This window comes from Lentzea sp. NBRC 105346 (assembly GCF_030269605.1).
Lineage (GTDB): Bacteria > Actinomycetota > Actinomycetes > Mycobacteriales > Pseudonocardiaceae > Lentzea.
Genome location: NZ_BSTQ01000009.1, coordinates 173,014 through 227,022, shown reverse-complemented (window position 1 = coordinate 227,022; position 54,009 = coordinate 173,014). Strand labels below are relative to the sequence as shown.

At 68.1% G+C, this 54,009-nt stretch carries 63 protein-coding genes and 1 pseudogene (2 of these 64 cut by a window edge); 31 read left to right on the top strand and 33 right to left on the bottom strand.

The features are described from left to right. The 3 genes in view from QSK35_RS20955 to QSK35_RS20945 are tightly spaced (each overlapping or abutting the next) and all read right to left on the bottom strand, a layout consistent with a single transcriptional unit that may run on beyond the window. Window positions 1–689 carry the 5' portion of an endonuclease/exonuclease/phosphatase family protein gene (locus QSK35_RS20955; RefSeq protein WP_285748693.1) on the bottom strand. It extends 154 nt beyond the left edge of the window, so 689 of the gene's 843 nt are visible here — the first part of the coding sequence; it begins with the start codon at window positions 687–689; its stop codon lies off the left edge, out of view. Next, window positions 680–1,333: a dTMP kinase gene (tmk, locus tag QSK35_RS20950; protein ID WP_285748691.1), complete on the bottom strand. Its 654-nt coding sequence runs from the start codon at window positions 1,331–1,333 to the stop codon at window positions 680–682. The genes QSK35_RS20955 and tmk overlap by 10 nt, the downstream gene beginning before the upstream one ends. Continuing rightward, window positions 1,330–2,454, bottom strand: a complete 1,125-nt coding sequence (locus QSK35_RS20945) for a radical SAM protein (RefSeq protein ID WP_285748689.1) — start codon at window positions 2,452–2,454, stop codon at window positions 1,330–1,332. The genes tmk and QSK35_RS20945 overlap by 4 nt, the downstream gene beginning before the upstream one ends. A 228-nt stretch (window positions 2,455–2,682) precedes the next feature. On the opposite strand from QSK35_RS20945, the gene QSK35_RS20940 reads away from it, so the two are divergent. Beyond that, the gene (locus tag QSK35_RS20940; protein ID WP_285748687.1) at window positions 2,683–3,741 is read left to right on the top strand and encodes a LysR family transcriptional regulator; all 1,059 of its coding nucleotides are present in this window, start codon (window positions 2,683–2,685) and stop codon (window positions 3,739–3,741) included. A gap of 234 nt (window positions 3,742–3,975) precedes the next feature. Here the strand turns inward: QSK35_RS20940 and QSK35_RS20935 are convergent. The 4 genes and pseudogenes from QSK35_RS20935 to QSK35_RS20920 all read right to left on the bottom strand — a co-directional run. Further along, a pseudogene (locus QSK35_RS20935) lies at window positions 3,976–4,194 on the bottom strand (IS110 family transposase); the annotation flags it as partial. Between the two features lie 331 nt (window positions 4,195–4,525). Beyond that, complete coding sequence (locus QSK35_RS20930; protein ID WP_285748685.1) at window positions 4,526–4,960, bottom strand: hypothetical protein; 435 nt, start codon at window positions 4,958–4,960, stop codon at window positions 4,526–4,528. A 105-nt stretch (window positions 4,961–5,065) separates the two neighbouring features. Beyond that, window positions 5,066–6,358, bottom strand: a complete 1,293-nt coding sequence (locus tag QSK35_RS20925; protein WP_285748930.1) for an ArsB/NhaD family transporter — start codon at window positions 6,356–6,358, stop codon at window positions 5,066–5,068. A 2-nt stretch (window positions 6,359–6,360) separates the two neighbouring features. Continuing rightward, complete coding sequence (locus QSK35_RS20920; RefSeq protein WP_285748683.1) at window positions 6,361–6,828, bottom strand: CBS domain-containing protein; 468 nt, start codon at window positions 6,826–6,828, stop codon at window positions 6,361–6,363. 374 nt (window positions 6,829–7,202) lie between these two features. Between QSK35_RS20920 and QSK35_RS20915 the strand changes: the two genes are divergently transcribed. The 3 genes from QSK35_RS20915 to QSK35_RS20905 are packed head-to-tail and all read left to right on the top strand — an operon-like array spanning window position 7,203 to window position 9,614. After that, entirely contained in the window at window positions 7,203–7,706 is a 504-nt protein-coding gene (locus tag QSK35_RS20915; RefSeq protein ID WP_285748680.1) for a methyltransferase family protein, read from the top strand. 49 nt (window positions 7,707–7,755) lie between these two features. Further along, window positions 7,756–8,364, top strand: coding sequence for a TetR/AcrR family transcriptional regulator (locus tag QSK35_RS20910; protein WP_285748678.1), 609 nt, complete (start codon window positions 7,756–7,758; stop codon window positions 8,362–8,364). Continuing rightward, complete coding sequence (locus tag QSK35_RS20905; protein WP_285748676.1) at window positions 8,361–9,614, top strand: glycosyltransferase; 1,254 nt, start codon at window positions 8,361–8,363, stop codon at window positions 9,612–9,614. The genes QSK35_RS20910 and QSK35_RS20905 overlap by 4 nt, the downstream gene beginning before the upstream one ends. Here QSK35_RS20905 and QSK35_RS20900 read toward each other — a convergent pair. Both QSK35_RS20900 and QSK35_RS20895 read right to left on the bottom strand, forming a co-directional pair. Continuing rightward, complete coding sequence (locus QSK35_RS20900) at window positions 9,602–10,381, bottom strand: ABC transporter permease (RefSeq protein ID WP_285748674.1); 780 nt, start codon at window positions 10,379–10,381, stop codon at window positions 9,602–9,604. The genes QSK35_RS20905 and QSK35_RS20900 overlap by 13 nt on opposite strands. Next, window positions 10,378–11,277 (bottom strand): ABC transporter ATP-binding protein, encoded by a 900-nt coding sequence (locus tag QSK35_RS20895; RefSeq protein WP_285748672.1) that lies wholly within the window; start codon window positions 11,275–11,277, stop codon window positions 10,378–10,380. Before QSK35_RS20895 ends, QSK35_RS20900 begins: the two co-directional genes overlap by 4 nt. 130 nt (window positions 11,278–11,407) lie before the next feature. Between QSK35_RS20895 and QSK35_RS20890 the strand changes: the two genes are divergently transcribed. Further along, window positions 11,408–11,863, top strand: coding sequence for a nuclear transport factor 2 family protein (locus tag QSK35_RS20890; protein ID WP_285748670.1), 456 nt, complete (start codon window positions 11,408–11,410; stop codon window positions 11,861–11,863). 51 nt (window positions 11,864–11,914) lie between these two features. Here QSK35_RS20890 and QSK35_RS20885 read toward each other — a convergent pair whose 3' ends face one another. Together QSK35_RS20885 and QSK35_RS20880 are read right to left on the bottom strand one after the other, a co-directional pair. Next, entirely contained in the window at window positions 11,915–13,120 is a 1,206-nt protein-coding gene (locus QSK35_RS20885) for an RNA polymerase sigma factor (RefSeq protein ID WP_285748667.1), read from the bottom strand. Continuing rightward, on the bottom strand, window positions 13,117–13,455 hold the full coding sequence (locus QSK35_RS20880; RefSeq protein WP_285748928.1) for a YciI family protein: 339 nt from the start codon (window positions 13,453–13,455) through the stop codon (window positions 13,117–13,119). Before QSK35_RS20880 ends, QSK35_RS20885 begins: the two co-directional genes overlap by 4 nt. Before the next feature lie 198 nt (window positions 13,456–13,653). On the opposite strand from QSK35_RS20880, the gene QSK35_RS20875 reads away from it, so the two are divergent. The 3 genes from QSK35_RS20875 to QSK35_RS20865 all read left to right on the top strand — a co-directional run bounded on the left by QSK35_RS20875 (window position 13,654) and on the right by QSK35_RS20865 (window position 16,315). Continuing rightward, entirely contained in the window at window positions 13,654–14,439 is a 786-nt protein-coding gene (locus QSK35_RS20875; protein WP_352244129.1) for an ANTAR domain-containing protein, read from the top strand. Beyond that, entirely contained in the window at window positions 14,436–15,185 is a 750-nt protein-coding gene (locus QSK35_RS20870; RefSeq protein ID WP_352244128.1) for a GAF and ANTAR domain-containing protein, read from the top strand. Before QSK35_RS20875 ends, QSK35_RS20870 begins: the two co-directional genes overlap by 4 nt. Window positions 15,186–15,343: 158 nt before the next feature. Then, a complete protein-coding gene (locus QSK35_RS20865) occupies window positions 15,344–16,315 on the top strand; it encodes a GAF and ANTAR domain-containing protein (RefSeq protein ID WP_285748663.1) in 972 nt (323 codons plus the stop codon). Between the two features lie 15 nt (window positions 16,316–16,330). Here QSK35_RS20865 and QSK35_RS20860 read toward each other — a convergent pair whose 3' ends face one another. The 4 genes from QSK35_RS20860 to QSK35_RS20845 form a co-directional block, all read right to left on the bottom strand. After that, window positions 16,331–16,723, bottom strand: coding sequence for a pyridoxamine 5'-phosphate oxidase family protein (locus QSK35_RS20860; RefSeq protein ID WP_285748661.1), 393 nt, complete (start codon window positions 16,721–16,723; stop codon window positions 16,331–16,333). Further along, on the bottom strand, window positions 16,720–17,475 hold the full coding sequence (locus QSK35_RS20855; RefSeq protein ID WP_285748659.1) for a GAF and ANTAR domain-containing protein: 756 nt from the start codon (window positions 17,473–17,475) through the stop codon (window positions 16,720–16,722). Before QSK35_RS20855 ends, QSK35_RS20860 begins: the two co-directional genes overlap by 4 nt. 43 nt (window positions 17,476–17,518) lie before the next feature. After that, complete coding sequence (locus QSK35_RS20850; RefSeq protein WP_285748657.1) at window positions 17,519–18,247, bottom strand: GAF and ANTAR domain-containing protein; 729 nt, start codon at window positions 18,245–18,247, stop codon at window positions 17,519–17,521. Between the two features lie 179 nt (window positions 18,248–18,426). Beyond that, on the bottom strand, window positions 18,427–18,633 hold the full coding sequence (locus tag QSK35_RS20845; RefSeq protein WP_285748946.1) for a hypothetical protein: 207 nt from the start codon (window positions 18,631–18,633) through the stop codon (window positions 18,427–18,429). 206 nt (window positions 18,634–18,839) lie between these two features. Between QSK35_RS20845 and QSK35_RS20840 the strand changes: the two genes are divergently transcribed. The 4 genes from QSK35_RS20840 to QSK35_RS20825 all read left to right on the top strand — a co-directional run bounded on the left by QSK35_RS20840 (window position 18,840) and on the right by QSK35_RS20825 (window position 21,816). Further along, window positions 18,840–19,220, top strand: a complete 381-nt coding sequence (locus QSK35_RS20840) for a zf-HC2 domain-containing protein (protein WP_285748655.1) — start codon at window positions 18,840–18,842, stop codon at window positions 19,218–19,220. Between the two features lie 8 nt (window positions 19,221–19,228). Further along, the gene (locus QSK35_RS20835; protein WP_285748654.1) at window positions 19,229–20,956 is read left to right on the top strand and encodes a cytochrome c biogenesis protein DipZ; all 1,728 of its coding nucleotides are present in this window, start codon (window positions 19,229–19,231) and stop codon (window positions 20,954–20,956) included. Window positions 20,957–20,970: 14 nt separating this feature from the next. Beyond that, window positions 20,971–21,291: a thioredoxin gene (gene trxA / locus QSK35_RS20830; RefSeq protein WP_285748652.1), complete on the top strand. Its 321-nt coding sequence runs from the start codon at window positions 20,971–20,973 to the stop codon at window positions 21,289–21,291. Window positions 21,292–21,363: 72 nt separating this feature from the next. Further along, entirely contained in the window at window positions 21,364–21,816 is a 453-nt protein-coding gene (locus QSK35_RS20825) for a DUF4383 domain-containing protein (RefSeq protein WP_285748649.1), read from the top strand. Between the two features lie 13 nt (window positions 21,817–21,829). Here the strand turns inward: QSK35_RS20825 and QSK35_RS20820 are convergent, their stop codons facing one another. Continuing rightward, complete coding sequence (locus QSK35_RS20820) at window positions 21,830–24,127, bottom strand: helix-turn-helix transcriptional regulator (RefSeq protein WP_285748647.1); 2,298 nt, start codon at window positions 24,125–24,127, stop codon at window positions 21,830–21,832. A 232-nt stretch (window positions 24,128–24,359) separates the two neighbouring features. Here QSK35_RS20820 and QSK35_RS20815 point away from each other — a divergent pair, with 232 nt between their 5' ends. Next, entirely contained in the window at window positions 24,360–25,130 is a 771-nt protein-coding gene (locus QSK35_RS20815; protein WP_285748646.1) for an IniB N-terminal domain-containing protein, read from the top strand. A gap of 201 nt (window positions 25,131–25,331) precedes the next feature. Further along, window positions 25,332–25,721, top strand: a complete 390-nt coding sequence (locus tag QSK35_RS20810) for an NAD-binding protein (RefSeq protein ID WP_285748645.1) — start codon at window positions 25,332–25,334, stop codon at window positions 25,719–25,721. Between the two features lie 63 nt (window positions 25,722–25,784). Here QSK35_RS20810 and QSK35_RS20805 read toward each other — a convergent pair whose 3' ends face one another. Continuing rightward, complete coding sequence (locus QSK35_RS20805; RefSeq protein ID WP_285748644.1) at window positions 25,785–26,432, bottom strand: fasciclin domain-containing protein; 648 nt, start codon at window positions 26,430–26,432, stop codon at window positions 25,785–25,787. Between the two features lie 196 nt (window positions 26,433–26,628). On the opposite strand from QSK35_RS20805, the gene QSK35_RS20800 reads away from it, so the two are divergent. Beyond that, window positions 26,629–27,084 carry a peroxiredoxin gene (locus QSK35_RS20800; protein WP_285748641.1) on the top strand — a complete coding sequence of 152 codons (456 nt, stop codon included), beginning with the start codon at window positions 26,629–26,631 and terminating at the stop codon, window positions 27,082–27,084. A gap of 45 nt (window positions 27,085–27,129) precedes the next feature. Here QSK35_RS20800 and QSK35_RS20795 read toward each other — a convergent pair whose 3' ends face one another. The 5 genes from QSK35_RS20795 to QSK35_RS20775 are packed head-to-tail and all read right to left on the bottom strand — an operon-like array spanning window position 27,130 to window position 30,202. Beyond that, window positions 27,130–27,501, bottom strand: coding sequence for a hypothetical protein (locus QSK35_RS20795; protein WP_285748639.1), 372 nt, complete (start codon window positions 27,499–27,501; stop codon window positions 27,130–27,132). Further along, entirely contained in the window at window positions 27,495–28,997 is a 1,503-nt protein-coding gene (locus QSK35_RS20790; RefSeq protein ID WP_285748636.1) for a ThiF family adenylyltransferase, read from the bottom strand. The genes QSK35_RS20795 and QSK35_RS20790 overlap by 7 nt, the downstream gene beginning before the upstream one ends. Further along, window positions 28,987–29,481, bottom strand: a complete 495-nt coding sequence (locus QSK35_RS20785; RefSeq protein WP_285748634.1) for a hypothetical protein — start codon at window positions 29,479–29,481, stop codon at window positions 28,987–28,989. Before QSK35_RS20785 ends, QSK35_RS20790 begins: the two co-directional genes overlap by 11 nt. Further along, window positions 29,478–29,915, bottom strand: a complete 438-nt coding sequence (locus QSK35_RS20780; protein WP_285748632.1) for a hypothetical protein — start codon at window positions 29,913–29,915, stop codon at window positions 29,478–29,480. Before QSK35_RS20780 ends, QSK35_RS20785 begins: the two co-directional genes overlap by 4 nt. Window positions 29,916–29,935: 20 nt before the next feature. Further along, window positions 29,936–30,202, bottom strand: coding sequence for a hypothetical protein (locus QSK35_RS20775; RefSeq protein WP_285748630.1), 267 nt, complete (start codon window positions 30,200–30,202; stop codon window positions 29,936–29,938). A 127-nt stretch (window positions 30,203–30,329) separates the two neighbouring features. Here QSK35_RS20775 and QSK35_RS20770 point away from each other — a divergent pair, with 127 nt between their 5' ends. After that, entirely contained in the window at window positions 30,330–30,854 is a 525-nt protein-coding gene (locus QSK35_RS20770; RefSeq protein WP_285748628.1) for a helix-turn-helix domain-containing protein, read from the top strand. Next, window positions 30,851–31,408, top strand: coding sequence for an ImmA/IrrE family metallo-endopeptidase (locus tag QSK35_RS20765; protein ID WP_285748625.1), 558 nt, complete (start codon window positions 30,851–30,853; stop codon window positions 31,406–31,408). The genes QSK35_RS20770 and QSK35_RS20765 overlap by 4 nt, the downstream gene beginning before the upstream one ends. A 3-nt stretch (window positions 31,409–31,411) precedes the next feature. On the opposite strand, the gene QSK35_RS20760 is transcribed toward QSK35_RS20765, so the two are convergent. Beyond that, window positions 31,412–32,092: a hypothetical protein gene (locus QSK35_RS20760; protein ID WP_285748623.1), complete on the bottom strand. Its 681-nt coding sequence runs from the start codon at window positions 32,090–32,092 to the stop codon at window positions 31,412–31,414. A 139-nt stretch (window positions 32,093–32,231) separates the two neighbouring features. After that, window positions 32,232–33,035: a hypothetical protein gene (locus QSK35_RS20755; protein ID WP_285748621.1), complete on the bottom strand. Its 804-nt coding sequence runs from the start codon at window positions 33,033–33,035 to the stop codon at window positions 32,232–32,234. A gap of 330 nt (window positions 33,036–33,365) precedes the next feature. Between QSK35_RS20755 and QSK35_RS20750 the strand changes: the two genes are divergently transcribed. The 9 genes from QSK35_RS20750 (at window position 33,366) to QSK35_RS20710 (ending at window position 40,182) form a co-directional block, all read left to right on the top strand. Continuing rightward, on the top strand, window positions 33,366–33,542 hold the full coding sequence (locus QSK35_RS20750; protein WP_285748619.1) for a CsbD family protein: 177 nt from the start codon (window positions 33,366–33,368) through the stop codon (window positions 33,540–33,542). 209 nt (window positions 33,543–33,751) lie between these two features. Continuing rightward, entirely contained in the window at window positions 33,752–34,207 is a 456-nt protein-coding gene (locus QSK35_RS20745; protein WP_285748617.1) for a DUF6292 family protein, read from the top strand. Window positions 34,208–34,372: 165 nt separating this feature from the next. Beyond that, window positions 34,373–34,906, top strand: a complete 534-nt coding sequence (locus QSK35_RS20740; protein ID WP_285748615.1) for a DUF5994 family protein — start codon at window positions 34,373–34,375, stop codon at window positions 34,904–34,906. Continuing rightward, window positions 34,903–35,058: a DUF6307 family protein gene (locus tag QSK35_RS20735; protein WP_285748613.1), complete on the top strand. Its 156-nt coding sequence runs from the start codon at window positions 34,903–34,905 to the stop codon at window positions 35,056–35,058. Before QSK35_RS20740 ends, QSK35_RS20735 begins: the two co-directional genes overlap by 4 nt. Before the next feature lie 89 nt (window positions 35,059–35,147). Beyond that, on the top strand, window positions 35,148–35,924 hold the full coding sequence (locus tag QSK35_RS20730; protein ID WP_285748611.1) for a transglutaminase-like domain-containing protein: 777 nt from the start codon (window positions 35,148–35,150) through the stop codon (window positions 35,922–35,924). Continuing rightward, window positions 35,915–36,478 (top strand): GNAT family N-acetyltransferase, encoded by a 564-nt coding sequence (locus tag QSK35_RS20725; protein ID WP_285748609.1) that lies wholly within the window; start codon window positions 35,915–35,917, stop codon window positions 36,476–36,478. Before QSK35_RS20730 ends, QSK35_RS20725 begins: the two co-directional genes overlap by 10 nt. A gap of 408 nt (window positions 36,479–36,886) precedes the next feature. Beyond that, on the top strand, window positions 36,887–37,090 hold the full coding sequence (locus tag QSK35_RS20720) for a cold-shock protein (protein ID WP_285748607.1): 204 nt from the start codon (window positions 36,887–36,889) through the stop codon (window positions 37,088–37,090). Between the two features lie 508 nt (window positions 37,091–37,598). Then, window positions 37,599–38,384: an ANTAR domain-containing response regulator gene (locus QSK35_RS20715; RefSeq protein WP_285748605.1), complete on the top strand. Its 786-nt coding sequence runs from the start codon at window positions 37,599–37,601 to the stop codon at window positions 38,382–38,384. A gap of 172 nt (window positions 38,385–38,556) precedes the next feature. Continuing rightward, complete coding sequence (locus QSK35_RS20710; RefSeq protein ID WP_285748603.1) at window positions 38,557–40,182, top strand: alpha-amylase family protein; 1,626 nt, start codon at window positions 38,557–38,559, stop codon at window positions 40,180–40,182. 10 nt (window positions 40,183–40,192) lie between these two features. Here QSK35_RS20710 and QSK35_RS20705 read toward each other — a convergent pair whose 3' ends face one another. Genes QSK35_RS20705 through QSK35_RS20680 form a run of 6 tightly spaced genes read right to left on the bottom strand, consistent with a single transcriptional unit; the run spans window position 40,193 to window position 47,554 of the window. After that, the gene (locus tag QSK35_RS20705; RefSeq protein WP_285748601.1) at window positions 40,193–41,065 is read right to left on the bottom strand and encodes a DUF8832 domain-containing protein; all 873 of its coding nucleotides are present in this window, start codon (window positions 41,063–41,065) and stop codon (window positions 40,193–40,195) included. 41 nt (window positions 41,066–41,106) lie between these two features. Then, on the bottom strand, window positions 41,107–42,759 hold the full coding sequence (locus tag QSK35_RS20700; RefSeq protein ID WP_285748599.1) for a choice-of-anchor B family protein: 1,653 nt from the start codon (window positions 42,757–42,759) through the stop codon (window positions 41,107–41,109). A gap of 60 nt (window positions 42,760–42,819) precedes the next feature. Further along, on the bottom strand, window positions 42,820–44,052 hold the full coding sequence (locus QSK35_RS20695) for a cation:proton antiporter (RefSeq protein WP_285748597.1): 1,233 nt from the start codon (window positions 44,050–44,052) through the stop codon (window positions 42,820–42,822). Between the two features lie 31 nt (window positions 44,053–44,083). After that, entirely contained in the window at window positions 44,084–45,304 is a 1,221-nt protein-coding gene (locus tag QSK35_RS20690; protein ID WP_285748595.1) for an RNA polymerase sigma factor, read from the bottom strand. Beyond that, entirely contained in the window at window positions 45,301–45,705 is a 405-nt protein-coding gene (locus QSK35_RS20685) for a YciI family protein (RefSeq protein WP_285748593.1), read from the bottom strand. Before QSK35_RS20685 ends, QSK35_RS20690 begins: the two co-directional genes overlap by 4 nt. Further along, entirely contained in the window at window positions 45,689–47,554 is a 1,866-nt protein-coding gene (locus tag QSK35_RS20680) for an AMP-dependent synthetase/ligase (protein ID WP_285748592.1), read from the bottom strand. The genes QSK35_RS20685 and QSK35_RS20680 overlap by 17 nt, the downstream gene beginning before the upstream one ends. Before the next feature lie 104 nt (window positions 47,555–47,658). Between QSK35_RS20680 and QSK35_RS20675 the strand changes: the two genes are divergently transcribed. Next, on the top strand, window positions 47,659–48,900 hold the full coding sequence (locus tag QSK35_RS20675; protein ID WP_285748589.1) for a PucR family transcriptional regulator: 1,242 nt from the start codon (window positions 47,659–47,661) through the stop codon (window positions 48,898–48,900). Here QSK35_RS20675 and QSK35_RS20670 read toward each other — a convergent pair. Both QSK35_RS20670 and QSK35_RS20665 read right to left on the bottom strand, forming a co-directional pair. Next, window positions 48,887–49,801: an esterase/lipase family protein gene (locus tag QSK35_RS20670; RefSeq protein WP_285748587.1), complete on the bottom strand. Its 915-nt coding sequence runs from the start codon at window positions 49,799–49,801 to the stop codon at window positions 48,887–48,889. The genes QSK35_RS20675 and QSK35_RS20670 overlap by 14 nt on opposite strands. Next, entirely contained in the window at window positions 49,798–50,640 is an 843-nt protein-coding gene (locus tag QSK35_RS20665) for an SGNH/GDSL hydrolase family protein (RefSeq protein ID WP_285748585.1), read from the bottom strand. Before QSK35_RS20665 ends, QSK35_RS20670 begins: the two co-directional genes overlap by 4 nt. Before the next feature lie 227 nt (window positions 50,641–50,867). Here QSK35_RS20665 and QSK35_RS20660 point away from each other — a divergent pair, with 227 nt between their 5' ends. From QSK35_RS20660 to QSK35_RS20650, 3 genes are read left to right on the top strand one after another with little or no spacing between them, the layout of a single operon-like run. After that, window positions 50,868–51,269, top strand: a complete 402-nt coding sequence (locus tag QSK35_RS20660) for a hypothetical protein (RefSeq protein WP_285748583.1) — start codon at window positions 50,868–50,870, stop codon at window positions 51,267–51,269. Beyond that, window positions 51,259–51,387 (top strand): hypothetical protein, encoded by a 129-nt coding sequence (locus QSK35_RS20655; protein ID WP_285748581.1) that lies wholly within the window; start codon window positions 51,259–51,261, stop codon window positions 51,385–51,387. The genes QSK35_RS20660 and QSK35_RS20655 overlap by 11 nt, the downstream gene beginning before the upstream one ends. 27 nt (window positions 51,388–51,414) lie before the next feature. Further along, window positions 51,415–51,873 carry a hypothetical protein gene (locus QSK35_RS20650; RefSeq protein ID WP_285748579.1) on the top strand — a complete coding sequence of 153 codons (459 nt, stop codon included), beginning with the start codon at window positions 51,415–51,417 and terminating at the stop codon, window positions 51,871–51,873. Here QSK35_RS20650 and QSK35_RS20645 read toward each other — a convergent pair. After that, window positions 51,824–53,422: a PQQ-dependent sugar dehydrogenase gene (locus QSK35_RS20645; RefSeq protein ID WP_285748577.1), complete on the bottom strand. Its 1,599-nt coding sequence runs from the start codon at window positions 53,420–53,422 to the stop codon at window positions 51,824–51,826. The genes QSK35_RS20650 and QSK35_RS20645 overlap by 50 nt on opposite strands. A 186-nt stretch (window positions 53,423–53,608) precedes the next feature. Between QSK35_RS20645 and QSK35_RS20640 the strand changes: the two genes are divergently transcribed. Beyond that, a protein-coding gene (locus QSK35_RS20640; RefSeq protein ID WP_285748574.1) for a class I SAM-dependent methyltransferase crosses the window boundary here: on the top strand, window positions 53,609–54,009 show its 5' portion. The gene runs 430 nt beyond the window's last position; the window shows 401 of its 831 coding nt (coding positions 1–401); its start codon is at window positions 53,609–53,611; its stop codon lies beyond the right edge, outside the window.

Sequence of the window (54,009 nt, the reverse complement as noted above, 5' to 3'; positions counted from 1 at the left end):
TGGATGTATTCGCATGTCACGAGCTTCTCGGCGACTGCTTGCGAACCGTGGGCGTGGTCGTAGCGGTAGCCGAGGTCCGCCCGGCGTGCCCAGCTGTGTTCGACCTGGTCGAGATGCAGGCGCCGGAACAGGTCGGCGAGGCCGTGTCGTTCGGTCAGGTCGGTGTAGAAGGCGTACTCGAACCGGGCGAACTGGCCACGATGAGGTGGCTGGTGGTTGGGTTCGAGCACGTTGAGGTCGCCGAGCAGAAGCAGCGGAGCGTTCGAGTTGGTGTTGTCGAGCGCTTTGTGGAACCGCTCGATCCAGGTCTTCTTCCGCTCCGTCTTCTCCAGGGTGGCGTCGCGGGACGGCACGTACGCGCCCACGACACGCAGTGGACCCTCCTCAGTCTCGACGACGACGCCGGTTGCACGTGCGGGCAAGTAGTCGAGGGCGGCACCGAGCGGGTCCAGCGTGGTGGCGAGCTTGCTGACGATCATCACGCCGAGCTCGCCAGGTGCGTGTGCGGGGAAGGTGACCGAGTACCCGGCGGCCGCGAAGGTCTTGGCCAGGAACTCGCTTCCCGCGGTGGCTTTGGTCTCGGTCAGGACCAGGACGCCTTCCGGGCGGGCAGCAAGCCATCGCAGCTGGCGTTGGGCGCGGTCGATCGACGGGGCGCCGACGTTGAGGGTGAGCAGGCTCAGCGACATACCGCGATCTTCTCCTCGAGTACTCGGTGGATCAGCGACACGATCCTGGCAGCGATCGTGGCCGCGTCGTCGGTGGTGCAGTCCAGCGTCTCGACCAGCCATCCCTTGGCCTGCAAGTCCACGACGGCGTGGATGTAGAGCCCGGATTCCATGTCGCTGTTGTCCTCGGCGCGTTCGAAGCGGCTGTGTCCGCCGCGCGTCCGCAGCCGATGGTCGATCACGGCGGGATCGCCGTTGAGGATGACAGAGAGGTCCGGCCGGTAGACGCCGTGGTTGAGCTGCCAGACCGTCTCGGCGGACAAGCCGTCGAGCCCTTGCAGGACGAGCGAGGAGGCGACGTAGCGGTCGCAGATGACGACCTGGCCCTCGCGCAGTGCGGGTTTGATCTCAGCATCGAGCTGATGGTGCCGGTCGGCCGCGCACAGGCACGCCAGCGCCATTCCTCGATAGGTATCCGTGCCGTGCCGAGCCAGCTCGCCCAGCGGCGCCCGGGACGGTTGTGCTGTGGCGAGTACCGGAACACCCGCCGCGGTCAACGTCCCGGCGACCAGGTTCGCCGCGGTGGATTTGCCGACGCCACCAGGGCCGTCCAGCGTGATCAGAGTCCCCGGCAAACGTCGGGGCTCGTCGAAGAGCGCGGTCATACCGGCATCAGCGGCAACAGCCGACGTTCTCCCACAACCTGATCACCGGTCGCGACCGGGCACTGCTCGGCGTCGACATCGCCGATCCGGCCGCCTGCAGCGACCACGGCGGCCGGGCAACCCTTTCCGCAGCCTGAGTTCATCGAGCACGACCCGCAGGTGCTGTTGACACCAACCTTGTAGCGGTCGTGGAACCGGTAGTCGTCCAGGCGCTGGGCGATGTCCGTGTCGGTGAAGATGTTCCCGACGATGAACTCTGTGTCGGCATGCTCGGACGCCGGAGTTCTCGCGGCGAACACCAGGTACGGGCACACTGTGACCTCGCCCGGCGTGAACACGTAGATGATCGTTCCCGCTTCACAGCCTGACAATGGCTTGCCCGCGGTGTTGGGGAAGCGGATGTGGGCGATGTCGAGGTCCGGGCCGTCGAACGGCTCGGTCAAGGCGTGGATCTCCTGCATGTGCAGGGTGGTCTTCGCGAGCCGTCCTTGCGACTTGACGCCACGCCCCATGCTGCCCAACGGGTTGAGCAACACATATCGCGCTCCATGGGTCCGGGCGAACGCGCACAGCTCGACGTACTCCTCGTTCTGCGCCAAAGAGTTCGGCGTGCACAGCAAGCCCTGCAGGATTCCGGCGGCGCCGAGCTTCCGCACCGTGGCGACGGTGACGTCGAAGCTGGCTCGGTCGCCGCGAAACTTGCCGTGCGAGTCCGCGGCGAACCCGTCGAGCGACACGTTGCAGTGCACTCCGAGGCCGGCGAGTTCGGCGATCTGCTGGTCGCTCAACATCGTGGCGTTCGTGCACACCCCCACCTCCATGTCAGCGGTGCGGAACTCACGCACTATGGCCATGAAGTCGGGGTGAATCGTGGGTTCCCCGCCGGTGAGGGTGACCCTCCGTACCCGCGCCGCGCTGAGCTGCGGGATCACCTTGCCGACCATCTCGGCGAGGGGCATCTGCTTGCCTACACGGGTCGCCGACACGAAGCAGTGGGCGCAGCGGAGGTTGCAGTCCTCGTTGATCTGCACGAGAGCCTTGCGGTACGGACTGTCCACTGTGGTCCGGAAATAGCAGGAGGTGGCGAACGCCTCATCGGCGATGCTGCGAGCACTGGTCATCGTGAACCTCCCCCGTCCGCGACAGTCGGTTCGCCGATGCCGCCGATGATCGAGTGCCGGATCAAGCACTCCGACTAGATGTTCGGAAGTACAGTAGCGCGACTTTAGATGTCCAAGTGGACATCTTTTGGACAGTACGAGTACAACTGCGATCAGCGACAACCCAACTGTTCACACGGACAACAAGCACGTCAGAGTGCACGCGGCAACAGACCGAAGGAGGCGACGGTGTCGGACAATGTGGACGAGGTCGACGCGGAGAAACTGCTGGGGACCCTGCTGGGCTGCCCGCCGGAGATGCTCGACGTCAGCCTCGACCAGCTCCGCACCCTCGCTGTCGTGCACACCGCCGGCACCGCACAACGCGCAGCCCGCATCCTGGGCCGTGAACAGTCCAGCGTGCAGAAGCAGCTCGATAACCTCAACCGGACAGCGACCCGCCTCGTCGGCGAGGCACTCGTCCTGAAACAGGGCCGGGGCAAGGACTTTCTCTTCACCCCGTCCGGCGAAGAGGTCGTCGCACTCGCGATGCAGACCCTGGACTCGTGGACCGACAGCCTGCACCGCAGCCGGCGGCGGCTCGGCTCCACTGTCACCTTCGGCACCACCGAGTTCACCGTCGAGTTCCTGGGCGCCGTCTGGCCCTCGCTGCGGGAGGACTTTGAGCGCCGCGGCATCCAGCTCAACATCGAGCACGTCCGCACCCGCGACCTGTGGCGCAAACTCGACGCCAAGAAGGTCGACATGGTCTGCGGCAGCTTCGCCGCCCACCCCGGACGCCCGCCCGAACTCGACTACGACTTCCTGGAATGGCACCGCGAACGCGTCGCCCTGCTCACCAACCTCACCACCCGCGAACTGCCCGACACCCCGGTGACCGCCGCCAAGCTGCCCACCCTGCCGCTGCTCGCACCGACCGCCGGCCTGCTCGCCCAGTTCCTCGGCCGCTGGTACGGCCCCGACTACCGCGGCACCCTCAACATCATCGCCGACATTGACTCCCTCAACTACGGCCTCAACCTGCTCAACGCGGAGCTCGTTCACGGCTGCATGCTCACGACCGAACGAGTCGCCGACGCCGTCCTCGAAGGACGATTGCCCGGCTGCGGCCTGCGCAAGATCAACCTCGCCGACGACTTCGACCCCGCACTCGAAATCGTGACCGGCATATTCGCCCGCAAGGGCGAGCGCGACCGCTACGCCACCGACCATCCACTGAACCTGCTGTGGAAAGCGTTCGCGGCCGCAAGTCCAACGAGATCGGTTCCCGCCACCCTGCCGGGTTGAGGACAACCGCCGCACGCGTCTAACCGAACATATGTGCGAAGTCGGTGATAGGTTCTCGCGTCATGGATCGGCAGCTTCTCGAACCGTCCCAAATGGACGGCAAGCTCACATACAGGTTCGACGCGACCGGCTTTCGGGTGGCCCTCTTGCCAGCCCGATGCAAGCTCGGCCGGCACACCCTCGGCCACTCCCAGTTCCGGGCGGTCGTGCGCGACGGCGAGGCCCACATCAGCCCGCCGCAACCAGAGCCGTCACCCACGGTCCGCGATCGGTCTCGATCCCGATCGACACCTGGTCCGGCTCGCCATCGATGTGGTCGGCGATCAACGCGTGCAGCTGCCGGACGCCCTCCACACCTTCGGGCAATCGCGTACCGCACAGCTTCTTGCCATGCGTGTCCATGATCTCGATGTCGTGATGACCTTCAGCCCAGTCATCACCGACGAACAACACGTCACATACCTCCACAGCCAGGCGACAGCGATCAGCGGGCGAACGCCGGCAGGTACTGGCCGTGTGCTCACACCAGCGCCAGGTGCGGCACGACATCCCTTAGCGGTCGCTCATCCCCAGTCGCCGGCAAGCGCACGCGTCTCGGGAAGGACTCGCAGACCCGCTCTAACCCAGTGCTCACCCACCGGCAACCGTTGCCCGCCATCGTGGTGCACCTCGCCGCCAGCACTGCTTCGGCCTACTGGTCGCATGCAGGACGCGAAACGTTTCGTCGTGATCAGGACAAACGCGGCCAACGACTCGAGTGGCCGCGCTCGTCCCTACGCCGTCGTCACTTGGAGATGTACTGCTTCGTTTCGCAGTGCTGGTCGCTGCCGTCGGAGTGCACGCGGCAGACCTGGACCTTCACGCCCCGGATGGTGGAGGACTCGTTCTGCCCGACGCGCCAGACAGTGCCCTGCTGGTGACCGCACACGCGCGGGCTGGAGTACTGGCGGTCCGGGAAGGCGGGCAGGTCGGCGATGATCTTCGCCTGAGCGCAGAACCCGTTCGCGCTGGTGTCGATGACGTCGATGTCCCAATTCATCGTGTACTGGCCGGTGCTTCCCCACCAGAAGTCGCCGGCGAGGCCTGTGCCCAGGGCGTTGTGCGGTCCAACTTCGATCTTCGCGGCGGCTTCCGCGGCGGCGACGGGGAGCAGAGCGAGGGCGGTCGCCGTGCCGAGCACGGCGGCGGTCCGTGCGGCTCGACGCAGATGGTGCTTCATCTGAGTTCCCTTCAATCGGCATTTCCGGCGAATCGGTCACCGGACATGCGGGCGAGGGTGTCAACGCGCGGTTGCACATCGCTGACACCCCGGCCCTGCCGCTGCTCAGGCGAGCAGGAAGTACCTCAGCCACAGGTAGGGCGCTGCGAGCAGGATGGACAGGCCGGCCACGATCGAGCCGTAGCGGGTGAACTTCCAGAAGCTGATCGGGGTGCCGTTGCGCGCGGCGAGGCCGAGCACGACGACGTTGGCGCTCGCACCGACCGCGGTGGCGTTGCCGCCGAGGTCCGCGCCGAGGGCGAGAGCCCACCACATCGACTGCGATTGCGGCGACTCTCCCTGTGCGGCAACGAGTTCGCCTACGATCGGGGCCATCGTCGCCACGTAGGGGATGTTGTCCACAATGGCCGACAACAGCGCCGAGATGAATAGCAGCGCCATCACCGCGAGAAGCGGGTCTCCGCCGACGGCGTTGGCGAGTGCGTGGGACACCTCGTCGATCACGCCGGTCTTCACGAGCGCGCCGACCATGACGAAGAGACCCATGAAGAAGACCAGGGTCTCCCACTCGACGTCGGCGATGGCGTCCTCGGTGGTGACTTTGGAGATCAGCACGAGCAAGCCGGCGCCGAGCAGTGCCACGACGGACGGCTCGATGTGCAGGGCGCTGTGCAGCACGAAGCCGACGAGGACGAGCCCCAGGACGATCAGGCTCTGCACGAGCAGGGTGCGGTTGCGGATGGCCTCGCGTTCGGACAGCGCCATGACCTCGGCGACGCGGTCCTCGTTGTAGCGGAAGGAGTCGCGGAACAGCCAGCGGCACACGAGCACGAAGGCGATCATCAGCACGATGATGAACGGTGCCAGGTGGAGCAGGAAGTCGTTGAAGGACAACCCTGCGCGGCTGGCGATGATGATGTTCGGCGGGTCGCCGATGAGGGTGGCGGTACCGCCGATGTTGGACGCGAGCACCTCGGCGATCAGGAACGGGATCGGGTTGAGGCCGAGCCGGTCGCACACCAGGAACGTCACCGGCGCGATCAGCAGCACGGTCGTCACGTTGTCCAGCGCGGCCGACGCGGTACCGGTGATGATGACGAACATCGCCAGTACGGCGTACGGCTTTCCCTTGGCGCGCTTGGCCGCCGCGATGGCGAGGTACTCGAACAGGCCGGTCTGCTTGATCACCCCAACGATGATCATCATGCCGAGCAGGAGGAACACGACGTTCCAGTCCACGCCCGCGTCCAGGGAGTGGAAGGCCGTCTCACCGTCGGTGAGCCGCAGCGCGAGCATCAGGGCCGCGCCACCGAGTGCGGCCGCGACGCGGTGCACGCGTTCGGTGGCGATCAGGACGTAGGCGCCGACGAAGACTCCGACCGAGAGGATTTGGGCGATCGTCACGTTTTCGGTCCGGCGGTCGCGAGGAGCACCTCGAGCAGGTGTGAGGTCGTGACGACGCCGTGGATGGTGTCGTTGTCGCTGACGAGCAGCAGCGGGGTGTGCAGCCGGGCCATCATGGCTGCGCACTCGATCACGGTGGCGTCACCGGACACCATGGGTATCTCGTAGCGTTTTTCCTTGGGTGGCAGGAGTTCCTTGACCGTGCGTCCGGCGAGTTTGTTCACGCACGCCTCGGCGCCGCCGCGCTCGTCGAAGACGCGGGCGAGCGACGGGTCCTCCTGCACGTAGCCGGGGATGAGGAAGCGCAGCACCTGCGAGCCGGGCAGCACGGTCACCGGTTTGCCGCCGGCGTCGACGACCACGACGCCCGGCCGGCGTTGCTCGGCGATGAGCTGGGCGGCGGTCAGCGCGTCGTCGGTCAGGGTGACCAGCGGGTAGTCCTCAGCGAGGTCACGGGCACGCACAACAAGCTCCTTCGAACAAAGTGGAAATGACCGGTGTAGTGGTCGGCGCTACCATCCGGCCATGTCCGGTCTGGCCATGGTCCTGGTGCTTATCGGGGCGTTCGTGCTGGTCGCGTTGGTGGTGCGGGCGATCGGCCGCCACTGAACCGTGAGCGAGGCCATGGGACTCTCCTGATCTTGCGGACGACGAGGACACTCGCCGACCAGGCTTCCCGGCACACCGTGGGAAAGACTAACCCGTGATCGGCTGGCCGACCCGCTCAAGCCCCGCCCACCCTTCGCGTCCCGCTCAGTAGCCCGACCAGGTGAACAACGCGGCCGAGATGACTGTGGGAGCTACCCACAGTGGGCCAGAATGAGTAAGGGTGTGCGCCATGGAGAAGCGGAAGGCAGCACTCGGATCCGCCGCGTTCTTCGTGCTGGCTCCCGGCGGCGTCGCGGGGCTCATCCCCTGGCTGCTGACCCGTTGGGAGGCGCTGCCGTTCTGGTTGCCGCTGAGGGTCGTCGGTGTTCTTCTGCTCGTCGCCGCCCTCGCGGTGCTGATCTCGTCGTTCGCCCGGTTCGTGGCGGAGGGTTTCGGCACGCCCGCACCGGTGGCGCCGCCGGATCGCCTTGTGGTGGGCGGGTTCTACCGGTTCGTGCGCAACCCGATGTACCTCGCCGTGTTGTCGTTGATCATCGGACAGGCGCTGGTGCTGGGCCAGCTGATCCTGCTCGCCTACGCCGCCGTGGTCAGCGCCGCGTTCGCCGCGATGGTGCACTGGCACGAGGAACCGGCTCTGCACCGCCAGTTCGGCGACCAGTACGACACCTATCGGGCGGCCGTGCCCGGCTGGGTACCACGACTGCGCCCCTGGCACGCCGACTCTCAGATCTGAGTGAAGTAAGAGCTGGACGCGGACTGAACAACTGTTCAATACTCTGTACATGCGTTCAGCATCTGACCTCACCGCTCGTGCTCGCATCCGTGACGCCGCACTGGCCCGGTTCGGGACCGACGGCGTCGCCGGCACCTCCGTGCGCACGGTGGCCGCGGACGCCGGGGTCTCCCCCGCGCTGGTCGTGCACCACTTCGGCTCCAAGGACGGCCTGCGCCAGGCCTGCGACGAGTACGTCCTGGACGCGATCCGGTCCGGCGGCGAGACGTCGACCGAAGCCCTGGGCGAGGTGCTCAACGCTGCTACGCCAGTGCGGCGCTACCTGGCTCGCGCGCTGCTGGACAACACCGATGCGGCCTCAGCGTTGTTCAACGAGATCGTCGAACGAACCGAAGCCTGGCTCGCGGATGGGGAGAGCGAAGGTTGGGTGCACCCCACCGCCGACGCACAAGGGCGGGCGGTGACGTACGTGTCGTGGTTGCTGGCCCCGCTGGTGCTCGGCGACCACGTCGGTCGCCTGCTGGGCGGCGACCCGGCCGAAACCGCGACCGCCGTGCGCGGCGCTCGGGCAGGCCTGGAGATGTTGACCCGCGGCCTGTTCGCCGACGACCGGTGGTTGACCGCGTTCACCGAGATCGACGGGAGGAGCCGGTCGTGAAGGTGTTGCTGGTCGCCCACGGCACGCGCGGGGACGTGCAACCGTTGCTGGCGCTGGCGATCGCGCTCAACAGTGCAGGCCACGAAGCACTGCTCGCCGCGCCGCGGTCGTTCGCCGACAGCATCCGGGCGCACGACGTCGAGTTCGCGCCGTTGGACGACGGACCGAACCGGCTCCTCGACGACCCGGTGCTCAAGGAAGCGATCGAGGGCGGGTACCGAGGAGTCCAGGGCAAGATCACCGCGTTGTCGACCATCAGGCGCATCAAGCCGCTGATGGCCAACGTGCTGCGCGATCTCGCGGAAGTCGCACGCTCGTCCGCAGCGGACATCGTCGTGCACACGCCGAGCGTGCCCGCGCAGCACGCGGCGGAGATGCTCGGGGTGCCGTCCGTTCTCGTTGCGCTGCAACCAGGTTGGGTGCCGACGTCGGAGTTCCCGTGCCCGATGGTGCCGCTGCCGAAGGTGCCTCGATTCCTCAACCGCGCTACCTACCTCACGGTCTCGGCGACGCTGCGCGCCTACTCCGGTGTCGTCAACGCCTCGCGCACCAACGACCTCGGCCTTCCTCGTGGCAGCGGGCCGCAACCGACCCTCGTGCTGCAGGCGTTCAGCCCTCTGGTCACACCGGTCGACCCGGCCTGGCCGGATTCCGTGCGCACCACCGGATTCTGGTACCTGCGGCCCACGACGAACTGGACGCCGGACGCGACGCTCTCGGCGTTCCTCGACGCCGGACCAGCTCCCGTCTACATCGGGTTCGGCAGTATGGCGGGACGCGACGCACAACGCACCGGTGACATCGTCGCCGAAGCGGTGCGGGCCGCCGGGGTGCGCGCGATCATCGCAACAGGGTGGGGAGGACTGGCCGCGCAGTCGTCCGACGATCTCCTGGTGATCGACCAGGCACCCCACGACTGGCTGTTCAGTCGGGTATCAGCGGTGGTGCACCACGGTGGAGGAGGAACGACGGCAGCCGCGCTCGCCGCGGGCAGGCCTCAGGTCGTGTGCCCGTTCGTCGCGGACCAGCCCCACTGGGCACGACGCATGCACGCTCTGGGCGTCGCGCCAGAGCCCGTCCCCCACCGGAAACTCACCACCAGCGCACTGGCCTCAGCCATCTCGCGCGCTCTGACGCTCGGGCAACGAGCCGACGATCTCGGCGAGCGGATACGTGCTGAGAACGGTGTCGCCACGGCGGTGCGGGAGCTGGAGGAAGTCCACAGTGGACGCTGGGCTCAGCGGTCCTGATCGGCGTTGCGCCACCACAGTGCGGTCGCCACCACGCCCGCAACACCGACCAGCAACACCAGCAGCAGCCCGAGCAGGCCGGGCGGGTCGCTGTCCGGACCCGCCAGTCCGCTGAACAAGGCCGGCACCGACCACGGGAAGTAGCGCCCGTAGCCCAGCGCGGCGATGACCTGGGCGAAGAAGATCGCAGCCATCATCACCCCGACACCGGACAGATACCCTCGGCCGACGCTGGCCGCGAACGCGATCGGCGTGGTGAGCAGAACCGTCATCGCCGCCGTCGCGCCAACGGTCGCCACCCCGGACGCCGCGAGATCGGCAGACCACCCCGGCAGCCGGAGCACTGTGCCGATCACCAGCCCGAGCACGACGAGTTGCACGGTGAGCACCAGACACCACAACGCCGCTACGACGAACTTCGCCAGCACGATCGCGGTGCGCGAGGTCGGCAACGCCAGCAGGTCCTTCACGGTGTTCTGGCCGAACTCGCGCCCGAACAACCACACGGACACCAGACCGAAGACGAGCATGCCGCCGACCGCGGTCGTCTGCGCCAGAAAAGCCAGATACGTCGGCCAGTCCGCGTCTCTCCCCACCAGCGAGGCCTTGGTGCCGATCAGGCCTAGCGACCGGGCGCGACCCTGGTCCTGCAGGATGAACATGAACAGCCCGCCCACCCCTGCGGCGACCGTGAACGCCAGCGCAGTCACCCACGGCACGCGGGAGCGGCGCGCCTTGAGCAGTTCGGTGGCCAGTGCGTTGATCACGACTCCACCACCCGCAGGAAGAACGTCTCCAGGTCGTCCTGCTCGACCACCAGCCGAACCGGCGGACAACCCGCGGCGACCAGCGCGACGGCGACCCGTTCGGGCTCCGCGATCGCGCGATCGTCCATCAGGTCGAGAGCACCCAGGTCTGTCCTGATTGGACTGAAGCCCACCGCGTGCAACGCGTGTTCGGCAGCCACCAGATCCCGCGCCGTCACACTGAGCCGGCGACGGGTCTGTGCCGCGAGCTCTCCCGCGTCGAGCTCACGCACGAGCCTGCCGCGGTGCAGGACGCCGATGCGGGTGGCCAGCCGGGCGACCTCGGTGAGGATGTGGCTCGACAGCACCACGGTCACACCGTGCTCGCGGCTCAGTTCGCGCACCAGTTCCCGGATCTCGGCCACGCCCGCGGGGTCGAGGCCGTTCGCCGGCTCGTCGAGGATCAGCAGTTCAGGCTTGTGCAGCAAGGCTTTGGCCAACCCCAGCCGTTGGGCGTTGCCCAACGACAACGTCCCCGCCCGACGGGTGGCGTAGGCGGTCAGATTCAACCGTTCCACCACTTCGTCGACCTGCCGACGGCCCCACAAGCCGCGCAGCCGTGCCGCGACGGTCAGGTTCTCGACGACCGTGAGCTCCGGGTACGCGGCCGGCCCCTCGACGAGGTAGCCGACCCGCGCCCACGGTCCCGGCCGCACGGGCTCGCCCAACAGCTCGACGGAGCCTGAGCTGGGCCGCACCATGCCGAGCAACATCCGGATCGTGGTCGTCTTGCCGGCTCCGTTGAGACCGAGCAGCGCGTAGATCTCGCCCGCCGCGACGTCCAGCGAGAGATCATCGACCGCGGCGAGGTCGCCGTAGTGCTTGGAGAGGCTTCGCAAAGCGATGACAGGTGCCATGGCAACTCCCGCGAGTCGGCGTCGAACCCACGCCGACCAGGCTTCCCGGCACACCTGAGGGCAAGGCTACGCCACGGCGAGCGTCATCGCGGCGGTGCGCGGCCTGCCGCGCCGTGCGACCATCCCGCCCATGGCGCGAAACCCGTTGCCGGCTTTGGCGACCACGCTCAGCTTCGTAGACCGCATCAACCACACGGACCTCGCGGGGCTCGCCGAGCTGATGCACCCGGACCACCGTCTCCTCGTGATGGACGTGCCACCGGTCGTGGGTCGGGACGCGAACGTCGAGGCGTGGCGCGGGTACTTCACCGCTTTCCCCGAGTACGTCATCCATCCGCGCCTCTTCGTCCCCGATGGGAACCGGGTCGCGGTCTTCGGTGCCACGACCGGATCACACCTCAACCTCGCCGACGACGAGGAACTCGCGCTCGGCGTCATCTGGCTCGCCGAGGTGAGTGACGGGCTGGTGACGGTCTGGCAGGTGCGCGACGACAGCCAGGCGTTGCGGCAGGACCTGGGAATCAGCGAGGTCGACCAGTGGCTCAACGAGGCGCAACCGCTCGACGAGCGGAGCTGGAAGCCGTGATCCGGGCGTGGTGCGACTGGAAGGCCTGAGCTACCTGCGGTCGGGTGTGCGTCAGCTTCGCAACCTGGCGGCACGCAAGTTCAGATAGTGCTGTTCGGGCAGGCTGGCGGTCATCTTCGCAGCGCGTGAGTAAGACTCCGTGGCCGCGGCGAGGTCTCCCGCACGTTCGAGCAGGTGTGCCCGGACAGCTTCCAGCCGGTGGTTGTGCGCCAGCCTGGCTTCGTCGTCGAGCGTCCCGAGCGCGGCGAGGCCTGCACGTGGCCCGTGCACCTCCGCCACCGCGACCGCACGGCTGAGCGTGACCACCGGACCTGGCGCGACCTGGGCGAGCACGTCGTAGAGCGCGAGGATCTGCGGCCAGTCGGTGTCCTGGGCCGTGACGGCCTCGTCGTGCACCGCGGCGATGGCGGCCTGCAGCTGATAGGGGCCGATCGGGCCGGTGCCGAGCGTGCGTTCCAGCAGTGCCACGCCTTCGGTGATCATCGCGGTGTCCCAGAGGTCGCGGCGTTGCTCGGCGAGCGGCACGATCGCTCCGGCGCGGTCCGTGCGCGCCGCCCGGCGTGCGTCGGTGAGCAGCATCAACGCCAGCAGTCCGGTGACCTCGCACTCGGCGGGCAGCAGCCGCAGCAGCACGCGGGTCAGCCGGATCGCCTCCGCGGTCAGGTCGGCGCGGCCCAGTTCCGTTCCGCTGCTCGCGGTGTGGCCCTCGGTGAACATCAGATAGAGCACGTGCAGCACGACACTCAAGCGTTGCGGCCGCTCGGTTTCGGACGGCAACGCGAACCGCGCGCCGCGAAGTCGTTGCTTGGCCCGGCTGATGCGCTGGGCCATCGTGGCCTCCGGCACCAGGAACGCCGCCGCGATCTCGGCCGTGGTCAGCCCGCCCACCGCGCGCAACGTCAACGCGAGCTGCGACGGCGGCGACAGAGCAGGGTGACAGCACAGGAACAGCAGGACCAGGGTGTCGTCCTGGTCAGCCACCTCCACCGGTTCGAGTAGCGCCCCGGCTGTCACTTCGCGGCGCCGCCGGGCGCTGTCGCTGCGCCACGCGTCCACGAGCGACCGGCTCGCCGCGGTCACCAGCCAGGCCCGCGGTTGGTTCGGCACTCCGTCGACCGGCCACTGCCGCACGGCATCGGCCAAGGCTTCCTGCACGGCGTGCTCGCACGCGTCGAACTGGCCGTACCGGTGCACGAGCGCGGCGAGGACCTGCGGTGCGAGCTCACGCAGCAGGTCCTCGAAACCGAGCGCGCTCACAGGTGCATGACCTGCCGGACCTCCATCGGGTACTCGGTGTACTCGACCACCCGCGCCGCGACCTCGAGCGCACGTTCCTCGGTCACGTCGATGATCCAGTAACCGGCCAGCGACTCCTTGATCTCCGCGAACGGGCCGTCCGTCGGGACGGCCACACCGTTCTGGAAACGCACGGTCTTCGCCTGGCTCGGGTCGATGAGCTTGCTGCTGGCCACGAGCTCGCCGGAGTCCCGCAGTTCCTGGTCGAGCTTCATCATGAGCTCCTGCATACCCGTGATCCAGTCGGGTGTCCGGTTCTCCAGCGTGGCACCGAGCCCGCCGAACATCATGATCATGTACTTCACCGTCGCTCCCTTCACCGGCACCCAGGTGCGGGTGCACGCCATCAGTCGGAGCCGTCACCCGGTTCTCGACATCCAAGCCCGAAATCGTCGGACCCGCCGCACGGCTGCGGCCCGGTGGCCGTGGGATAGTGCGATCCAGTGGCGGGCAACTAGTGTCCAGGTACGGCCTGGACAGGTCGTTTTCTGACGGTGACGAGGACGTCTGTGGATCACGATCGGGTGGCATGGGCGTGGGCATCCATCAGAGAGCATGCCGACGGTGAACACACGACCGTGTCGGTGCGTCACGCCTGTGCGGCGTGTGCCCAGGCCCTTGATGCGCAGGGCGCCGGTGTGTCCTTGGCCCGGGGCAAGGGGATGCGCGAGCCGGTGTGCGCGGTCGGGCCAGGCGTGGACGAGCTCGAGGAGTTGCAGTTCACGCTCGGCGAAGGACCTGCCGCCGATGCGGCGGACGCGCGGGCTCTGGTGCTGGCCCGGGATCTGTCCAGCATCGACAGCGGTCGCCGGTGGCCGATGTTCGCCCCTGCGGCTCTGCACCGCGGTGTTCGGTCGGTGCTCTCCGCGCCGCTGCAGGCAGGTGCGATCCAGGTCGGGGTGCTGACCGTCTACCGGGCGGTGCCGGACGTGGCGAGCGAGGACGCGATCGCGGACCTGCTCGTGTACGCGGATGCCGCGATGCTGCTCGTCATCGGGGTCAGCGACGGGATGGCCGCGGAACGACCGGACCTGACCGGACGGGGTTTCGACGAGCGGCGGGCAGAGGTGCACCAGGCGGCGGGCATGATCTCCGTGCAACTCGGCGTCGGGGTGGAGGAAGCGTTGGTACGACTGCGGGCACATGCCTACGCTCGGGAACGGCGGCTGGCCGAGGTAGCCCGCGACGTGGTCGAGCGCAGGCTGCGGTTCTCGCCCGACATGAACGGCAACCCGGCCGACGGCCGCAACCCTGGTTCGGGGAGGGAGGAAGACCGGTGACGATATCGGACCAGAAGGCTCGCGACGTCTTCGTCGCGCTGGCGGACGCGCTCGTGGCGGACTTCGACATCATCGATTTCCTGGACGTGCTGTGCGGCCATAGTGTCGACCTGCTGGGAGTGACCGCGGCCGGTGTGTTGCTGGTGGACCACCGCGGCACGCTGAACATGGTGGCGGCCTCCACCGAACAGGCGAGAGTGCTCGAGTTGTTCCAGTTGCAGAACGACGAGGGCCCGTGCCTGGAGTGCTACCACACCGGCGAGGTGGTGACGTGCGCGGACATCGCCGCGGCCGCCGAGCGGTGGCCGCTGTTCGCACCCGCCGCCGCCGAGGCCGGGTTCGCCGCGGTGCACGCGGTGCCGATGCGGCTGCGCGAGACCGTGATCGGCGCGCTCAACCTGTTCGGTGCCCGGCCGGGCTCGTTGAACGCCGACGTGATCGGGCTCGGTCAGGCCCTCGCCAACATCGCCACGATCGGCATCCTGCACCAGCGCACCATCCGGCACGACGAGGTCGTCATCGAACAGCTCCAGGCCACGCTCAACAGCCGCATCCTGATCGAGCAGGCCAAGGGCGTCCTGGCCGAACGGCTGCAGGTCACGGTCGACCAGGCGTTCGTCCTGCTGCGCCGCTACGCCCGCCAGGCATCCCAGCGGCTGGCCGACGTCGCCGCCGACGTGGTCGACGGCTCGGCCGACGTACGCGCGATCGCCGACTCGGCGTCCGGCCTCACCCCAGCGGAGTGACTGCGAGCGTCGCCCGGTCGGCTGGTTGTCCACGGGCCGTCAGCGGGGCAACATCGTGATCGTCCATCATCCGCGGAGCGCGGTGCCCGGACGCTGCCCCGGACCCCGGCGGCCTCACCCGCGCCAACTCGCAGCCGAGGCCAAGGGGACCTGTCGTCATGCGCTCACAACCGCCCGTCCCGCCGCCCCACCCAGTACTCCGCCGGCCTGAAGCGCTTTCCGAGCGCGGGATCGACGAGATCCTCAACCACGTGGTGCACGAGCTGTACGCCTCCGGCCTCGACCTGCACACCGTGCTCGCGTTGCTGGGCTTGCCCGGTGAACACAGGCAACGAACAGAGGACCGGGTGCGCGCCGTCATCAACAGGCTCGACGACGCCATCAGCACGGTCCACCACGCCGGCGCGCGACTCGCGTCGGCTCGAACGGCGACGATCGACCCGCCGATCACGTCTCGCACCGGCCTCGACCTCCCCGGCTACCTGCACGACCTGGCCCGGCATTGCGTGGAACTGCTGGGCATCGACGCGGCGGCGATCGTGCTCGTCGACCAGGACGTGATGATCGAGATGGCTGCCGCGGCCACGACCGGCCTCGACGCGGACGTGGCCTGGGAACTGTGCCAGTTGGCGGACGGACCGTGCCGCGACACCTGTGGAGACGGACAACCGGTGACCGTGGGCGACCTGGCGGCGACGAGCCGCTGGCCGTTGTTCACCGCGCAGGCGCGGACCGCGGGTTTCCAGGCCATCCACACGGTGCCGCTGGGTGTGGTCGGCACGCCGCTCGGTGCGCTGGCGCTGTTCCGCACCACCACGCACGAGCCGTCAGCCAACGACGTTCACCTTGCGGAGACCGTGGCCAGCTTCGCGGTCGTGGCCCTCACCTGCGACGGGATGATGCGTCAACGCGACTCACGAGCGGAACGCCTCGAGTCCGCGCTGATCGTCCAAGCCGTTGCCGAACAGGCCAAAGGAGTGCTGGCGGAACGCCACGGCATCTCCATCAGCGCGGCGCAGAACGTCGTGGCCACGCACTCCCGCCTGCACGACGTGCACCCGATCGACACCGCCCAGGCGATCATGGACGGCACCGCCGACCTGTCCGACACCGTCCGCAGTCTCCGCTGACACCGTCCGGAGCGTTCAGCCGCCGGCGAACTCGCACCCGGTGATCCAGTGCGGACGGATCCGGATCACCTGATCGGCGACCGCGGCACCCCATCGCGGCAACATCTCCTCGTAGCGCGCGACGTCAAGTGCGTCGGTGACCCACTCCGCGAGGCCTGTGACGACCACGCTCCACCCCAGGAACGTGTGCGGGTCGATCACGTCCGCCTCGTAGGTGACGACGGTGCCGCTCGGAGCCAGTGCCGTCGTGGTCGGCCGCGTGCGGATGATCACGTCGCCGTCGTCGACGACGTGGCCGACGATCCGGATCGCGGGCAGCGCGTGCTCCGAGAACACCAGACGGCCGAGCGGCGTACTGGCGAGGAGCTTCATCGACTCCGTCTCGGACAGCTCTCTCGGGATCATCATCGTTCCGATCGGGTGTCAGGCGGATTCGCGGCGTCGACTTCCGCCAGCGTCGTCATGTCGATGGCCCCCGCGATGATGTCCTCCGCCACCGTGCTCAGATGCTCGTTGTGGCTTCTGGCATAGCGCCGCAGCGTCTCGAACGCGCGGCCCATGTCGATCCGCAGCCGCTCCGCGAGCACGCCCTTCGCCTGTTCCACGAGCACCCTGCTCTGCAGCGCGTGCTGCAACTGCCCGGTGAGCAGCTCCTGGTCGCTGATGATCTGAGCCTGCAGAAGACCGATGGTGGCGACGTCGGCCATGGCCTGGGCGATCCGGAAAGTCGACTCGCTGAGCGCGCCCTCGGTCGCGGTGAACAGGTTCAGCGCGCCGACGGTCTGGGCGCGCAACCGCATCGGCAGGGCGTGCACCGCCGAGAACCCGGCGTCCCTCGCCACCGACGAGAACTCCGGCCAGCGCTGGGGCTCGTCAGCGAGGCTGGCGACCGTCACCGGTGCGCTGGTGCGGTAGCACTCCATGCACGGGCCCTGCAGGTGCTGGAGCTCGAACAGTTCCAGCACCCTGGCGCGGTCGCTGGACGCGGCGACGACCTGCAGCTCGTCGTGGTGATCGACGAGCAGGATGCCGGCGGCATCCACGGCCAGGGTGCTGACGCTGCGGTCGGCCAGCAGATGCATGAACTCGAACGGGTCGAAGTCCGCCACGAGCGTGTCGGCCAGCTCGACGAACGTCTCCGCCAGATTCTCCGTGGACATGGGACTACCTTCGCTCCTCACTCACCGACGACGTACGCGGTCATCAGGGCCGGGTCCTGCCGTCCAGGTCCAGCCGCACACGCCGGGCGACGACATCGCGGGCGACCTCGACGACCGGCTGGTCCTGAGCGAACGCGTCCGCGCGCAGCCGCACCAGTGCCTCGTCCACGGACACACCCATCTGGACGGACAGCATTCCGGTCGCCTGGTACACCTCCGCATGACGGAACGGGATCCCGCCCGGCACCGGCGAATCGGCGTCGAGACGGACGCCGGCCAGCTCGTCCAGGACCAGCGACATCACCACCTCGGTCATGACCAGCGCATCGGACACCTGTTCGGCCGCCAGCGGACCGGGACTCGTCCTGTTCAGCACGAGCGCGCCCAGCCGGACCGCGCCACTGCGCAACGGGAACACGAACAGCGCCCGCGCCCCGGCCGCACCGGCCGCGAGCACGAACAGCGGCCACCGCCGGTGGTTCGCCTTGGCGTCCAGATCCGGGACCGCCACCGGCACCCCGTACCGGACCGCGTCCTCGCAGGGACCTTCGCCGAGCACGAACCGCAGATCCTCGAGCCGATCACCGATCTCGTTGGTCGAGTACCGCGACTCCCCGTGCCCGACACCGTTCATCAGCGTCAGTTGCACGCCGGTCACCCCGGTCAGGTGAACGCACGCCTCACACGCCGTCTCACTCGACACCGCGCTGCCGCACGCCGCCGCGTCATCGGCGAGGCGTTCCAGCACTCTCGTCAGCCGCTCGTCATTCACGGGAGCCAGCACTCCTGACCGGAACTGGTGCAGGTGAGCACCGCCGGGGACTGGAGCGGCCGAGACGCCCCCTGGCTGACTGTGCCAGGCACACCGCCACCCATCGTAGTCGGGTTCAGCCGCCGGGCTCCGCCGCTGTTCGGTCGCAGCAACACTCAGGCGAGCAGGAAGTACCCCAACTACAGGTAGGGCGCGGCGAGCAGGACGGACGGGCCGGCCACGATCGCGCCGTAACGGGTGAACTTCCAGAAGCTGATCGGGGTGCCGTTGCGCGCGGCGAGGCCGAGCACGACGACGTTCGCGCTTGCTCCGACCGCGGTGGCGTTGCCGCCGAGGTCCGCGCCGAGAGCGAGCGCCCCTGTGCCGACCAGGTCACCCGGTCCCACACGGGGACCGTGGCCATGTCCATTGAGCTGTCCCTGTGCGTCCGACGCCAACTCCACCGGACGCACAGGAACAAGGTGCGGCGCCGTCCCGAGCCGGCTGAACCGCGTCTGGCGGATCCGCACGCACGACCTGCCCCGCGTCGCGAAGTCCACTTCAGACCCAACGCCGGGGCAATCCGCTCACCGGACGGTGCCGAAGCAAGGAGGTGAACCCGGGAACGCGGCGTGCGAACAACCCGCACCTGCTGACCGGTGCCCACGCACTCGGCGCGCTGCCGGACGCCGAACGAGCCGAGTTCGAGAGACACCTGGGCAACTGCCGGAGCTGCGCGGACGAGGTGGCCGAATTCAGCGAGACCGCGACCCGGCTCGGCGACGCGGTGGACCACGTCGTCGCGGCAGACCTCCGGCAACAGGTGCTGCACGCGGTCCGCGAGGTGCGACAGACACCGCCGACGCACCAGTTCGGGAAGATCCTCCGCGCGGTCGGATCGGTGATCTGCCGACAACGCTTCCGCCGCACGGGCAATCCGCGACGTGTCCGGCCCCGAATCACTGGCACAACGCATTTCCGCCAATTCGAGTAGGCCCTCACATGTTGACCCTCGCACTGATCGGTTTGATCGGCGGCCTGGTCACCGGTATCTCGCCGTGCATCCTGCCCGTCCTGCCCGTCATCTTCTTCTCCGGCGGCACGCAGAGCTCCCGCACGACGGAGTCCTCGACCGGTGGCGTGGCACTCGCGACCAAACCGGCTTCGCGCGCCAGGCCCTACCTCGTCATCGCCGGACTCGTCGTCAGTTTCAGCCTCGTCACCCTGTTCGGTTCGCTCCTGCTGACCGTCCTGAACCTGCCGCAGGACGTTCTGCGCTACGCGGGAATCGTCGTACTCGTGCTGATCGGCATCGGCCTGATCGTGCCGCGCTTCGAGCAGCTGCTGGAGAAGCCGTTCACCTGGATCCCCCAGCGCAACCCCGACGCGAGCCGCGGCGGGTTCACCCTCGGTCTCGCGCTCGGAGCGGTCTACGTGCCCTGCGCCGGGCCCGTGCTGGCCGCCATCACCGTGGCCGGCTCGACCGGCCGGATCGGCACGGAGACCGTCGTCCTCACGCTCACCTTCGCCGTCGGCGCCGCGATCCCCCTGCTCATCTTCGCCCTCGCCGGTCGTCGCGTCGCCGAACGGGTGCAGGCCTTCCGCAAGCGCCAGCGGGGAATCCGCATCACCGCGGGCGTCGTGATGATCGCACTCGCGATCGGACTGGTGTTCAACCTGCCGCAGCTGCTGCAGCGCGCGATCCCGGACTACACGGCTTCGTTGCAGGACAAGGTGAACAACTCCGAACAGGTCAAGCGGGCGCTGAACCTCGGCGGTCTGGTCAACGACCAGAACAAGGACCTCGACAAGTGCTCCGACGGCGCCCCCGACCTGGAGTCCTGCGGCACCGCACCGGATCTCACCGGCATCCAGCAGTGGGTCAACTCGCAGCCGCTGGAGCTGAAAGCGTTGCGCGGCAAGGTCGTGATGGTCGACTTCTGGGCCTACTCGTGCATCAACTGCCAGCGCTCGATCCCGCACGTCGTCGCGTGGGACAAGGCTTACCGCGACGCCGGGCTCCAGGTCATCGGTGTGCACTCCCCCGAGTACGCGTTCGAGAAGGAACCCGCCAACGTCGAGGCGGCCGCGAGGAACTTCGGTATCACCTACCCGGTGGCGCTGGACAACAACCTGGGCACGTGGACCAACTACCGCAACCGCTACTGGCCCGCGCACTACCTCATCGACGCCCAGGGCACCGTGCGGCACATCAAGTTCGGCGAAGGCGACTACCAGGTCACCGAGAAACTGATCCGGCAGCTGCTCACCGACGCCAAGCCCGGCCTCCAGCTGCCCCAGGCCACCGAACTGCAGGACGACACCCCGATCGTCGCCGACATCACCCGCGAGACCTACCTCGGCTCCACCAAGCGCGTGAACTTCGCCGGCACCGAGACCTACACCAGCGGCGAGAGTTCCTTCCAGTTCCCCGAGAACCAGGGCACGGACTCGTTCGCCCTCTCGGGTGCCTGGAAGCTCGACACGCAGTCGATCACCCCGACCGGTGACGCCGGGAGGATCAAGCTCAACTACCGGGCCAAGGAAGTCCGCATGGTGTTGTCCGGCAAGGGAACCGTCACCGTCGAGCACAACGGCAAGACCACGACCATCGAGGTCGACGGCACCCCGAACTCCTACCAGCTCCTTGCCACGCCGACGATCCAGGGCGGCTCGCTCACCGCGACCGTCAGCTCCGGCGTCCAGGCCTTCTCCTTCACCTTCGGATGATCAGGAACCACACCATGCACCTCGCCGACGTCACCACCGATTCCTTCGACACCACCGTCCTCGGCGCCGACAAGCCCGTCCTCGTCGACTTCTGGGCACCCTGGTGCGGCCCCTGCAAGCAGCTCGGCCCGGTCGTCACCGGCATCGCGGAAGAACACCAGGACAAGATCTCGGTCGTGAAGGTCGACATCGACGCGCACCCCGACATCGCCGTCCGCTACCAGGTCCTCAGCATCCCCACGCTGATCCTGTTCTCCGGCGGCGAACCCGTCACCACCCTCACCGCGCCCCGCAAGCGCGCGGACATCGTCAAGGCGTTGTCCACCTGGCTCTGACCAATCCGGGAACGGGGTCCGTTCCGAATCACCGATGTCAGATTCGCGTCAAGGTTCCCGGAGGTGAGTCCGTTGACTCCAACACGGTCCTCCCGACTGCAGCACCACCGCGAAGTGCCGCGCCGGCCGATCCAGCTGCTCGCAGCGGCGGTCGGCGCGGTGTTCCTGCTCGTCGGCGCACTCGGCTTCGTCCCTGGTATCACCGCGAACTACGACGAGCTCTCCTTCGCCGGCCATCACGCCGGCGCGCTCCTGCTCGGCGTGTTCGCGGTGTCCGTGCTCCACAACCTGGTTCACGTCGCGTTCGGCGTGGCCGGACTGCTGATGTCGGGCACCGCCCGGCAGGCCGCGATCTACCTCGTCGGCGGTGGCGCGATCTACCTCGTGCTCTGGCTCTACGGGATCGCGATCGACCACGACAGCGCGGCGAACTTCGTGCCGGTCAACACCGCCGACAACTGGCTGCATCTGGGGCTGGGCGCCGGAATGGTCACTCTCGGACTGGTCAGCCGCCGCGCCGGCTGACGGCGCCGTGCGGCTACTTGACCGCCGACAAGTCGACGTCTTCCAGCGCACGCACCAGTTCACGCCGGTTCTTGGCACCGAGTTTGTTCCGGATGCGGGTGACGTGGTGTTCCACGGTCTTGGCCGAGATGAACAGCGCGTCACCCACCTCGCGGTAGGTGAGGCCGTCACGCACCAACGCGGCGACCTCCTGTTCACGATCGCTCAAGCCCTCCGCGCCGGCGGCTCCCTGACCTGGGGTGCCATGGAACTGGCGGGCGATGTCGAGCAACTGCGTCATCGTCTTGCGGTCCATGGTGTGCATGGCCACGTGCCCGGCGAGCCGCGCCGCGTCCGCGCGCATGCCGTACGCGTGCAGTTCCCGCGCCGCCGCCTCGACCCCTGCGTGGTCCACCTCGCCACGACCGGCCGAGTTCCAGCGCCGCGCGGCGTTGGCGAGCGCACGTGCGAACGGGATGTCGCGCGCCGCCTCTTCCAGCACCACCAGGTGTTCCTCGACGGCCGAGTGATCGCCGAGAAGCAGTGCGGCGTGAAAGGCGTGCCAGCGCGGCAGAACCGTCCACAGGGGAGGGTCGCCGAGTCTGGCGAGTAGCGACCACGCCTCGTTCACGTGCGTCTCGACCCGGTGGTACTGGCCGATTCTGGCTCCGGCGACGGCGATCTCCGCCAGCGGGATCAACGTGTAGAGGTCGACGGGGTGCACGACGAGGGCCTGCTGGGCCGGTTCCCAGGCCGACCGCAGCGCACGCAGATCCCCTGCACGGCGTGTGATCCCGAGTTCCAGCGCCGCGGCGAACAGCGCTTCCCTCGGCTCCAGACGAGCGTCCCACCGGGCAAGCTCCTTCGCCGCTTCGGCATCGCCGGTGAAGAGCTCCGCGAAGGCGAGCAGCAGCCGGTGTCTGCCGGCGTGCAGTCCCTTGCCGTCGTCTGCCTGAACGGCCTTGGCGAGCAACGACTTCGCCACCGTCAGCTCACCCGCGTGGATGCAGATCAGCGCGGCGAGCGCGGTCGGGCTGTCCGGCTGCACCGAGGCGCGCGATCCGGACTGGTTCACACCGGCCGTGGCCACCGCGGCGGCGACGGCGGCCATCGGCGAACCGGTCACGCTGTCGAGCACCACGTCCGCCAGGCGGTGCCCGAGGGTGTCGGTGAGCGTCCTGGCGGGCTGCGAGCGGACGCCGAACTGGACGGTGCGGGCCTCGTCGAGCCGGCCCGCGCCGAGGAGTCCGGTCACGGCGAAGCCCAGTGCCAGTCCGTTGCCGGATCGCGCGAGCAGTTCCCCGCCCCGCCCGACCTGTCCCCGCAACGTCAGCACGGACGCCGCGACCAGCAAGGCATCCGCGTCGGCGTGTTCCAGGTCCACGGCGTCCACGGCGCCGTCGAGATCACCGCTCAGTGCGCGGGCCCGCGCCAGGAGAGCGGAAGAGACGGGGCCCGCGGCGACGAACAGCTGTGCCGCCAGCCCGGGATCGTCGTTGAGCACCTCGTCGCCCGCGGCCGAGTACACGTTGCCGAGACCGGGATCCGTCACACCGAACTCCAGCAACCGACGCGCATAGTCCGACACCGGCTGGGCGCGTTGGACCTGGGTCAGGGCGAGCTTGCGCAGCAGGTCGGCGCGCTGTTCGACCGGTGCGAGCGCCTCGATCGCATCGGCGGCGGCAGGAAGCGGAGTTCCGTCGACCCGCAGCAGGCCCGCAGACCTGAGTGCCTCGATGGACTCCGACACTCTGTGCAGGTCCAGGGCCAGCACCATCGCGAGGAGTCCGACGTCGAAGGGGGCGTCGAGGGCGCGGGCCAGCAGCAGGTCGGCCGCGGCGACCGACAGCCCGTCGAAGTGGCGGGCGAACGTGGTGCGCGGGTCCGGGGAGAGTTCGTCCAGCACGAACGCCGGTGTGCCGCCTGTGCGTTCGTGCAGGCGGTGCGCGAACTCCTCGTCGACTTCGGCGTCCAGGACGTGTTCCGCGAGAGATCGGGCGTGAGCGTGGGACAGAGCTCTCAGCTGGACGCGGACGACGATGCCGGGGAGCGCGCCGATCAGGCGGGCGAGCGCCCGGTTGTCGGGCCACGGCCGATGCGCGATGACGAGCCGGCCTCCAGCAGTGACCTCGCCGAGCAGGCGGTCGACCTCGTCGTCATCGAGCGCATGCCCGTCGTCGACCAGGAACGGCGTGTCGAAGGTGTGCAGCACCGTCGTCTTGCCGCACCCGGCCGGGCCGGTCAGCACGACGTGGTCCGCGCTCCGCGCGCGTTCGAGCGTTCGCACGGTCCCGCTGTCGAGCAACAACGGCATGTCCGACAGCCGAGACATGAGCGCGTGAACCTCCTGGTGACCAACCTCTTCGTCAGTACTTCGGTGCATCACCCGTTCAGGTTTGGTCACGACCTCAAGATGGGGAGAGACCCCTATTCCCCTACCGAACGTGGCGCCAATCCCCGATCCGTCCCCGCCGGACAAGACCATGCATGCCACCCGATGCGGCGAATAGCCGACTCTTCGTAACTTTGTGTGACAAGCACCAACGACGCACCTGGAGTTCGACGTGACCCTGCCGCAGACGCTGAACGAGTTCGCCCTCAACCTGCTCAGCGACCCCGACGCCCGGTCAGCCTTCCAGCTCGACCCGCAGGGCTCGCTCGACGCGGCCGGCCTCGGCGACGTGCACCCGGCGGACATCCAGGAGCTGCTGCCGCTCGTGCTCGACTTCGCCCCGGCCTCCTCGCTGGGCGACCTCGGCTCGATCTCCGACCTGTCGCTCGACGACCAGCTCAACCTGATGAGCACGCTGCAGAACACCGTCGGCCAGCAGTTCGACGACAACACCGTCGTCGGCGCCGTCTCCGGCCTGACCGCGGCCGTGCACGGCGTCACCAACGGCTTCGACGTGCTCAACGACCCGTCCAGCGCGCTGGACGTCGTGGGCAAGACCGAGATCACCGACGTCACCAAGACCGTCACCGACCTCGACGTGACCAACACCGTCGGCGACATCACCAACAGCACCGAACTGCTCGACACCACGCACGTCACCGACGTCATCGGCGACGTCACCAGCGGCGTGCAGACCGGCGACCTGGGCGTCACCGACGCGCTCAACGGCGACATCACCTCCGCCATCGGCAACGTGACCGGCAACGACCTGTCACTCGACCACGTCGGCAACGTCACCGATGTCGTGTCCAACGTGGGCAACCTCGGCGACGTGACCGGCGTCGGCCACGTCGGGGACATCGGCCAGATCGGCGACGTCTCCGGCGAGCTCGGCGACGTCAACGTCGGCGGCGTGCTCAACGACCTCGACCTGGGTCTCTGACAGGTCCACTCCGAACGGCCCGCTCCCGCCCCCAGGAGCGGGCCGTTCGCGCTGTCAGCGGCCGGACGAAAGTTCGCGATGCTGGACGCAGGAGTGCATGTCACAGCTGGACAAATGCCGGGTCAGGCGCACTGGTCACCGCCGCCGTCCTTCACTGAATTGGACGCAATCTGGACCACACCCCGCGTCGAATACCAGATCATGACCGATCACATCCTCGTCATCGGGTACGGCGACACCGGACGCCTCGCCGTGAACGCGGTCCTGGCCGCACAGCCGGACGCGCGGCTGACCGTGCTGGACAAGAACTTCCTCGCCGTCGCCGAGGCGGCGGCCAACGACGTCACCGCGGTCGTCGGCGACGGGCGGGACAGATGCGCGCTGAGCGAGGCCGCCGCCGACGTCGCCGATCGCGTCATCATCGCGGTCCCGGACGATCTGAGCGCTTTCCTGATCACCAAAGCCGTGCGTCCGTTGAACCCCGACACCGTGATCGTGGCCGTCATTCGCGAAGCCGAGAACCACGAGATCTTCTCGGTCGACAGGGCGGTGTCCGTCCACATGCGATACCCGGACGACATGGAGACGTGAAAACTCCGGGAACCGCAACACAGTGCGGTTCCCGGAGTCGCGGTACGGCTACCCCTGGAGATGTCAGGCGGGGAGCAGCACCGAGTCGATCAGGTAGACAGTCGCGTTGGCGGTGTGCACGCCACCGCAGATCACGTTGGCGTCGTTGACCTTCAGCGCGTTGCCGGACCCGGTCACCTTCACCACACCGGTCTCCACGGTCTTCTGGTCACCGACGACCTTGGAGGGCGAGAGCTGGCCCGGGACGACGTGGTAGGTCAGGATCTTGGTCAGCAGCGCGTCGTCGGTCTTGAGCTTCTCGATCGTCGCGGCGTCGATCTTCGCGAACGCCGAGTCCACCGGCGCGAACACGGTGAACTCGGCACCGTTGAGCGTCGACACCAGGTTCACCTTCGGGTTCAGCTTGCCGGACACCGCGCTGACGAGGGTCGTCAGCAGCGGGTTGCTGCTCGCGGCGACGGCGACCGGGTCGGCGGCCATGCCCGCCACGGAACCCGCACCGGACGGAACCTGCTTCGCGTAGTCGGCACAACCCGGACCGACGAGGTCACGGGCCGGGTCGGCCATCGCCGCGGACGTGGTCGTGGTGGTCGTGGGCGCGGCGCTGGAGTTGCCGCTGCTGGCCATGTCACCCGAGCCGCATGCCGCGCCGAACAGGGCGAGCGAGGCGGCGCCAACGGCCAGGACGGTGTTGCGGACGGTCTGGTTCATGACGAGACATCTCCAAAGAGTGAACGAACAGTTGCTGCTCGTGATTCGCCGCCAACCGCATGACGGATGGGTGCGGTTATCGATCCGTTACCAGACTCGCTACAAATGGCCCGCTACCAGGGAAAACACGAGTGAATCCACTGTGGACTGCCGCACCGGGTGCAATCCGGCTGGGCCGCGAGCACGAACTCAGACCATGAAACGAGGAGACACCGCCCCGGACTTCACCCTGCCCGACGACAGCGGCGAACAGCGCACGCTCTCCGAATTCCTGTCCACTGGCCCCGTCGTGCTGTTCTTCTACCCGATGGCGTCATCGGGCGGCTGCACCCAGGAGAGCTGCCACTTCCGCGATCTGACCGAGGAGTTCGCCGAGGTCGGCGCGCACCGGATCGGCATCAGCCCGGACGCCGTGAGCAAGCAGCGCGCGTTCTCCGCCGCGAACGGCTTCGACCACCCGCTGTTGTCCGATGTGGACGGCCAGGTCGCGAAACAGTTCGACGTCTGGCGACGCTTCAGCCCGTTGCACGCCAAACGGCGCACATTCGTCATCGACACCGATCACACGATCCTCGACGTGATCAAGGGTGAGCTGAAGTTCGACGTCCACGCGGACGAGGCACTCGCGACCCTTCGCAAGCGCGTCGCCTAGCTGGTCACCGACCAGAAGACCATCGAGTGCCAGCCCGCACCCCTGTCAGGGATGGGTTGCGCGCTCGCTGGTCTGCGTTAGTCCGTGGCGGTCGCTCGCTCGGCACTCCAGGATGCCTTCAAGTCGAAGAGCCGATAGTTCGATGAACAGACCGCTCAACAGCTCGTCGCCTGCCGGTGTCAGTGCCAGCGTCTCGTCCACTGCCTTCCTGGCGCGCTCGGTGTCGTACCACGCCGGGTGATAGATCTCAGCGTCCGCGTGCTTAGGCAAGCGCTTGACCATCTCGTTCTCGACGGTGGTGATCTCCGCGACGAGCAGGGCGAACGCATGAGTTGGAACTTCAGAACAGGGCACCACCGCGAGCAGTTCAGACTTCAGCCGACACGCAGGCGAGCAGGTCGAAACCGCGGTCAACACCGGCCACGGCGCGGGATAAGGCTGGAGCGCACCTCCCTAACTTGCTCGATCAGATCCTTGTTCGACGCACAAGCACACGCAGGCCGCGGCCGACGACTTGCGATCATGTGGAGGTACGGGCCATACAGGGCGTCGTACTCAACGTCTCGCACCGCTCCAGTGAGCGTTCCGGTTTGGCGGGCAATCAACGCCCCTACGACGAGGGCAGCCGCTTGCTGGGCGACGAACGCCGCTGAGGGGCGGTAGTCGTCGCGACTGTCCGGCACCAACCCGAGCAGCGACGCCAGGCCACATACCGGCTTGCCGACATGTGGCGCGAGGATGCGTTTGCCCGTTTCGGACAGGCCATCCAGGTCTCGCTCGCTCAACGGGAGCTGTCCGCGGGCAATTCGGTTCATGGCCAGGCCCGTGCTTTGATGCAGTAGCTGCTCGGCGCTCGGGCCCGCCTGGGCATCGCGCAGCGGGTAGTAGCACCTCAAGCACGGCCCGGTAGGCAGGCCTTCGCGGAGCGCGAGGGTGGTTCCGACGTGTCCTCCCGTACTTCCGTCCAAGGTGAGGTCTGCATATACACGTTGCAGCTCGTGTCGAGCGGAGATGCTGTCGACCGCGCCCAGCACGACCTTCGGCCACCACACGTTCCCGCGGTCGATCTTTTCCAGAAGGTCCTGGGCGGTCCCGTAGATGGTGGTCACGTCGAATCCGTGAAGTTCGCGCTTGATCAAGTCGATCTTGCGCAAGCCGTTCTGTGCGTCCTGGACGTTGCCCAGACTGTAGGTCGTGACATTTGGTTCCTCGAAGGTCTGTGGATCGACCACCACAAGTCGGCCCGCCGAGGGCAACTCGCGCAAGATCAGAGAGATGGCGGTGCCGATGGCACCACCGCCTACAAGCGCCGTATCAGTGAAGATCATCGGCGTCTCGGTTACGACGCCAGGGTCCTCGGTGAGGGTGACCGGACAGAAGTCCAGCGTCTGTCGCACGCGCATCGCTTCAGGGCGGAGGCCTGTGGCGTGCTTGAAAACCTCCCCAGTGAGAACGGCGGCGGTCAGCACCGCCCCGAGCCCCGAGCCCGGCGCCCGCAGGGCGGGGTAAGGATTTCCGGGATACCGAAGCCGTACGCCGTGTCCATCCGGCACCGCGCTCACGAGGACGCCGTCCGGCGGGCTGGTGCCGAGATGCACGTGCAGAACAGCACCCGCGCGACGCCTCGAGAGCGTGACGTTGCGGTCGGCGTCGATCCCGACTGCGAGCTCAAGGATGTGATCGAGAAGGCCGCGAGGCGAATCGGGGTCGCTCCCAATCACTTCCAGGCCAAGGTCCAGCGGTAGCCGCCGGAGGTTGGTGACGAGCACCGTCAACGCTAGGACCACTCCTGCTATATCGAGTTCGGCCGAGACGTGCACGCGTGTGTTTTCGAGGCGATGGCGAAGTCCAGCTTCGTCGACTCCGGCGGCCGCGCTGGCCAACAGCAGGCCCCGGCTGTAGTCAGTCGTCATGGAGCCCTCCGGAGTCGAAGGTGAACACCTTCGCGACCGGGCCGTGCTCGACCATGATCGCGGGCTGGGTGGGGTGCCAGTCGTCTTCGAAACGCCACCAGCCCCAGTCACTCGGGTCGACAGGCGGGTCGCCGTAGGTCGGGATGACCGCGCTGATGAAACCGCGGACGCGAAGGCCGTGCTGACGGTCGACCGGCGAAAGGAACGCTTCATACGGGTGCGAGTGCACCATTGCCCGGACCTGCAGATCCTGTTCCTCTGCGTAGGTGAACAACGCGTCAAACGCAGGAAGGGTGATGACGAAGAGTCCCTTTCCCCGCTGGATGCCGTCGTCACCGGCAAGCGCGACCGCGACGACGTCCCACTTCTCTGGAGTGGTCAGGAGCAGCGCTCCAGTTTCCTCCCACGCAAGACCGTGACGTCGCACCGCCTTGATGAGGCTCTCCACTGAGTTGGTCGAGATCACCAGCTGGTCTTCAGTCATGCGGCTCGCTGTCCGTTCGCTCGGTCGATGTCGCCCTGCACGGTCTCGACGACATAGAGGAAGGGGTTGCCGGAGGCGCGCCACGCGTGTGGGCCGGTGGCCCACTCCGGATGAAGAGCCTGCCCTTCCGCGGTGAACGGTTTGCACACGTCGTTGGGCGCGCGGTAGCCAGCTGCGGATGGCCACGAGGCCGGCCGGTTCGTGGCTCCGCCGACGGAGTCGGCGAACAGCAGGGATGGCGGGCGTAGCGGATAAACGGTCCACACGAGGCGGGCGATGAAGGGCTCTCCACTCTGGCCGCGCGCCTGCATCATGATCCAGTAGGCGCCGTCCTCGTCTTCGGGACGATGTACGAGACGCCCTGAGGTCGAGGCGAGGAACTCCTCGACCTCAGGCACATGCCGCTCAAGCCGCAGGCGGCTTTCGAGGTCCACGAGCCGGGCCTGATCTTGCTTCAGCCCTGGGTCGTCTCGGTGCGCAAGCGCAGGTGCACTGCATGCGCGTGGCCAGCGAGGTCGGCCAGCGTGACGGTCAACGCTGGCTCGTCGTCCTTGTGCAGCAGGTAGTAGCGGGTGGTGCCGTCGGCCGTGATGCCGAACTCCTTCAGCGCTGCGTCGAGCACCACGCTGAGCTGAGTCCGCGGTTCGAAGTCCTCGCGGAACGGCTTCGGCGCCGTGGCGAACGTGACGGTGACCGTGATGTCCTTCGGCTGGCCCGTCATAGCGAGCTCCTTCCTGCCTCGGGGGAGCGAGGCATTCACACTGTTGCAGCAAAGCGTCACTACGCCATCAGTGTTGCATCGCGGACTGTTGCACGCAAGTGTCATCGCTCGTCCTACGATGGCGGGCGTGTCCCATCCCGCCGAACCACCAAGGGACCGCGACGAGGCCACGCAGCAGCCAGAGAGGCTGGACCTGACCCAGCTGGCCGAACTGCTCCGCGACCGTCGTGGCAACCTGTCGATCAGGCAAGCCGCCCAAGAGGCCGGCGTCAGTTTCAGCACGTTGTCGCGAGTCGAAGCGGGCGCTCATCCCGACCTCGCCACCTTCACCCGCCTCTGCGCATGGCTGGGGGTCTCCCCCTCGCGCTTCTTCACCCCTGTCGTCGAGCGCGAGATCACACCTCTGGACGAGGCGATCACGCATCTGCGCGCGGACCCTCGGCTGACTGCGGACGCCGCCGCGAAGATCAGCTCAGTGCTCAAGGACCTTTACGGTGCGCTCGCTCGCGACATCGCCCCGCCGAAATCGATCGTGGCCTGCCACCTCAGAGCCGATCCGGTAATGCGCCCAGGCGTGGCGCCTCGTCTCGCCTCTCTCCTTCAGGACATGCACGAAGCACTGGAACGAAAGGTCGAGGCAGGCGAACTATGACCTTGCCCCGCGGCTTCAAGGCGAACGCCGAACGCGAAGCCACCCGCCTCCGCAAAGAACTGGGCATCTCCCCCGCTGCACCTCTCGATGTTCGCCAGCTGGCGGAGCACATGGGTGTCGCGGTGGTCAGCGCCGACCGCTTGGTCGACCGCGCGCGTTTGGAGGAATTGGAGCGACTACAAGCATTTTCCTTCTCCGCAGCGACCTTTGACGTCCGCGGCAACTCCTACGTGGTCACGAACCCCCTGCGGTCAGAGGGAAGGATCTTCAGCGACATCGCGCACGAACTGTCACACCTGCTGCTCAAGCATGAGCTTTCGGAGATCCGCGAACTCGACGACGTGCCGTTCCGCACGTGCCAGCCGAACGAGGAGGAAGAGGCAACGGCCTTCGGCGGCACGCTGCTCCTTCCGCGAGCGCTTCTCCTAGATGCGGCAAGGCGCGGCTTGAAACCGGACGCGATCGCGACCGAAAACCGGGTCACGCTGGAGATGGCACGCTACCGCTACAACAGCACCGGCGTTGCCAAGCAGATCACCCGCCGTTCGTCCTGACCTCTACCTCAACCCGTCCAGCCGGTTGGCCGCAGCGTTGAGCCGAGCCACGAGATCCGGAAGCCCGACCAGCTTCGTGGCTGCTTTGGCGAGCGTTCCAGCGCTGTCAGGCAGGCCCTCCAGCCGAGCTGCGGCGCGGCTGAGCATCGCGGCGGTGTCGGGGTCGATGACGGCTCCGTTGCGGCGGATCTCAACCAACTCCTCCCGCAACTCGCGCATCAACTGAGCAGCTTCGAGGTCTGTTCGTTCCAGTCGGACAAGGATCTCGTTGATCTGCTCGTCGCGGCGTTCCATGGCCTCCGCGATCACCGTCTCGAAGACTTCGACCGTGATCGGGGCCTGAGCGTGCAAACGCTGTTGGCCCGCGGTTTCCCTGTCTGCCTTCCAGTCGAGCAACAGTTCCACCGGGTAGGCCTCACCGGTGCCCTCATCGACCACACGATGATGGACACGGCACAGGTAGATCAGATTCGGAAAGTCATTCCGTTCCTGGTCGGTCATCGCCGGGTCGTAGCGCGGACCGTCAGGGTTCAGCGCGCGAATGTGCGCGATGTCGAGCGCCATCCGATACTTGCCGTTCACCAAACGAAGCAGCTGTTCACCGCAGCCCGGCCAGTAGCACTTCCCGGAACTGAACGCGGTCAGCGCCGCCCTGGTCGCAGGTGTGTAATCCCGAGTGGCCACAACCCGCTCCTCCACCATCGCACGAGAGACATGCAAGATCGCCTCCCTAGCACACTGCCAGGCAACAACGCACGATCAAGGCCAACAGCTACGCGTCACTCGACCGGCCGCCATGCAGCACAAGCCAGTACCTCACCAACTATGCCGTCAGCTCAGCACTCTGACGAGAGTTGATCATCTCCGCTACCTCCGCACGCAGGACGGCGACCAACGCCCTCGCGCTCTCCGTACTGATCTCCAACTCAGTGCGAAGCGCATCTGCTGTGATCGGACGCTTCCGCGTCGCCCAGTGACGCGCGTCGGCAAGTCGAGCACGCGTCAAGTCTGACGGGGTTTGCGACTCGACACGGACGACGTCACCGCACTCTTCATCGTCTTCGGCGGGTCGCTCGGCAAGAGCAGTCTCAGGCGCGCGCCGAACCTGTGCGATCGCCTCAAGCAGACCGGGCCCGACTTCCGCCCAGCCAATCAGCAGCACCGGCCCGACAGCGTCGAACGCCGCTTTGCCGTACTGGCCAGTAAGCAGTGGGTCCGCAACGTTGAGGGCCAAGGTGATCACGCTGACGAAGAGTGTGAACCTCCGCAATGGCTGGAGGTCGTGCGCCGAGCAACCATGCAGGGTCAGATGCCTCACCGCCAGGAGGAGCCCGAGGATCGAAAGGTCCACGGCCGGTGCGATGAGCGGCGCCACCCATACCGGCACGCCGAGCCGCAGAGCGAGGTTGAGGACGTTGCCGAAGCCGAACAAGAAGGTCAACCCGACGACCGTCGTGACGATCACGGTGATCGCCCGTGAGGCGTCCACCAACCCACCGGCGAGAGCGCCCGAGGAGCCCGAGTTGCGCCCGAGATCCCTGACCTGCGGAGATTCAGGACGACACATCGCGACAGGAGCCTCCGCCGCATCCCGTACCTGAAGTGCAGAAACGTCACTCACCGACATCACCCGACACCACGGCAGGGGTTCACCCGAGGACTCTTAATCAGCGGGTCCGGGGTTCGAGTCCCTGGCGGCGTACATCGAAGAAGCAGGTTAATCTCCGGATTAACCTGCTTCTTTGTATTTGTGGTCCTTTTCGTGCGACATCTCGTTCGTTGGTTTGCCGGCCCGAGGACATCCCCGGGATCAAGGGGTGAGGCGGTCGGGGTCGTCGCCGAGCTCCGCGAGCACGCGGCTGCCCCAGGCCGATGAGGCGCGGACGGTTGAGGTCCGCCTGAGCGGGCATCCGGAGGCAGACGTCGCACCCGAGATTCGGGTGTCGGGGAAGGACACATGGGCACCGACGACAAGCTCGACGCCAAGGCCGACGAGCTCAAGGGCAAGGTCAAGGAAGGCGTCGGCGACGCGACCGACGACAAGGGCTTGGAAGCCGAGGGCAAGGTCGACCAGGCGAAGGGTCACCTGAGTGAGTCGGCAGAGAAGGTCAAGGACGCCTTCAAGAAGGACTGAACGGCTCACCGCTCTCCCCAGGAGCGCGCACCGCGGCGGTGCGCCCTCCTGGGTGCGTGGCCGGTCCGGCGAGCGCTCCAACCCGGCTGCGAGCAGCTACAGTGGACGAACAAGGCCCGTTTGATCGGCCAATCCATTCGCTTCGTCACCTCCGCGGTCTGTGCCCGCCCGCCGTGGCTCCGCGGCGATCTGAGGAAGACGGAGTTCTCATGGCAGTGACGGCGCCCATCGGTGATGATCGGATCCTGCGCGGCCGGAACGCCACCTCCGAGGGCACGTACCTGCTGGCAGGTGCCCTCGAGCGTTATGTGGGGAAGGTCGCCGGGGCTCTCGGTGTGCCGCGCGACGGCATCAGCTTCGAGGTCACCGACACCGCGACGGCCTACATCGCACTCGGCTGCCGCGCCGCGGCTCACCCGGATCGTGACGTCATGCTCGTCTGGAGCGCGACGCAGGGCTGGGCGGTGTCGATCGAGACCGACCCCGCCGAGCCTCGGATCGTGCTCGCCCGCTCGACCGGAGACATCGTGCAGGCGCCAGAGGTCGTGGCACGTCTGGTGGCCGAGTCCATGGGACGCCTCGGGGCCCAGGAGGCCCCGGTGGCGGGCCCGCCGCTGATGGGATGGTCGGACCTGGCCGAGTGCATGGAACGTTACGCACGCTGACAAGCACCTTTGCTCGAACTGGCGGACGGTATTTCGGTCGATCAGGCTTGAACGCGTGTAGTGTCGGTTTTGCCGAGCGCATCTCGCACCTGAGCACTCAAGCTCACGTCGCACCCGGCGAAACCTGAACCGGTCCTCTTTCGGGCCGGAGACGGGAGTCCCGGCATGACGTCGGCTCCTCACCATTCCATGGCCCCTCCGGCCGTCACGGCCAACGAGCAGCCTCGGTATCCGCTGCGATTGCGGTTGCGGCCGAAGGCGCTCACCACGGGGTATGTCGACGGTGCCTGGTGGCCGCGTTCCCGGGACCTCGCCGCCGAACTGCCCGCGCTGCTCGCGGTGCTGGCAGTTCGGCTGGGCGAGATCCCGCGGGTGAGCTACAACCTGACCGAGTGGGAGACCGCCCCACGCCAGATCGCCGCCGATGGCGTCCGGGTCCGGCTCAACGGGTTCTGGTCGAGGCCACCGCACACCGTCGACGTCGTCGCGGGAGACCGGCGTCGCCTCACACTGCTCCTCGTTCCGCCTGACACCAGCCCGCCCGCCGCCCACCACGCCATGATGCGCGCCGCCCGGCGCGAAAACACCGACACCGTCGAAGTTCTGCTGCACGACGATGAGGCCGGTCGGTCCATTGTGGACATGGTTGGCGCCGGCAGCGCCCGCCTACCCGAACAAACAACGCAAGGACTTGGATGACGACATCGACCCACACCTCCGCCTATGAGCGCAGGCTCAAACTGGTGCAGGACGTGCTGACCGGCCGCACCGAACTCGACGGCAAGACCACACGGGACCTCGCGGTGCACGTGTTGCACGCGCTGGACCACATTCCCGAGCGGGTGCGTTGACCTCGCGCCACTACGGCACTGGCGCGACGCAGCTGACGTGGGGCACCCGACTGCTCCGCGTCGGTTGTGCGTTCACGTACCGCGCCGAAGTGCCCACGCCGGCAGTGTTCCTCGTGCGTCCACTGTGGAGCGCGGACGTGCGGCTGAGCCAGGAGCACCTGGACGTGAAGCCGGACGTCCCAATGCGGCACTATCGCGACCTGTACGGCAACCGCAACACCCGTGTCGCGCTGCCTCCCGGTCTGTCCACAGTGCACTACAGCGCGTGGGTGGACGTCCCGGACAGGACCGAGGACGTGGACGACACCGTGCCGGAGACGCTGCCCGACGGTCTTCCGGACGACGTGCTGCTGTACACGTTGCCGAGCCGGTACTGCGTGTCCGACGTACTGGGCGACGAGGCATGGTCGAGGTTCGGCGCTCATCCGCCCGGTTACGGCCGGGTGCGCGAGATCTGCCGGCACGTCCACGAGTCGCTGAGCTTCGGCTACGGCACCTCCACCGCGTTGTCCACCGCGGCCGACGTCAACGCCGCGGGTTTCGGCGTCTGCCGTGACTTCACGCATCTCGCGATCTCGTTCTGCCGCGCCCTCAACATTCCGGCCCGGTACGTCTTCGGCTACCTGCCGGACCTGGACGTGCCGCCCGACGGTGCCCCGATGGACTTCGCGGCGTGGATGGAGGTCTGGCTGGGTGACCGCTGGTGGACCTTCGACCCGCGCAACAACGAGCCCCGCAAGGGACGCGTGGTCATCGGCAGAGGCCGCGATGCCGCCGATGTCGCGATGGTCACCACGTTCGGCGGCCCGGTGCTCGAGTCGATGGTCGTTCAGGCCGAAGAGGACCTGGCCCCGACATGGCGCTGAAATCGGAGCGGCTGACGTTGCGTCCGTGGCACGTCGACGACGCACCCGCCGCACTGGACGTCTACGGCCACGCCGAGGTGACTCGCTGGCTCAGTCCCGAAATGGACCAGGTCCCGGACGAGGCCGCCATGAAGTTGCGGCTGCAGCAGTGGAGCGCCGAGAGTGCCCGGCTTGCCGCCCCGGCCGGCCGCTGGGCGATCGAGCGCACCGCCGACGGTCAGGTGATCGGCGGCGCCCTCCTGCTTCCGCTGCCGCCCGGCCGGGAGGACCTGGAGGTCGGCTGGCAGCTACGCCGTGACACCTGGGGCAACGGTTACGCCACCGAGGTGACCCATGCCCTCGCCGCGTGGGCGTTCAGCCAGGACGTGTACGAGGTGTTCGCCGTCGTCCGGCCCGGCAACACCCGCGCCTTGTCCACCTTGCGGAACAACGGGATGCAGTGGGTCGGCGAGACGGCGAAGTACTTCGGCCTCGAACTGCGGGTGTTCCGCCTTCGCATGGCGGACCTCGACCCGGCCGCACCCGCGTCGCTCGGCCCACCCGGTCGTGGCTGACCCCGGCTCCGGTATTCGGCTACTGTGGGACGGGTTGGGGTCCAGCCGACGGCATCGGGCCGACGCGGTCCCCGATCCCGTCCGGTCCGGTGGTTCTCCGGCCGGAGACAGGAGCACCGGCTTGTTGCCGGACAGCCAGCCTCCCCCTTCCAGGTCCCGCGCGGCCGTCGACTTCGCCGAAGCCCGACTGTCCGCGGAACGAGCGGAAAACCTCCAGCAACGCCAGGCCGCCAGGAGAGTGGCGGAACACGCTCGCGATGCGGGCGACTGCCGTGAACTGCTGTCCATGCTCGGCCTGGCGACACTGCCACCGGGCTCCTGCCGCGCGGTCCCGCGGCACGACCAGCACACCACCCCGACTTACCCGGAGGCGTTCGGCGTGTTCCGGCCTGTGGAAGGAGCACGTGCATGAACCGAGGCATCGTCAAGTGGTTCAGTGGCAGCAAGGGTTTCGGCTTCATCGCGCCGGAGAACGGTGGGCCGGACCTGTTCCTGCACCACTCCGAGGTGAACGGCTACGCCTTCCAGGGCATCCCGGACAATCAACCGGTGGAGTTCGAGATCGGTGAGGGCGACAAGGGGCCGCGAGCGGTCTCCGTACGCGTTCTCTGACCGGCTGACGAAACCGGCGGCCGGTCTCACGCGACCGGCCGCCGAGCCTTTCCGGCACCGTCCACTGTGGAAACGGAGTGACGGGTTGTTTCGTCACCACGACGAACGAGTACCGATCGCCCCAGACCCCCGGCGCGGGAGATGCAGTCGCCGTCCTGGAGGTGCGTGACGTGAGCACAGTGCTCATCGGCTCGATCGGCAGATCCAATCCACCGTCGCTGGGCAGGTCGGCTTCACCACGTCATCGCCGAAACTCCATTTGGCGAGTGAACGCCAAATGATCGGGTACAGGGAAAGCACCGTGCACGCGTTTGTCCGCACGGTAGGCCCGCCTCCGGGTGGTCCGGCCGGGGCCGGCGCGGGAAGTTGAGCACTCCAGCAACCCGCCGCCGGACCGGTTGCGCCTCACCAGGTCAGCGCCGTGGGGTTCAACGGCAGTATCATGCGTTGAACGTGCGTCGAGCAGCCGGCGCCGTGGGTTCCACCCGACGGCGAAGGAGTGCGCGGCATGGCCGACGATGCGCGAACGTTTCCACCATCCGATCGGTCGCTCAACGGTGATCGGCCCGACGCTCTGGAGCGCCTCGACGACACCGCCGACGCGCTGGAGGTGTTGCGCGAAGCGCTCACCGGTGAGGAATCGCTCGACGATGCGTTGCAGCGGCTGGCAGAGACCGCGGCGAAGGCGATCCCTGACGCCGACGCGGTGACCGTCTCCGTGGTGACACTGCAGCGGCCGCGCACCGCGGCCGCCACGGACCGCATCCTCGTCGATGTCGACGAGAAGCAGTACAGCGCCGATCGCGGCCCGTGCCTGCAGTCCGCCCGCACCCTGGAGCCTGTCCGCGCAGTCGTCGGCGAGCACCGGGAGGAGTGGCCGGAGTTCGAAGCCGCGGCAGCGGAACACAACATTCGCGCCTACCTGTCGGTACCCGTGATCCTGCCCGCCACCGACCGGACCCAGGCGGAACACGTCGGTTCGCTCAACATCTACAGCCACACCGCTGAGGCTTTCGACCCGTTCGACGAAGGCCTCATGCGCCTGTTCACCACGGCGGCCTCCGCCACGATCAGCAGCGCCCAACGATGGCAGCGCTCTCGTGAACACATCCAGCAGCTCGAGCGAGCGCTGGTGTCGCGTGCTGTCATCGATCAGGCCAAGGGCATCCTGATGGCCGTGCACAAGTGCTCACCGGACGAAGCCTTCTCGATGCTCGTGCAGCGGTCGCAGCACGAGAACGCCAAACTGCGCGACGTCGCCAAGAACCTGCTCGACTCGGTCATGCTCTCCTGACCGGCTGATGAGGTCCCGGACCGAGGGCGGCCGGATTGAGGAGTCAGGCCGCTGACGCCGCAGTGTGGTGGCCCCAGGCGGTGATCTCGTCGTAGGTCGCCGGCGAGCCGTGGCGGGGAATAAGGCCTCGCACCAGGAGGTTCGCCGGGCGAATGCCGGGAATCCTGCCGACGTGGTGGAGCGCTGGTATCGCAACGGGGTCATTTACTCACTGGACGTGTGCCTGTTCCAGGACTCCGACGGTGACGGTGTCGGAGACCTGAGAGGACTCATGAGCCGCCTGGACTACCTGTCCCGGCTCGGCGTCGACACGGTGTGGCTCAGTCCGTTCCACCGGTCGCCGCGCCGCGACGGCGGCTACGACGTCACCGACCACTACTCCGTCGACCCGAGACTGGGCTCCCTCGGTGACTTCGCCGAGTTGCTCGACCACGCCGACGAGCGAGGCGTGCGGGTCATGATGGACCTGGTCGTGAACCACACCAGTGACGAGCATCCGTGGTTCCAGGCCGCGCGCGCCACGCGCGACTCACCGTTTCGGCACTGGTACGTCTGGTCGGACACCGAGCCCGCGGACCGTCGGGAGGGCTCCGTCTTTCCCGGCGTGGAAACGGAAACATGGACCTACGACGACCGAGCGGAGGCTTGGTACCGGCATCGGTTCTACCGCTTCCAGCCGGACCTCAACACAGACCACCCCGAGGTGCGCGCGGAGATCCGCAAGATCGTCAGCTTCTGGGCCCGGCTCGGGGTCTCCGGGTTCCGGGTGGACGCGGCACCGTTCCTGGTCTCGTCGCGCTCCGGTCAGGACTTCAGCCTGCTGCGCGACATCCGGGAAACGGCGTCCTGGCAACGGCGGGACGCGGTCGTGCTCGGCGAGGCCAACGTCGAGGACCACGAGGTGCTCGAGTACTTCGGACACAGCGACAACCGGGCGAGCCGGGCGCTGATGCTGTTCAGCTTCCGGCTCAACCAGGCGGTGATGCTGGCGCTGGCGCGGTGCGACGCCGGTCCCATCGCGACGGTGTTGCGCGAGCTGCCGGACCTGCCGCAGAACGCGCAGTGGGCCACGTTCCTGCGCAACCACGACGAAGTCGATCTCGGCAGGCTGCGGCAGGACGAGCGCGACGACGTGTTCGCCGCGTTCGGTCCCGAACCGGAAATGCGGCTGTACGGGCGTGGCATCCGGAGACGGTTGGTGTCGATGCTCGACGGTGATCGCCGCCGGGTGGAGCTCGCGTACAGCCTGCAGCTCACCCTGCCCGGCACCCCGGTGCTGCGCTACGGCGACGAGATCGGCATGGGCGAGGACCTGACGCTGCCGGAACGAGAGGCGATCCGTACCCCGATGCAGTGGTCGGACGCGAAGAACGCCGGCTTCTCCAGGGCGGACTCACTGATCATGCCGGTGATCAGCACCGGCCCTTGCGGCTGTGCCGAGGTCAACGTGGCCCGCCAGCGCAGCGACCCGCACAGCCTGCTCACCTGGTTCGAACGCATCCTGCACACCCGCCGCGAGTGCGAGGAGATCGCCACCGGCGAGCACGAGGTGCTCGGCATCGGCCCGCCCCACGTCCTCGTCCACGTGGCACGCGGACCGCGCGGTGTCATGCTCTTCGCGCACAACCTGAGCCCCGAACCATGCCAGGTGTCCGTGCCGCCGCAGACTGCTGAGGAGGAACCCCCGCAGAACGTCGTGGCGGACGGCGCCTACGACAACGATGTCGACCTGTTGTCGTTGCAACTCAACGGGTACGGCTACCGCTGGATCCGCCTGGCCGACGTCCCGTGGTCCTGACGCCGGCTAGTCACTCCACCGCGACGGTGAGTGCGGCCGTGTGCAGCCTGCCGCCGTGGGAGAACTCCAGGAACAACCGGTACTCGCCGCGTTCGGCGAACACGGAACGGAACGTCAGCTCGCCGTTGGTCAGACGTGCGCCCGCCGGTTCCACGGGGTGCAGGTGCGTGGCGGACAACAGCATCGTGTGGAACCCGGTCATGTGCCCGTTGGCGCCCAGGTGCGGTTCGAGCTTCTCGACCGGGGTGCCGTCCGGCATGCGGATGGCCAGCCGGATCGAACGCTCGCTCAGCACCGGGAGCGCGGCGGGTTCGTCGACGCGGGTCACGGTGTAGCCGGTCGCGGTGACCGTGCGGGCGTCCGGGGCCGGCACGGGCACGAGCGCGGTGTCGCCGGCGAGGCTGAACGGGACACCGAGCACCACCGGGTGGCGGGGATCCTTGGTGTCCAGGGGAATGAACTCGGCGAACATGCGGTAGGCACCGCCGTCCGGCAGGTCGACCGAGGTGTGCCAGGTGTCGCCGTCCAACGTCGGGTGAACGTGCCGGAACACGTTCATGTCGTCGCGGACGACGAAGAAGTGCAGCTGCTTGGTCTGGTCGTCCAGGAACCGGGTCACCGGTTTGCCGTCCACGCCGAGGATCCGGAACGCCACCGGAATCGAGACCCCGCGGCCGGTCGGCATGACCACGCGCTCGAAGCGGTAGCCACCCTCCACTTCGGACAACCCGTCGCTGTGGCTCGCGGGCACGACGGCGGCGGCCTGCTGGTGCTGCGAGTGCGGCCGCGCTGGGGTGGAGCGCAACAGCACGAACCCGCCGCCGGCCACGACCAGGGCGGCCACCAGCACGAAGATCCAGTCGATGAAACCCGGCTTGCGCATGATCACTCCCGTGAGGGGGTGCCCTGGGGCACCCCCTCAGCTCAGAACTGGAGGCTCCAGGCGTCGATGTAGCCGGTGTCGACACCGGCGACGTCCTGCACCTTGAGCTGCCAGGTGCCTGCCGCGGTCTTCGCCGAGGCGTCGACCGTGTAGGTGGTGATCACGTTGTCCGCGGAGTCGTTGTCCGAGGACTTCAACCGGAACGTCGAACCGTCGGGCGCCACGAGGTCGATCACCAGGTCACCGCGGTAGGTGTGCTTGATGTCGACGTTGACCTTCAGCGCCGCCGGCGCCTTGTCCGCGACACCGGAGACGGCCACCGGGGACGTGACGGCCGCGCCCGCGTCCGGAATCTGGACGTCGGTGGTGTTCTCGAACTTCTTGCCCGCGGGCGGTGGTTCGGTGGTGCCGAGGTTCGGCCTGACCACCACGAGACCCTGCTCGATGCCGTTGACCAGCACGATGCCGCTGGCGAAGTACGGGTAGTTGCTCCAGGCGCCGTTGAACTTCGCCTCGTTCGCGGCCGGGTAGATGTCGAAGAACCCGGCCTCGGTCAGCTGCGCCGAGGCGACGCCGCCGACGTCGAGAATGCGCAGCCCGGCCTGGTAGTTGGCCTGATAGGAGTACTTGCCCTTGATGTACTGGTTGTGGTCGATCGCGGTGGCCGGCGAGTTGTACACGCCGGTGTGCACGGGGTTGGCCAGCGAGGCCAGGTCCCAGATGTAGGTCTTGGTGCGCTTGTCGGTGCCGCGCGACTCGTCGAGCTCGTCGTCGAGCAGGAAGTAGCGCTGGTCCTCCGTCAGCCAGCCCTGGTGCGAGTACTGCGCACCCGAGTAGGCCTTGCGCGAGATCTGCACCGGGTTCGCCTTGTCGGTCACGTCGACGATCGTCAGCGTGTCCTCGTTGGAGTTGAAGCAGATCTCCCGGCCCCGGTAGGCCGCGTCCGGTCCGCGGTACACCACGCACTGGTTGTCGTGCGTGTAGCCGTCCTGCGAGACGCAGCCCGCCTTCTTGGGCGACTTCGGCGTGCGGATGTCCACCATGTGCGGGCCACCGCTGCACGTGTTGGAGCCGATCGCGTACGCGAAACCGGTCTCCTCGTTGATGGCGATGTTGTGCGCCGGCCCGAACTCCTTGTACAGGGCGTCGGCGGTGAACGTCTGCGGCGTCGTGATGGTGCGCAGGCGGGTCAGGTCGAACACCTGCATCCCGTGGCCGCTGATGAAGTCGGCGACGATGAAGGCGTGATCCTTGTACACCTTCATGTCCCGCCACGTGCTGCTGCCGCCGTTGGACGGCAGGTTGCCGAGATAGCGGGGTGACGTGGGCGTGCTGACGTCGACGAACGCGGTGCCGTTGGTGCGGCCGACGATCGCGTACTCCTTGCCGGAGGACGGGTCGGTCCAGCCCCAGATGTCGTTGCCGTTGCCGCCGCCCATCTGGGCCAGCGGCAGGACGCTGAGCAGGTCCACGTTCTTGCAGGGGTAGATGTCGGCCTTGCCGTCGACGCAGGGCACACCGGCCGCGGTGCCGGTGATGGCGTACCGCTCGGCGGGGCGGTAGTCGGCCATGAACGCCTTGGCCGCCGCCTGTCCTTCCGGCGTGTCCGGGTCGTGCGCGGACGCGCCCGACATCGTGAGGGCGATCGCCGATGCCGTCAGCACCGCGAGCGCCCCGAGGCGCAGGGTCTTCATGAAGTTGGGCTCCTCACGGAAATCCGGCCGCTCAGGACGCGGACGGATGCAGGGTTTCCGTCAGTCACCCACGGTAGGTCCAGTGGCTACCCGACGTGCACCGTCGTTCGTCTGGTCTCTGTCCCGGCTGGGCAACAGGCCTACCGCGCTGACCGGGAACAACAGCACCGACAGCAGTCCGGCGCAGACGAGGGCCGCGGCGGTCACCGGGGACATCGCGCCGAGGACCACGCCGATCTGCGTCGCCGTGACGATGAACGGCAGCGATGTCGCCTGCAGCAGTCCCACCGCGGCCACCTCCCGCCAGCCCAGCGCGCGGGCGAAGACGAGCGCCGGCACGCCGCGGGCGAGCAGAAGAGCGATGAGGAACAACGGCACTCGGGCGAGGGCGGCCGGTTCGGCGAGCAGTCCACTCAGGTCGAGCCGCATCCCGCTGGTGATGAAGAAGACCGGGATGAGGAAGCCGTAGCCGATCGCTTCCAGCTTGATCCGGAACCGCGGGTGCGAGGAGGTGTCGCGGTCGACCACGCTCACCACGACGCCCGCCAGGAACGCACCCAGGATGGTCTCCAGCCCGAACTGCTCGGCCAGCGCGACGAACGCCACGAGCAGCACCACCGCGGTCCGCACCCGGATCTCCGCGGTCGTGTCCTGCAGCCGCGACAGCACGTCCCCGAGCCGCCGCGACCGTCCGGCGAACGCGATGACGAGTCCGGTGACCACGACGAGCCCGGCGAACACCGCCAGCGACCCCACCCGGCCGGTGACGGTGCCGCCGGTCGTCGAGAACACCAGCGACAGCAACACGATGGCGGCGAAGTCCGCGACCGACGCGGCGGTGATGGTCGACTGCCCGGCAGCGCCGTCGAGCCGTCCGGCGTCCTTGAGCACCGCGACGACCAGGCCCAGTGAGGTCGCGGACAACGCCACCGCCAGCAGCAACGGATCGCGCACCCACCCGGCCGCACCGAACCCGAGACCGATGGCCAGCCCGACGCCGACGCTGATCACGTAGCCGAGCAGCGCGAGCCAGGTGGTGGGGCCGCGCAGGCGGCGCGGGTCGAACTCCAGTCCGGCCAGGAAGAGCAGGAACGCCAGGCCGAGCAGCGCCACGATCTGCACCGGCAGGTCGATCTCGACCCAGCCCAGCCCCGACGGGCCGACCACGATCCCGGCGACGATCTCCAGCACGACCGCCGGAACGCGCAGCCGTGGCGCGAAGCCGAGCAGCAGCGGCGCCGTCACCGCGATGGCAGCGACGATCAACAGGTTCACGAACTCCACATCGGGCATGGTGATTCAGTGCCGCCGGCGGACCGAGGCGTTACGCGCGGGGCGGTTCCGGACTTCGCAAGCCGGCGGCACGCAGCATCAGATAGCGCTGTTCGGGCAGGCTGGCGGTCATTCTCGCGGCGCGGGAGTAGGACTCGCCGGCCGCGGTGAGGTCTCCCGCTCGTTCGAGCAGGTGTGCCCGGACCGCTTCCAGCCGGTGGCTGTGCGCCATCCGGTCTTCCTCGTCGAGCGTGCCGAGCGCGGCGAGACCCGCTCGTGGGCCGTGCACCTCCGCCACCGCGACCGCGCGGCTGAGGGTGACCACGGGCCCCGGCGCGACCTGGACGAGCACGTCGTAGAGCGCGAGGATCTGCGGCCAGTCCGTGTCTTGCGCTTTCGCGGCCTCGTCGTGCACCGCGGCGATGGCGGCCTGCAGCTGGTACGGCCCGACCGGGCCGCTGCCGAGCACCCGCTCCAGCAGCGCCACACCTTCGGCGATCATCGCGGTGTCCCAGAGGTCCCGGCGTTGCTCGGCGAGCGGCACGATCGCTCCGGCGTGGTCCGTTCGCGCCGCTCGACGTGCGTCGGTGAGCAGCATCAACGCCAGCAGTCCCGCGACCTCGCACTCGCCCGGCAGCAGCCGGTGCAGCACGCGGGTCAACCGGATCGCCTCGGCGGTCAGGTCGGCGCGGCCCAGTTCCGGTCCGCTGCTGGTGGTGTAGCCCTCGTTGAACATCAGGTACAGCACGTGCAGCACGACGCCCAGGCGCTCCGGCCGCTCCGCCTCCGACGGCAGGGTGAACCGCGCACCCCGGATCCGTTGCTTGGCGCGGCTGATGCGCTGGGCCATCGTGGCCTCGGGCACCAGGAACGCCGCCGCGATCTCGGCGGTGGTGAGCCCGCCCACGGCGCGCAACGTCAACGCCAGCTGCGAAGGCGGCGACAGAGCCGGGTGGCAGCACAGGAAGAGCAGCACGAGGGTGTCGTCCTGGTCGGCCACCTCCACCGGTTCGAGTACCCCGGCCATCGCTTCACGGCGGCGCCGGGCGCTGTCGCTGCGCCACGCGTCCACCAAGGACCGGCTCGCCGCGGTCAGCAACCACGCCCGCGGCCGGTCCGGGACGCCGTCGACCGGCCACTGCCGCACGGCATCGGCCAGTGCCTCCTGCACCGCGTCCTCACACGCGTCGAACTGCCCGTACCGGTGCACGAGCGCGGCGAGGACCCGCGGCGCGAGCTCACGCAGCAGGTCCTCGAAGTCGTGCGTGGTCACAGGTGCATGACCTGCCGGACTTCCATCGGGAACTCGGTGTACTCGACCACCCGCGCCGCGACCTCGAGCGCGCGTTCCTCGGTGGCATCGATGATCCAGTAGCCGGCCAGCGACTCCTTGATCTCCGCGAACGGCCCGTCGGTCGGCACGGGCACGCCATTCTGGAAGCGCACGGTCCTGGCCTGGCTCGGGTCGATGAGCTTGCTGCTGGCCACGAGCTCGCCGGAGTCCCGCAGCTCCTGGTCGAGCTTCATCATGTGCTCCTGCATGCCCGTGATCCAGTCGGGCGTCCGGTTCTCCAGCGTGGCGCCGAGCCCGCCGAACATCATGATCATGTACTTCACCGTCGCTCCCTTCGCCGGCACCCGGTGCGGGTGCACGCCATCAGTCGGAGCGGTCACCCGGTTCTCGACATCCAAACCCGAAACTGTCGGCCCCGCCGCCTACGGTGGCCGGCCCCGTCGCGTAGAGGGCGTCGATGTCACGGGCGAAGTCCCTGGTGATCTCGCCGCGGCGCAGTTTCAGCGACGGGGTCAGGTGGCCGCTGTCGATCGTGAACTCCGTGGGCAGGATCAGGAACCTTCGTACGGACTCGGCCGCGGAGACCGCGGCGTTGCCGTCGTCGATGGCGCGCTGGATCTCGGCGCGCAGGTCCGGATCGTCGATCAGGTCGGTGATGGTGGCATCGGCCGGTTTGCCGGCAACGGTTTTCCAGTGCGGCAGGTAGTCGGGGTCGAGGGTGACGAGCGCGGCGACGTACTTGCGGCCGTCGCCCACGACGACGGCGTGGGCGATCAGGGGGTGGGCGGTGATGCGGTCCTCGATGACGGCCGGTGCGACGTTCTTACCACCGCTGGTGACGAGGATTTCCTTCTTGCGGCCGGTGATCGAGAGGAATCCGTCTTCGTCCAGCGCGCCGAGGTCGCCGCTGGCGAACCAGCCGTCGGTGAACACCTGCGCGGTGGCGGCGTCGTTGCACCAGTAGCCCGGGAAGACGACCGGGCCTTTGATGAGGATCTCGCCGTCCTCGGCGGTCCGGATTGTCGTGCCGGGCAAGGGTTTGCCGACCGTGCCGGGTTTGAAGTCGTCCAGTGAGTTGATCGTCGCCGCCGCGGTCGTCTCGGTCAGGCCGTATCCCTCGAACACGGTCAGTCCGGCACCGCGGTAGAAGTGGGTGAGCCGGTGCCCCAGCGCCGCGCCGCCGGAGATGGCGTAGTGGCAACGGCCTCCGAGCGCGGCCCGCAGCCTGCGGTAGACGAGCCGGTCGTACAGCGCGTGGGCCAGGCGCAGCCGCCATCCCGGGGTGGGGGTTTCGGAGTAGGCGATCGCGGTGTCGACGGCGGCGTCGAAGATCCTTCCCTTACCGGAGCCATGGGCTTGTTGCCGGGCGGTGTTGTAGATCTTGTCGAACACGTAGGGCACGGACAGGACGAACGTCGGACGGAAGGCGGCCAGGTCGGCGACGACGTTCTTGACGTCGGCGGTGTGCCCGAGTGCGGCACGCGCCTGGACGGCGCCGATCTGCACCATGCGCCCGAACACGTGCGCCAGCGGGAGGAAGAGCAGCGTCGAAGCGTCACCGTCTCCGCCGCCGGTGAACAACGGCCGCAGCACGGCGATGGCGTTGCCCGACTCCGCGAATAGGTTCGCGTGGGTGAGCACGCATCCCTTGGGACGGCCGGTGGTTCCGGACGTGTAGATGATCGTGGCGATGTCGCCGGGAGCGACGCTGCGGCGGCGTTGCTCGACCTGGCCCGGCTCGATGCTTTCTCCCGCCTCGGCGAGCTCGTCGACGGCGCCGCCGTCGATGCACCAGATCGAGCGCAACCGCGGCAGGTTCACCATGGCCGTGGCGACTTCGCGCTCGTGCTCGAAGGTCTCCACGACGACCGCCGTGGCGCCCGAGTCGGCGAGGATCCACTCGATCTGTTCGCGTGAGGACGTGGCGTAGATCGGTACCGGCACGGCGCCCGCCGCCCAGATCGCGAAGTCCAGCAGCGTCCACTCGTACCGGGTCGAACACAGCAGCCCCACCCGGTCACCGGCCCGGACGCCGAACGCGATCAGGCCGCGCGCGACGTGCTCGACCTGGTCGCGGAACTCCGACGCGGTCACCTCGGTCCACGAGCTGCCGGCCTTGCGGCGGAACGCGACGCTGTGGGGCGCCTCGGCCGCGTTCGCGTAGACCAGGTCGGCCAGACCGCCGTGGTCCGGTACGCGGACGGCGGGCGCGGTGGCGGACTCACGCATGCGGGTCTCCTTTGACTACCGACTCTCCACAAGGGAATGTCATGATGAATCACTAACAACGGGAGGCATGGTGGGACAAATCCCAGAAATCACCGGCGGTCGTTGTGAAGAATGACAAAAGTTCGCTCATCGTCGGCGGCGGTCCGCTGGCCGAACGGCTGACCGCGGACCTGCCTGCGATCACCAAGCTCGTGCTGGCCGAGGTCACGAAGCGAATCCCCGCCTACCGCGTGCTGCCCGCCGAGGAACTGTCCGGCGACATCACCACGGTGATCGAGCAGACCCTGCGCTCGTTCATCACCGTGCTGCGCACCCGGACGCTGCCCACGAAGGAGGAGCTGGACTTCCTGCGGGAGTCGGCCGCACGTCGCGCCGAGGAAGGCATCCCCATCGACGTCGTGCTCACCGCCTACCACATCGGCATCCAGGTCGTGTGGAACTCGCTGACGCCGCACGTGCGGCCCGAGGAGGTCGACGGCGTCATGGCGGTGAACGCTTTGGTCCTGCGCTACCTGGAACTGGTCACCCCCGCCGTCTGCGCCGGCTACCTCGACGAACGCCAGACCATGTTCGACGACGAGCACTCCGCGCGGCACACCCTGCTGGCCGCGCTGCTCGACGGCGGCACCGCCGTCGAGGCCGCGGCGACCCGGACCGGACTGCGGCTGCCGCCGTACTACGTCGTGCTCGCGCTCTCGGTCGGCGTTCACCCCGACGAGACCTCGCCCGGCACCGATCCGGTGATCGCCGGGCGGCGCAAGCTCCGGCGGCTGCGCGCGGAACTGGAACGGCACGTCCGCGGCCCGGTCCTGTCCTCGCTCACGCCCGACGGTGGCCTCGCGCTCCTGCCGCACTCCGGCGAGCCGAACGACCACGACTGGGCGCGCCTGAACCGGATCGTCGCCGACGTCGCCCGCGCCGCGGGCACCACGATCACGGCCGCGGCCGAGGTGGCCGTGCCGGCCGGGGTGGCCGCGGCCGCGACGTCGGCGCAGGAGGTGCTCGAGGTGGCGCTGAGGTTCGGCAAGCCGCCCAAGCTCTACGTGCTGCGGGATCTCCTGCTCGAGTACCAGCTCTCGCGCCCCAGCAACGCCCTCGGTCACCTCGCCACCCTGCTGGACCCGTTGGCGGGCAACGAAGAACTGCTGGAGACGCTGCGAGTGTTCCTGCGGCACAGCGGCCGCCGGCCCACCGCCGGCAGCCTGCACGTGCATCCCAACACCGTCGACTACCGGCTGCGCCGGATCACCGACCTCACCGGCCTCGACCCGACGAGGGTGGGCGACGCCGCACTGCTCGGCGCCGCTCTGGCCGCTCACACCGCGAGTGCGGTCAACCGCCGATGACCGGAAGGACCGGGATCGCACAGTCCGGTGCGCGTGCGTTGCCGGGATCGAGCGCGTTGAGCACCTCGCGCAGTGCGACGTGGTCGAAGGCGAGCGCCAGGTGCTCGGTGAGGTCGTTGGCGCACAGGTCCTGAACGACGATGTTGCGGCCGCCTTCCAGGAACTGCGACCGGTACGGGGTGACGACCTGGTCGAAGCGGGTCGTGATCGTCGTGTACGACACCTCCGGCACGGTGTCGGGGCTCGCGTTCAGCGACGCCAGGAACTCCGAGCCGCGCAACTGCTGCAACGCCGCGGGATCCTGCGTACTGACCCACTGCTCGACGGCGGGAAAAATGGTCAGCAGCGTCCGGATTCCCGCCTCCAGCCCGAGTGCCGACGACCCGTGGCTGGTCGGTCCCAGCCCCACCACCGTGCCCACCTTCGGTGCCCCACCGAGAAGCTTGACGTAGTACTGCGCCAGCGTGCCGCCCAGCGAGTGACCGACGAGGTCGACCTGCCGCGCGCCGGTCGCCGCGAGCACCCGGTCGACGAACGCCGCCAGCTCCACACCCGACGCCGGGATGTCCCCGGTCCCGCCGACCTGCCCGTACCGCAGGCCACCGTAGTTGAGCGCGAAGACGCAGTACCCGTTGTTCTTCAGCAACGGGGAAAGCGTGTTCCAGTTCAGCAGCATGTTGGCGTGCGTGCCGTGCAGCAGGATCACCGGCCGGGGCCGGGACTCGCTGCGACACGACCAGTCGTTCGCACCCGGCGGCGCACCACCGGGACGAGCCAGCGACGCCGCCACGGCCGCGGCCGAGTTGTAGACCACCGGCGACTGAGCCGCCACGGCCACACCACTGGTGCAGAGCAGTGCCACCGCGACCGCACCCAGCAGCACCGTCCACACGCGACTCATCGGGCCACCGCCGCGACCGCGGCACCGAAGACCTCCATGCCCTGCGCGTTCGGGTGCAACGGCGCCGCCGCGTGTACCGGGATCAACCCCTCCAAGTAGCGATCCTCGGGCGCCGCACAGATGTCGTGTCCCACGGTGAGCGCCGCGAGATCCACGAAACGCCCGCCGTGCAACCGAGCCTGGTCCCGGGCCGCCGCACTGATCCGGTTCATCACGCCCTGCAGGTAGTCCGCGTCCCGCGCCCACACCGGCTGCACCGGGTGACAACCGCCGGGCCGCACATATGTGCCGTACCCGGTCACCACGATCGTCGCGTGCGGAGCCCGCCGGCGGATCTCCGCCAGCGCGGCACCGAACCGCGGCGCCCACTCGTCCACCGCACGCGCCAGCGAGTCGACGCCGCCCGCGGTCAACCGATCCCGGCACGACAACCCCACGGGTTCCGGCAGGAAGTTGATGCAGCCGAGTGCTTCCTGGAACAGGCCGGCGTCGTTGGCCCCCACCGTGACCGACACCAGGTCCGTCGTGCTCGTCAGCGCGTCGAACTGCGGTGGCAGAATCCCGAACCGGCGACCGGCGAAGTCGGCCGTCGTCGCTCCCGAACACGACACGTCGGTCAACCGCGCTCCCAGCCGGGCCGCCGCGACCGCCGGGTAGTCGTGATCCGAGCGCAGGCACAACAGGTTCGGATCCTGGTTCGGCACCAACGGACCGGCTGCCGCGGAATCTCCCAAAGCGACGTACTCCAGCGGTTCCTGGGCTACCGCGGGCGTTGCCGCCACCATCGTGCCCACGGCCACCGCCGCCAGCCCGGCCCTGATCCGAGCAACAAACCGCATCCGATCCTCCAACACCATTGTTGTTACTTCCACGCGACGCGGAAACCATGGTGTGGCACTGAGCTGGGAAAAGCGGTGGGAATCCGCCCAGACTCGACGATCATCCCTTGTGAACCGTCACAACCAGGCCGGAGCTGTGCGGTTGGCGTACAGCGTGTGACCACTCGAACGTGATGATCTCTGCCGCGTTCAGGGAAAGCCGATCGTGACCACGGCGGCAGCGGGTCTTGCTGTCGCCCTGCTGGCGGGACCTCAACGCGGCACTCGACCTCGAGGCCAAACAAGTTGTGGCGGTTGGCATCGGTGGCGCGGGCAACCATCCCGATGGCGGCATCGAACTGAAGGTGGGCAAGGACAGCAAGACTTCCCACACCCGCAAGGTCACCAGTGGGCATGTGGCCCTCGTGGGCGGTATCCAGCTGACCAAGGACAAAGTGAAGGTCGCGATCTCCAACGTGCGGGTTGACATCAAATCCGGTGCCGTCACCGCCAAGGTCGGTGCCGAGGCAGGCGTCCGCATCGGCCGGGTGAGTGAACCGGGCACGGCCGAGGCGGTCAAGCAGGCGGGCACGACGAATCTCATGCTTGTGCTCGGTTCGCAGGGGATCACCCCTGCGCGTGAACGTTGACCTCGCGTTCGGCGACAAGCTCGACACGGACCTGATCGCCGCGCTCGGCCTCGATGACGACATCGCCGCCGACCTTGGGGTTTCAGACAACCGAGCTGGTGCCGCCGCGTTGAGCTGATGTTGATCTCAGCGGTACGGTCCGATCATGCCTCTGTCGATGGACCTTTCTGAACGCCAGAGCAGACTGTACGACTGCGCGTGCTGCGGCAGACCGTTCGAACGCGTCTGGGCCTGCGTGGAGCGCGACGACCGCCTGGTCGGCGTGTACTACGCCAACAACTACCACCACCGCGGCAAGGGACCGGAAACGTACATCGACGTCATCCTCGGCACCTGGGGCAAGGACACGGTCGCGGACCACGTGACGTTCGGCTGCCGAGTCGGTCCGGTGGGCGGCAGCTCCGAGCCGGACGCGAACTACTGGCAGCCGTGTCTGGACGGGTCGGCCACCGCGATGCACGGACACCTGTTGTCGGTCGAGGAAGCCAAGAAACACCCGTGGCTGGCCGAGTTCTGGAACGTCATCGAACTGGTGCTCGCGAAGGACCCCGCGGTCAACTGGCACCTGTATGGACGGCGTCGGCAGCCGCACCAGAGCGAGTGAGCCGCACCTCCACGACGACGTTGTCGTCGCCACCCGGCTGGTGGATCCCGTCCTGGTTCGAGCTGGTCAGCCAGAGGTTCCCGGACGGGGTCGCCTCGACGGTGCGGATCCTGCCGTAGTGCCCGACGAAGTACTGCTGAGGCTGACCACCGATGGGGATCCGGCACAGCCGGTTCCCCTTGGTGGTGGCCGCGTAGAGCACGTCGTCGACGATGGTGAGCCCGCTCGGTGACGCGTCGAACGTGCGGAAGGTCCACACCGGGTCGGCGAAACGCCCGCACGGCCCTTCGCAGTACGGCCACCCGTAGTTGCCGCCGGGCCGGACCAGGTTCACCTCGTCCAGCTCGTAGTGCCCGAACTCCGCCACCCACAGGCGTCCGCGAGAGTCGAACGCGAGGCCCTGCGGATTCCGGTGCCCGTAGCTGAACACGAAGCTGCCCGGGAACGGGTTGTCGGACGGCACACTCCCGTCCGGGTTCATCCGCAGCACCTTGCCCGCCAACGACTTCAGGTCCTGCGCGAGCTCACCCCGCTGGTTCTCCCCCGTCGTGGCGTAGAGCTTGCCGTCGGGCCCGAAGCGCAGCCGCCCGCCGTTGTGGTTGACACCGCGCGGAATCCCGGCGAGCACGATCTGCCTGCTGGCGACATCCAGCCCGCCGCGGTAGCGGAACCGCACGATGGCGCTGTCCGACGCCCTGGTGTGGAACACGTAGAGCCAGCCGTCGCGATACTCGAGGCCCAGCACGCCGTCCTCGCCCCGCAGACCATCCACTTCCGGCACGGTGCCGACGAGGGTCTTCGTGCCGGCGCGCGTGACCCGGTGGATCCGGAACGTGTCCCGCTCGGCGAACAGCGCCGAGCCGTCGGGCAGGAAGACCAGCCCCCACGGGATGTCGTCGCTGCGGGCGACGACGTGTGCCGCGCCGACCGGCCGGTCGGTGCCCGGACGCGTGCGCGCCCCGGTCGACGGCCCGCGCGGTCCCCAGTTCCACGCCAGGTCGACGGCCAGCACGCTGAAGCTGTGCTGGGCGCCCGCACGCAGGCCCTGCACCGTTCCGCTCAGCCCGGACGCGGAACCGACGAGCTCCTCGCCGTCGTAGATCTCGTAGAACTGCACCCCGACGTCGTCCGTCGCCGCGGTCCACCTCAGGGTCGCCGTGTTCGCGGTGGTGGCGGTGACCTCCGGCGCACCGGGCGCGCCCGGCGGCGTGGTGTCCGCGGGATAGGCCGGTGGCGTCACCACGACTTCGTTGCTGGGCGGCGACAGGCGCATGTCCTGGTCGCGCGCCGCGACCTTCCAGCGGTACGCGCGGCCGGGCGTCAGGTTGTCGATCACCTTGGTGGTCCGGGTGCCGGGCACGATGCGCCACACCCGGTCCGGCAGGCTGATCTCGTACGAGAACACGTCCCCTGGCGCGGCGTCCCAGGCGAGCGTCGCCGTCGTGCGCGTGACCTCCAGGACCCGCAGGTTGCCCGGCGCCGCGGTGTCGGCCCGCGCCACGTGCGGAACTCCGGCCAGCAACAGGACGACCATCAAGACTCGCAGCACCCGGCCAGCAAATCGGACCGCGCGAACCAAGACCACCAACAGTTCGCGCAGCGTTACGAGACGCGGTAAGCAGGCGGGCTCCAGCGCGCGGCTCGTCGCACTTCAGCACCGAGTCAGCGGCCGCGGAGACGATCGGCGGGAGGACGCGGCCCCGACTCCGGCCGTCACATCGAAGAGAGGCCTCCCTTGGACACCGCCATCGACGACCAGAAACGCATGCAGAGCAACCAGGAGGGCTGGAACCGGCGAGCCCTGGCACACATCGACTCGAGCTACTACGACCTCGACACGTTCCGGGCCGGCAAGAGCAGCCTGCGTTCGCTGGAGCAGGCCGTGGTGGGTGACGTGGCCGGCAAGGACTTCCTGCACCTGCAGTGCCACATCGGGCTGAACGCCATCTCCTGGGCCCGCAAGGGCGCCAACGTCACGGCGGTGGACTTCGCCGAGCGGGCCCTGGAGATCGGCCGTGACCTGGCCAAGGGCCTGAACGTGGACATCAACTTCGTCTACGCCAACATCTACGACCTGCCGAAGGTGCTGGAGGGGTCCTTCGACATCGTCTACACCGACTACGGGGTGCTGAACCT

What these genes read in the sequence shown, in the direction of transcription:
- QSK35_RS20700 (WP_285748599.1), bottom strand. Translation starts at nt 42,759, where the DNA reads ATGAAGACCCTGCGCCTCGGGGCGCTCGCGGTGCTGACGGCATCGGCG.
- QSK35_RS20865 (WP_285748663.1), top strand. Translation starts at nt 15,344, where the DNA reads ATGCGCTCACAACCGCCCGTCCCGCCGCCCCACCCAGTACTCCGCCGG.
- QSK35_RS20745 (WP_285748617.1), top strand. Translation starts at nt 33,752, where the DNA reads ATGGCAGTGACGGCGCCCATCGGTGATGATCGGATCCTGCGCGGCCGG.
- QSK35_RS20930 (WP_285748685.1), bottom strand. Translation starts at nt 4,960, where the DNA reads ATGAAGCACCATCTGCGTCGAGCCGCACGGACCGCCGCCGTGCTCGGC.
- QSK35_RS20800 (WP_285748641.1), top strand. Translation starts at nt 26,629, where the DNA reads ATGAAACGAGGAGACACCGCCCCGGACTTCACCCTGCCCGACGACAGC.
- QSK35_RS20705 (WP_285748601.1), bottom strand. Translation starts at nt 41,065, where the DNA reads ATGCGCAAGCCGGGTTTCATCGACTGGATCTTCGTGCTGGTGGCCGCC.
- QSK35_RS20790 (WP_285748636.1), bottom strand. Translation starts at nt 28,997, where the DNA reads ATGACGACTGACTACAGCCGGGGCCTGCTGTTGGCCAGCGCGGCCGCC.
- QSK35_RS20860 (WP_285748661.1), bottom strand. Translation starts at nt 16,723, where the DNA reads ATGATGATCCCGAGAGAGCTGTCCGAGACGGAGTCGATGAAGCTCCTC.
- QSK35_RS20650 (WP_285748579.1), top strand. Translation starts at nt 51,415, where the DNA reads ATGCCTCTGTCGATGGACCTTTCTGAACGCCAGAGCAGACTGTACGAC.
- QSK35_RS20810 (WP_285748645.1), top strand. Translation starts at nt 25,332, where the DNA reads ATGACCGATCACATCCTCGTCATCGGGTACGGCGACACCGGACGCCTC.
- QSK35_RS20680 (WP_285748592.1), bottom strand. Translation starts at nt 47,554, where the DNA reads ATGCGTGAGTCCGCCACCGCGCCCGCCGTCCGCGTACCGGACCACGGC.
- QSK35_RS20775 (WP_285748630.1), bottom strand. Translation starts at nt 30,202, where the DNA reads ATGACGGGCCAGCCGAAGGACATCACGGTCACCGTCACGTTCGCCACG.
- QSK35_RS20915 (WP_285748680.1), top strand. Translation starts at nt 7,203, where the DNA reads ATGGAGAAGCGGAAGGCAGCACTCGGATCCGCCGCGTTCTTCGTGCTG.
- QSK35_RS20755 (WP_285748621.1), bottom strand. Translation starts at nt 33,035, where the DNA reads ATGTCGGTGAGTGACGTTTCTGCACTTCAGGTACGGGATGCGGCGGAG.
- trxA (WP_285748652.1), top strand. Translation starts at nt 20,971, where the DNA reads ATGCACCTCGCCGACGTCACCACCGATTCCTTCGACACCACCGTCCTC.
- QSK35_RS20805 (WP_285748644.1), bottom strand. Translation starts at nt 26,432, where the DNA reads ATGAACCAGACCGTCCGCAACACCGTCCTGGCCGTTGGCGCCGCCTCG.
- tmk (WP_285748691.1), bottom strand. Translation starts at nt 1,333, where the DNA reads ATGACCGCGCTCTTCGACGAGCCCCGACGTTTGCCGGGGACTCTGATC.
- QSK35_RS20715 (WP_285748605.1), top strand. Translation starts at nt 37,599, where the DNA reads ATGGCCGACGATGCGCGAACGTTTCCACCATCCGATCGGTCGCTCAAC.
- QSK35_RS20910 (WP_285748678.1), top strand. Translation starts at nt 7,756, where the DNA reads ATGCGTTCAGCATCTGACCTCACCGCTCGTGCTCGCATCCGTGACGCC.
- QSK35_RS20720 (WP_285748607.1), top strand. Translation starts at nt 36,887, where the DNA reads ATGAACCGAGGCATCGTCAAGTGGTTCAGTGGCAGCAAGGGTTTCGGC.
- QSK35_RS20740 (WP_285748615.1), top strand. Translation starts at nt 34,373, where the DNA reads ATGACGTCGGCTCCTCACCATTCCATGGCCCCTCCGGCCGTCACGGCC.
- QSK35_RS20895 (WP_285748672.1), bottom strand. Translation starts at nt 11,277, where the DNA reads ATGGCACCTGTCATCGCTTTGCGAAGCCTCTCCAAGCACTACGGCGAC.
- QSK35_RS20750 (WP_285748619.1), top strand. Translation starts at nt 33,366, where the DNA reads ATGGGCACCGACGACAAGCTCGACGCCAAGGCCGACGAGCTCAAGGGC.
- QSK35_RS20695 (WP_285748597.1), bottom strand. Translation starts at nt 44,052, where the DNA reads ATGCCCGATGTGGAGTTCGTGAACCTGTTGATCGTCGCTGCCATCGCG.
- QSK35_RS20735 (WP_285748613.1), top strand. Translation starts at nt 34,903, where the DNA reads ATGACGACATCGACCCACACCTCCGCCTATGAGCGCAGGCTCAAACTG.
- QSK35_RS20670 (WP_285748587.1), bottom strand. Translation starts at nt 49,801, where the DNA reads ATGAGTCGCGTGTGGACGGTGCTGCTGGGTGCGGTCGCGGTGGCACTG.
- QSK35_RS20820 (WP_285748647.1), bottom strand. Translation starts at nt 24,127, where the DNA reads ATGTCTCGGCTGTCGGACATGCCGTTGTTGCTCGACAGCGGGACCGTG.
- QSK35_RS20855 (WP_285748659.1), bottom strand. Translation starts at nt 17,475, where the DNA reads ATGTCCACGGAGAATCTGGCGGAGACGTTCGTCGAGCTGGCCGACACG.
- QSK35_RS20880 (WP_285748928.1), bottom strand. Translation starts at nt 13,455, where the DNA reads ATGATCATGATGTTCGGCGGGCTCGGTGCCACGCTGGAGAACCGGACA.
- QSK35_RS20665 (WP_285748585.1), bottom strand. Translation starts at nt 50,640, where the DNA reads ATGCGGTTTGTTGCTCGGATCAGGGCCGGGCTGGCGGCGGTGGCCGTG.
- QSK35_RS20765 (WP_285748625.1), top strand. Translation starts at nt 30,851, where the DNA reads ATGACCTTGCCCCGCGGCTTCAAGGCGAACGCCGAACGCGAAGCCACC.
- QSK35_RS20945 (WP_285748689.1), bottom strand. Translation starts at nt 2,454, where the DNA reads ATGACCAGTGCTCGCAGCATCGCCGATGAGGCGTTCGCCACCTCCTGC.
- QSK35_RS20890 (WP_285748670.1), top strand. Translation starts at nt 11,408, where the DNA reads ATGGCGCGAAACCCGTTGCCGGCTTTGGCGACCACGCTCAGCTTCGTA.
- QSK35_RS20835 (WP_285748654.1), top strand. Translation starts at nt 19,229, where the DNA reads ATGTTGACCCTCGCACTGATCGGTTTGATCGGCGGCCTGGTCACCGGT.
- QSK35_RS20725 (WP_285748609.1), top strand. Translation starts at nt 35,915, where the DNA reads ATGGCGCTGAAATCGGAGCGGCTGACGTTGCGTCCGTGGCACGTCGAC.
- QSK35_RS20785 (WP_285748634.1), bottom strand. Translation starts at nt 29,481, where the DNA reads ATGACTGAAGACCAGCTGGTGATCTCGACCAACTCAGTGGAGAGCCTC.